Source organism: Lysinibacillus xylanilyticus (genome assembly GCF_001708185.1).
GTDB classification, from domain to species: domain Bacteria; phylum Bacillota; class Bacilli; order Bacillales_A; family Planococcaceae; genus Lysinibacillus; species Lysinibacillus xylanilyticus_A.
Window position 1 is genome coordinate 1 of the sequence record NZ_MDDN01000010.1, and the last position, 57,671, is coordinate 57,671.

Sequence of the window (57,671 nt, forward strand, 5' to 3'; positions counted from 1 at the left end):
GAATAAGTTCTTGAAAGTTGCATTTCACCTTATTACACACGGCATATTGTACGATTATGAGTCCGCACTACCAGCTCTGAAATCGTAACCAAGTTTATATTTACTATAACACACCGACCTTTCGAAACAAAGAAAATCGTAAGGTCTTTTAGTCGTGCGAAAATTTAGTTGTAGTTGGGAGGGGTACCCCTCCCAACTACAACTAAATCAAAAAACAAAAGAAATTAAAGAATTACACTTGACTGGAGGTAAGAAAAGGGGCTGGGACAGAACTCGATTATTTTGAAAAATAGCGAAAACAGATAATAACTTTTTCGCTTCAATGAGTAGAGCGTTCCTTCCTAAATCAAAAAAATGTTAGACCGATATCGGTCTAACATTTTTTCTTTTTGTTCCAGCCTCTTTTTAGTTGGCTATTATAACGTTTCCAAAGCACGTTTACGCAATATCGCTTCTCCGAAAACTAAATCTTCTTGCGTCGTCATTTTTACATTCTCGTAGCTACTTTCGACAATATGCACCTCATGACCAAGACGTTCAACTAGCATTGCTTCATCGGTACCAAGAAAGCCTACTTTCTCAGCGACATCCTCCGCCTCCACAATTAAATCAAATTGGAATGCTTGTGGGGTTTGTATCATCCATAAGCTTTCACGATCAACTGTCTCTTCAATCACACCATCCCGTACTTTTTTCATCGTATCCTTCGCACGAACACCTGCAATCGCAGCGCCAAAGTTATGAGCACTTTGTACAAGATTCGCAATAATGTCATGCGTAATAAATGGACGCGCAGCATCGTGCACAAGCACAATATCGACCTGCTTCATCTCTTTCATACACGAATGAACAGAATGCTGTCGCTCAACACCTCCATCAGGCAGGCCTTTAACTTTAGAAATTTCATATCTCTGGAGCATTTCTTGAATAAATACACGTTCTTCTGGCTTCACAGCAAGCCAAATACCCGTACATTGACGATCCTTTTCAAAAATTTCCAGTGTGTGTATAAGAATCGGTTTCTCTAAAAGATTTAAAAATAGCTTATTTTGCCCCGCTCCCATTCGCTTTCCGCTTCCTGCTGCAGGCAACACTACTTCATATTGCACATTTCCCACTTCCTAGTCATCCTTTGGTTTAGCAAAAATCATACGACCTGCCGATGTTTGTAGAACACTTGTTACGGTTACCGTAATTGCCTGTCCTATATAGCTACGTCCACCTTCAACAACGATCATTGTGCCATCATCTAAATAAGCAACTCCTTGATTATGCTCTTTCCCATCTTTAATGACCATCACTTGCATATTCTCACCTGGAATAACAACAGGCTTCACTGCATTTGCTAAATCATTGATGTTTAGCACCTTCACGTGATGTAGCTCACAAACTTTGTTCAGGTTAAAGTCGTTCGTTACAATCTGTGTATCGTTGCCCATTTTCTTAGCAAGACGTACTAACTTTAAGTCTACTTCTTGTACATCCTCAAAATCCTCTTCAGTAATCTCAACCTTCGTCATACGCTCATCCTGTAATTTCTTTAAAATATCTAAACCACGACGACCTCTTGTACGCTTTAACGTATCCGAAGAATCCGCAATATGCTGAAGCTCAGTAAGGACAAATTGAGGTACAACCAGGATACCTTCAATAAAGCCTGTTTCAGAAATATCTGCAATACGACCATCGATAATAACACTTGTATCTAACAGTTTATAGCTTCCTCGTACTTCTTGAGGTTCTACACCTTCAGGTGATTTTTTCTTCGCGTTGTTACCGCGTAATGTAAAAAGCTGGATTAATTCATCTCGCTTTTTAAAGCCTACACGGAACCCTAAATATCCAAGTACAAATGACAGTATTATTGGTAAAACCTTCGTAAAATTAGGTAAATCAATACTATCAATTGCAAAACCTAAGAAATACGCAACGATTAGCCCGATAATAAGTCCAAGCGTACCAAATAATAAATCCCCAACAGGTACTTTAAATAGCACCTCTTCCATCCAGCTAATGAGCCTTACAAAATAATCGGAAAAGGCAAACGATAATGTAAACAGTAAAAGTGCTCCTAAAGCTACTGATACATAGGGATTATCTAGCCAAGGATTAGATGATAAATGAAGCAATTCGTATAATGGCGGTAAGAAAACAAGGCCTAATGCTCCTCCAATCAGTAAAAAAGCAATTTGAACAAATTTTTTCATAAACTGTCACCTCCAATTCTTAATTTATAATTATACATAGTTTACTGTAGAAAATCCTTTATGAACCCACCAAATTATCATTATTTCATCTACTTTTGAATGAACATTTCAGGTCTACTAAAAAAGGAACAATCAAGCATTCAATTTGTCCTTCTCCCATCATAAAAAGTGCTCTTTGGGCGTCCGAAGAATCATTACAAAAAGCCTTATTCTCGGATGTTATCTAGGACGCCGATTCCCCCCTTTGAGTTTCCTACCTTTATTCTATGAATTCAAAGCTTTCTTTAAGTAAATATCTTCCTTTGTAAGGAAAAGTGCATGTCAGAACATTGTCCAACATGCACAAACTTTTTTATAGCTCTCTAAAGCAAGTATTCAATGCATCTTTTATCGTTTCTACACCAACTATCTGAATACCTTGCGGAAAATCCCAGCCACCGATATTCGAGGCCGGGATGAAGGCTCGTTTAAATCCGAGCTTCGCTGCCTCAATGACACGCTGTTCAATACGAGATACTCGACGCACCTCTCCCGTCAATCCTACCTCCCCAATAAAGCAATCGGTCGCTCCGACAGCTTGATCCTTAAAGCTTGAAACAATGCTTGTCAACACCGCCAAATCAATTGCAGGCTCATCAAGCTTTACACCGCCAGCAACTTTAATATATGCATCCTGCGCCTGTAGCATGAGACCCATTCTCTTTTCAAGGACTGCCATAAGCAGTTGCACACGGTTTTGATCTACACCCGTTGCCATTCGTTTCGGATAATTAAAACTCGTTGGTGTTACAAGCGACTGAATTTCAACTAGAATTGGTCGTGTACCTTCCATCGAGGCAACAATTGTTGAACCTGCCGCCCCTTGTGAACGTTCCTGCAAGAACAACTCAGACGGATTTAAAACTTCCTTTAAGCCTCCTTGAAGCATTTCAAAAATAGCAATTTCATTAGTAGAGCCAAAGCGGTTTTTTTGGCTACGTAAAATACGGTGGTTATGATGTCGTTCCCCTTCAAAATACAATACCGTATCAACCATATGCTCCAAAATACGCGGTCCTGCAATTTGTCCCTCTTTCGTAACATGTCCAACTAAAAAAATAGCGATTCCCTTTGTTTTTGCAATTCGCATTAGCTCCGCTGTACATTCACGCACCTGTGATACACTACCAGGTGCACTCGTTACCTCAGGATGAAAAACTGTTTGAATGGAATCGACAATGACAAACTTAGGCTGCACATCATCGATGGTCTGATTTAAAAACTCTAAATTTGTTTCTGAATATATATAGAGCTCCTGTGATATCACTCCTAAACGCTCTGCCCGTAGCTTTGTTTGACGAATTGATTCCTCACCGGAAATATAGAGCACACGATGTCCTTTATTCGAAAGTAATGCCGATACTTGTAATAATAACGTCGACTTCCCAATCCCAGGGTCTCCCCCGATTAATACAAGCGAACCAGGTACGATGCCTCCACCTAGCACTCGGTTGAGCTCACTCATTTCTGTTGCAACTCGTGATTCCTCAGCTGCTTCAACCTGCATAATAGGGAGAGCCTTTTGGGTAACTGTAGCGGAGTGTTGAAAAGCCCCTCGAGGCCCTTTAGCTACAACCTCTATCTCTTCAACCATCTTATTCCATTCCCCACACCCTGGGCATCTTCCCATCCATTTTGCCGATTCATAGCCACAGCCTGAGCATACAAATTTTGTTTTTTTCTTTGCCAAATTACATTCACCTCGAATATTTGTTCTTATCTATTTATTGTACATAAAAAAGGACAGCTTGGCACTATAGCCTTGCTGTCCTTTTCAAATGAAACATTTATCCGCATTAACGGGCAGAAATTTATCTGTACCGCCAGTAAGTGACAGGTACAAGATCCTCACCTCAAAATTCAGCAAAAGCAAAGAACTTAGGCGGGAAATTAACTACCTGTAAAAGCCCTTTTGGTAAAGACTAATACTCAGTGGATGGGATGAAGAAGCCCCCACTGATGGAGATTATTTAGAAGTAGAAACTTCTTCTTTTTTCTTTACAACAAACTCATCATTCACATAATCAATGACCACTTGATTACCCTTCTCTACATTGCCTTTTAGTAGTTCTTCCGATAGACGGTCTTCTACTTGTTTTTGTAATGCTCGGCGTAGTGGACGGGCACCATATTGAGGATCATAGCCTTCCTCAGCAATTTTCTCTAATGCTGCATCCGTTAACTCTAACGAAATGTCTTGTTCTTTTAAACGTTTTGTTAAAGAATTCGCCATCATTGATACGATTTCTTTTAAGTGTACTTTTTCTAGTGAGTGGAAGACGATCATTTCATCGATACGGTTTAAGAACTCTGGACGGAATGCTTTTTTCAATTCCTCTAACATTGTACCCTTCATATCTTTATACTTCGTGTCAGTACCACCTACATTGAAGCCAAGGTTTTTCTGATATTTTAAAGCATCTGCACCAACGTTTGATGTCATAATAACAACTGTGTTGCGGAAATCTACCACACGGCCTTTAGAATCTGTTAAACGGCCATCTTCAAGTACTTGAAGTAAGATATTGAAAACATCTGGATGAGCTTTCTCAATTTCATCTAGTAATACTACAGAATATGGTTTGCGACGGACCTTTTCTGTTAGCTGACCACCATCATCAAAGCCTACATAACCCGGAGGTGAACCAACTAAACGTGAAGTCGAATGTTTCTCCATGTACTCAGACATGTCAACACGAATCATTGCGTCCTCATCGCCAAACATCACTTCAGCTAATGCTCTTGCAAGCTCTGTTTTACCAACCCCAGTAGGACCTAAGAAAATGAATGAACCAATTGGTCGTTTCGGATCTTTTAAGCCAGCTCTTGCACGGCGAATAGCACGAGAGATTGCTTCTACCGCTTCTCCTTGACCTACAACACGTTTGTGCAACTCTTCTTCAAGCTGTAATAACTTAGAAGATTCTTCAGAAGCAATTTTAGATACTGGGATTCCAGTCCACATTGATACAACCGATGCTACATCATCCACTGTAACTTTGGATTCAGCTTTCCCTTGCTCTTCTTTCCAATTTTTTCTCGTAGATTCGATTTCATCTTTTAGCTTTTGCTCTGTATCTCTTAATGACGCTGCCTTTTCAAACTCTTGACCTGAAACAGCTGCATTCTTTTCAGAGCGTACATTTTCAAGTTTATCTTCAAGTGCCTTTAAGTTTGGTGGCACTGCGAATGAACGTAAACGTACTTTAGAGCCCGCTTCATCGATTAAGTCAATAGCCTTATCCGGTAAGAAACGATCAGAAATATATCGGTCACTCATTTTTGCTGCCGCTTCAATTGCTTCATCTGTAATTTTCACACGGTGATGTGCTTCATAACGATCACGTAAGCCTTGAATAATTAGAATAGCTTCTTCTACAGTTGGCTCATCAACTTGAATCGGTTGGAAACGACGCTCTAATGCCGCATCCTTTTCAATATATTTACGATACTCATCTAGTGTTGTCGCACCGATACATTGGAGCTCACCACGAGCTAAAGATGGTTTTAAAATATTTGAGGCATCAATGGCACCTTCTGCACCACCTGCACCGATTAATGTATGCAATTCATCGATAAATAAAATCACATTGCCTGCTTGGCGAATTTCATCCATTACTTTTTTCAAGCGATCTTCAAATTCACCACGATATTTTGTTCCAGCAACAACTGTCCCCATATCAAGAGTCATAACACGTTTATCACGGAGAATTTCTGGCACTTCATTATTAATAATTTGCTGAGCTAAACCTTCAGCAATAGCCGTTTTACCGACACCAGGCTCACCGATTAATACAGGGTTATTTTTTGTACGGCGAGACAATACCTCGATAACACGAGTGATTTCCTTGCTTCGACCAATGACCGGATCTAAAGTGCCTTCGCGAGCAATTTGCGTTAAATCACGCGCAAGGCTATCTAATGTTGGTGTATTGGCAGCCTGTGCAGCTTGCTGACCAGATTGAGCATTATCGTTATTACCTAATAACAATAGCACTTGTTGACGAGCTTTATTTAATCCGACACCAGCATTGTTTAATACACGGGCCGCTATCCCTTCACCTTCACGAATAAGCGCTAATAGTAAATGCTCTGTTCCGATATAGGAATGACCTAATTTACGTGATTCATCGACCGATAGTTCTATTACTTTTTTAGCTCGAGGCGTGTAGTGGACAATTGGACCAACATCTTCCTTACCTTTCCCTACAAGCTCTTCAATACCCGCTTCAATCATTTGAGGACTAATATCAATGGCTTCTAATGCTTTTGCAGCAATACCACCGCCTTCACGGATAAGCCCTAATAGAATATGCTCTGTTCCAATTGATTCGTGTTTCCAACGAATAGCCTCTTCTTGTGCAAGCTGTAATACTTTTTGCGCGCGTTGTGTAAAACGATTAAACATCAAATGAATCCTCTCCTTTTCCCCCAATAATAGGCTTACTCACATTTTCTCGAAATAATGCCTCACGAAGCATTTCGGCCCGTACGCGATCTCGCTCAGCAGGCGGCAAAACATCCCCTGCATAATTCTGCAAAAAACCAGGTTGCATACTGACAACACATTCGTTTAAAGTCATCGCTTTAATACCTTCAATTAGCTTTAAATCAACCCCTAAACGAACATTTGATAGGCAGGTAGCTGCTTCCTCACTCGTTAAAATTCGAGCGTGTGTTAAGGTACCTAAAGCACGATATACACGGTCTTCTAAAGCAAGCTCTGCTTTTTCCATTAACTTACCTCTTGCATGTCGTTCTTTTTGAATTATTTTTTCAGCGACACTCTGAATGTCCGCTAAAATATCATCTTCTGTTTTTCCTAGTGTAATCTGATTTGATACTTGGTAAACATTACCTAAATTTTCGCTACCTTCTCCATATATTCCTCTCACTGTCATGCCTAAACGCGTCATCGCATTAATGATTTGATTCATCTGACCTGTCAGTGTAAGTGCTGGCAGATGCATCATGACAGATGCTCGCAAACCAGTACCAATATTTGTGGGACAACTTGTTAAATAACCAAATGTATCTCGAAATGCAAAAGGTAAAGCTTTCTCTAAGATACGATCAATTTTATTGGCCTGTTCATATGCTTTTTGAAGTTGAAAACTGGCCGTCATACATTGAATGCGTAAATGGTCTTCTTCGTTCACCATAATGCTAGTTGATTCATCATCAGATAAAAGTATGGAGCCCACTAGCTCTTTTTTTGCAAGCTGAGGACTAATTAAATGTTTTTCTACAAGTATTTGACGTTGTAAAGGTGTTAAATCCTTAATCGCAAAATAAGAGTAATTTTCTTGAAGTTTCGTACTATCCTTTATTGCATGTGTAACTGCCTGCTCTACCTGTAATGCCTCATTCTCTGTAAAGGCTAATGGAAAGCGATAACCATCTAAATTTCGCGCAAGGCGGATGCGTGTACTAATAACAATATCTGAATAATCGTCTTCTACACCCATCCATGTTGGTGTTGCACGTTCTAAAAACGATTCAATCATCACGACACATCACCACCTTCAAATTGTAGCTGCTTCTCAAGTTCCTTAGCTTCATCACGAAGCTTGGCTGCCACTTCAAATTGTTCTTCATCTACAGCAACTTTCATACGTTTACGAATATCTTCAATTTGCTTTTTGATAACATAAACATTGCTTCTGGCACCAGGCATTTTCCCTATATGTTGAGGACCTGCCTGTATACGGTTAAAGAGCTTCGGTAAGTGCTCGCTAAAGGTGTCATAACAAATAGGGCATCCAAATTTACCTTCTTTTAAAAACTGTTTATACGTAAATCCACAGTGTGGACAGGTTTGAGGTTGTGGCTGCGCCTGCTGTTTTTCATCTGCTTTTTGTTGCTGCCATGAAGGAGAGCCAAACCAATTGGATAATAGCTGTTGAATAGATACTGGCTCTTGTTTAAATTCAGCATGAAATGGATGGAACTGAGAGGCGCAGACGTCACAATAATGATGCTCCACCTTTTGACCACTTTGAACTTGTGTTACGGTAACTGTTGCATTACGTTGTTTACAATGTTCACAAATCATTTCCATCACCTCTCTATTTTTGCTGTTCATATTTAATCGTCGTTAGCATCGCCCTTAATATTTTTCCTCGAATATGATCTCGTAAAGGGAGCTGTAAATCTATGGTTGAGCGATCAATCGCTGCTAACATTAATTTCGCTTCTCGCTTTGAAATTACCTGCTCATCAATTAGTCGAAAAACTAAATCTTCCGCCATTGTTTGCGATGCCCCACATTCTATTTGCCCGAGGACATCATCGATTAGATCAATTTGTGAATTCGCGCGGACACGTAAAATTCGAATGTATCCACCACCACCACGTTTGCTTTCAACAAGGTAACCTCGTTCGGCTGTAAATCTTGTATTAATTACATAATTTATTTGTGAGGGTACGCACTGAAATTTATCTGCGATTTCACTACGTTTTATTTCAATATGCCCTTCTCCACCTAATTCAAGTACTTGCTTTAAGTAGCCTTCTATGATGTCTGATATATTACGCATTTTAGGAATACACCTCGCTTACTTCACTGACTTTGACTATCTTTGACTTTCTTTGAGTATATTATACAAAACGCTTAAAAATAATTGCAATTATTTCGCACACTGAAATGTTGAAAGCGGCTGCTCATCTCTATACTCTACCCTTATCATCAATGAAAAAAACGCAAGCATATGCCACTAGCATATACTTGCGTCTATAAAAATTATACCCAGCGACCGACAATTGGATAACGCCAAGGCTCATCAGATAAAGCCTTCACAATACCGATAATTGGGACGACGAATAACATAATACCGAAAATAATTAAGAACGGTATACCAATTAATAAAAAGCTTAGAATACCTGAAATTGCAATTAAAGCCCACATAATAATTTGGAACAGCAATGCCTGAACGGAAATTGTTTTTATTTCTTCATCAGAACTAATTAAGAAAAATATTATGGGTACTACCCATGGCGCGAAAAACGAACTTGCGTGTATGATTACCTTAGACCATTTTGTTTCCATTTATATCAACCCTTCCTTATTATTTTATTTTTTATGTACTATACTTACGGATTTATACCCTAGATAGTTTCAATTTAAATTGAATATATAAATATTTTTGAAAGGAATGTGATACACGATGGAATTTAATAACACACTTGCAAATGAATATGAAAAAGGCATTCGTCGTACGCTACCTAGCTATGATGCGATGCTACGGTTAACACATACCTTTTATCATTCTACATTACCCGAGCAAGCTGAGTTTTTAATAGTTGGCTCAGGAAGCGGCAATGAAATTTTACAGTTCGCTGAGAAAAGACCTCATTGGTCATTTGTTGGTATAGATCCTTCTTCAGCAATGCTACAAATTGCTGAAGAACGTTTAAAGCCTCTACCTAATAATATGTCTTTACATCAAGGCACGATACTTGATTCTTTACTGCCTTCAATAAAATTTGATGCAGCTAGCTGTATTTTAGTGCTTCATTTCATCGATGATGATCAAGAAAAACTTGCAACATTGAAGGAGATAGCAAATAATTTAAAGCCTGGTGCACCATTTGTGCTCGTCTCAAAATACGGGCAACTAGGTTCTTTAGAAACGGAGTTACAATTTGATTTGTGGCGTGCTTATTGGCTACAGCATACAAAGCTATCACCATCAGAGGTAGCAGAAATGGAGAAATCCATACGTTCTCTTTCATTTATGCGTGAAGAGGACATTTTATCACTATTACGGCAGGCAGGCTTTACAGAACCATCTAGATTCTTTGCCACTACTTTATTTGGCGGTTGGATATGCTATAAAGAGGGCGAATAAAATTTAGGGCGCGCCTGTTAGGATAGAGTCAACAGAAGTGAGGTGAATGCTGTGATACGTACAATTGGAATTACAAAAAACCAACAGCTTATAAAGGACTTTCCACTTGAGGATATACACAATAACGAATTTGAATGGTACTGGGTAGATTTTAATTGTCCGACCGACGAGGAAGAACTACTATTAGATACATTCTTCCATTTCCATCCACTTGCTATAGAAGATTGCTTAATGCGTTTACAGCGGCCAAAGCTCGATTTTTATGATGATTTCCATTTCTTTGTTATTCAAAGGGTTAACGAAGAATTAATAGCTGAGGAAGTAAATATTTTTGTTTCTAATAAATTTATTGTTACATTCCACAAAAACGAAGCACCTGAAATAGATCGAGTACAAAAGATGCTAGAAAAAAAGCCAAAGTATTGGGAACGAGGCACAGTATATTTAACGTATCAGGTAATCGATAAAATCGTTGATAGCTATTTTCCTCTTGTCTATAAAATCGAGGATCATTTAAATGTACTTGAAGACGAGCTTACCTATCAAAGTAACCCCAATGCCATGAAAATTGTGTTCGAATTCCGCAGTGATTTGCTTCATTTGCGTCGCACGATTTTACCGATGCGTGATTTATTATATCGGATACTTAATTCTTATCGCTTTTCACTAAAGAAGTTTGAACGAGCTTACTTTGGCGATATTTACGATCATCTGCTAAAGCTTACAGAAATGGTCGAATCCAATCGAGAACTTACAGCTGATATGCGTGATAGCTATATGGCGATGAGCTCTAGCCGTATGAATGGCATTATGATGACATTAACTATTGTATCGACAATTTTTATTCCGTTAACATTTATTGCTGGTGTTTACGGTATGAACTTTGATAATATGCCTGAACTTCATGGTCGTTATAGCTACTTTATTGTACTTATTTTGATGATTTTAATTGCAATATCTATGCTCGTCATTTTTAAATTGAAAGGCTGGTTCAAATTATTTAAACCTTAGGCTTTTCACAGCCTACGTAAACGCAAAGAAATCTGCTTCTTTTTCAGTTTTCACACTGAAGAAGAAGCAGATTCTTGCTAATAACCTTATTTTTGCTTGTACGGCCCACGATTATCAATTTTATCTTCACCCTGCTGTGGAAATAAAAAGTATGCGAGTACCCCTGAAAATAATGTTGCACAAATTGTAATTAGTAATTGATCTAAGCTTGGTACTTCAGCATAGTATTTTCTTAACATATAAACTGAGCCAATTGCTACAATTACCATGACTGGAATAACAAATTTAAAACGTTTTTTCTCCATGTAATCCCCCTCCTGAAACCTATTTTTTCACGTACAATTTTTTATCCAGCTAAACAGTTCGTATTTTACAGGTTTCCTATTTAGAATTCAATTTGCTCATTCTCTATAAAAAAGTCCATTTCATGACGTTTAATCGACAATCGTCTGTCATTATTATAAAAAATTTTAGAAATAAACGAAAATTTTAACCAAATAACCAACAAAAAATAGTAAAATATTAAAATACAATATATTTAGTACATTAACAAAATTTACAAAGAGTCTTTATTTGATCTATTTATTTTGCATTTATAAAGAATGGAGCAAACAACAATGAGTTGGTTTACAAAAAACAGCAATTCTAGCTACTCAATAACGTTAACACCTGAGGCATTTCAAAACAATGTACAATTAAATGTTTCTAATCACCCTAGATTACAAAAACAATTGCAATTATTAGATTTAACGGCTGAGGATTTAGCCGTTATTAAACAACTACAACCTTTAGCTAAAGATCTAATTCCTAAAATGGTAGAACAATTTTATGCAGCTATTAGTTTAAGTCCGGAATTAGTAAATATTATTAATAGAACTTCACATATTGACCGTTTAAAAGTTACTTTACATAAGCATTTAAGTGATATCTTCGAATGCAATATTAATGACTCTTATATTAACGAACGGAAGGCAATTGCGGAGACTCACGTTCGCATCGGTCTACAGTCGAAATGGTACATTGCTTCATTCCAGTCATTAACTTCGACTTTTACAAACTTTGTAAATGAGTTAGACATTTCTAAGAACGATGCAATTCGTGCCATTAATGCCTTCTGCAAAATTATTAACTTCGAGCAACAGCTTGTTATAGAGGCATATGAAAAAGAAGAAGACCGTATTCGTACCGAAGCTACTGAAACAAAGATCTCTCTTGTTACTACCATTCAAAAAACCGCTGAGGAGCTAAACTCAATTAGTGAGGAGACAGCAGCTTCGTTACTAGTCATCTCCTCTCAAACAGATGACATTGCAGTAGCTACTAAGCAAGGGTTAAGCTTCGTTGCTGATACGCAAGAAAAATCTAAAAGAGGACAGCAACAGCTGCAAGAGCAGAATAACTTAATACAAGTCATTTTACAAAGTGTGAACGGTCTTGAGGTAACAATGAACCAGTTACGTACTTCATCTCAGAAGATTTCAGAAATTGTTGGACTTGTAACTGGCATTGCAGATCAAACAAATTTATTAGCACTAAATGCTTCTATTGAGGCAGCTCGTGCTGGTGAGCATGGGAAGGGCTTTGCTGTTGTTGCTGAAGAAGTCCGTAAGCTTGCTGAGGAAACAAAAAATGCCGTACAAAACGTTTCCCATCTCATTAAAGAAACAGAAAGTAATATTACAACAATGTCGAATTCAGTTATTAACGTTGACCAAAAAATTCAACATAGTGTAGATACACAAAACAGTTTATCTAAATCATTTAATGATATCGCCGATGCTGTGTCTGGAATTCAACAGCAATATGTAAATACATCCAGAGATATTTCAGCCATCTCCAATTTAATAACTGAGCTGTCACAAGGAGCTACGCTTGTTTCTTCCTCTTCTGACTCGCTTATCAATGTTGTAAATGAGCTAAATTTGTAAAACCGCAAAAAAGGGAAACTGACAGTATACGTCAATTTCCCTTTTCATTTAATGCGGCAATGCACGTTTTTGTTTCCGATGCTCTCGACGTGCTGGTCCCGTTTCAAACAGACGCTTTTCTGCATCTGTTTCAGGATAAATTGCTGGAACTGGCTTAGGTTTCCCTTCATCATCTATTGCAACCATCGTTACAAAGGATTCCGTTGTTAATTTTTCCTCACCCGTTCCAATGTTTCGTGAAATTACTCGAACATAGACTTCCATTGAAGAACGTCCAGTTGACGAAACAATACTTTCAATTTCTAAAATATCCCCTACATGTGCTGCTGACAAAAAATCAACAGAATCAATAGAGGCTGTGACTACAAGCCCTTTTGCATGCTTCATTGCTGTGATCGCAGCAATTTCATCAATATAAGCTAACACTCTTCCACCGAAAATGGAATTGTGATTATTTGTATCTGGCGGTAATACGAGACGCGTTTGAACCGTACGTGACATGCTCATGGGTACAGCGTTGTTTGTCATAAATCTTATAACTTCCCTTCATGTATGTTCTTTCGTCATCGTATCGCAGAAAAAGAGTTGATGCAAATTTAGAATGATTTTTTCATCGTAATAAACTTCATATCCGTCATTTCCTCAATAGCCCACTTAATGCCTTCACGACCATAACCACTCATTTTTACGCCACCATATGGCATATTATCAACTCTGAATGTCGGAATATCGTTTATAATAACAGCGCCTACTTGTAATTCATCCGCTGCACGTAACGCATCTGGCAATACATTCGTATAAATCCCTGCATTTAAGCCAAGTTCCGACTCATTCACTAGTCGAATAGCGTCGTCTAATGTTTCATATGAAACAATTGAGACGATTGGCGCGAATGTTTCTTGACAAACTACTTTCATATTCGCTGTCACATTCGTCATAACAGTTGGTGTTAATGTACGCTCAGTGAACGTTCCTCCTGTTGCAACTATCGCACCTTGCGCCTTTGCTTCCTCAATCCATTGACGAATACGTTCAACTTCACCAGCATTAATCATCGCACTAACATCTGTATTTTTATCGAGCGGGTCACCTACTACAAGCTTTTCAGTTTCTGCCACAAATGCTTTTGTGAACTCATCAATAATCGATGCATGGACATAAATACGTTGTAATGAAATACAAACCTGGCCAGCAAAATTAAAGGCACCTCCGACACAACGCTGAATAATTTTATCAATTGGTGTCGATGGTTCAACAATTACTGCCGCATTGGAACCAAGCTCTAATGTTATTTTACGTAAACCGATTTTTTCCTTAATGCCCAAACCGACCTTGCCACTGCCCGTGAATGTCACCTTTTTCACGTATGGATGTGTCACGAGTGTATCGCTAAGCTCACCACCGCTACCGGTAACAATCTGTAGCGCACCTTCAGGTAGACCCGCTTGCTGAAAAATTTCCGCCATGACGATAGAACTTAATGGTGTTTGTGTCGCTGGCTTTAACACGACTGTATTACCAACTGCAAAGGCAGGACCTAATTTATGTGCTACTAAATTAAATGGAAAATTGAATGGCGTAATGGCGGAAATCACACCTAAAGGTTCTCGTTTTGTCCAGCCAATACGGTCCCCTGCCCCAGGTGCAGCATCCATAGGCACCGTCTCACCCATTGCTTGCTTAGCACCTTCTGCAGCAAATTGATAAGTTGCTATTGTGCGTTCTATTTCAGTTAAGCCTGCAGATATCGGCTTACCTGCCTCTAAGGCCAAAATCTCAGCTAATTCCGCTTTACGTTGTCGCATTATGTCGACCACTTTATATAAAATTTCGGCGCGTTCGTAGGCTGTTGTCTTTTTAAACGTTTGGAATGCCTCCTGTGCACCTTCTATTGCTTGCTCAACATCAGAAATTGACGCCTTAGCTACCTTTGCAATAACCTCACCACTGTAGGGTGACTTCAGCTCATATGTTTCCTTTGCGTTCTTCCACTGACCGTTTATCCAAAGCTTCGTTTCTTTCATCCTTCAAATGCACCTCCAAAATCAAGTTCTTCTTTATTTTATCACGAAGAACTTGAACTAGAAGCTGCAGCTGCTGCAGAAACTGCTGCTAACATCGCTGTTTGTTGTGCTTGGATTATTAATTGAATAGATGACATAATTGTCATTGATAAAGATTGTTGTACCTTAGCCATATCATACATAGCAATTTGTATAGCCATAAATAACACGAATTCACGGTGCCATTTCAATAGTTTCATACCCTTCAATTCATGGTATAAATTCACAATCTGTTGAAGGTGTGCACTATTCACTTCAAGAATTGCTAAAAATCCGAGTAATGGATAGTGCATCGTTTTAACCTTTACATCCTGTTTTTTTAATGTGTCACGGATTGTCACCACATTTGGCACTAACTTACTATCATGTTGAGGAGATAAGAACGTCAATATTTGTGATAGCCATTGTAGTTCGTTCCCCGCATTAAAATTATATGTACGCAACTCTTTATAATAACGATTCATTGTTTCAGCACGAAGAACAACATCATCAGATGCGGCACTCAACAATACTGTATAGGGTATATCATCGTTAGCTGTTAAAAATCGATGATGCTTACGGACCTCTTCAAATAATAACCGTGCTGCCTGTGCATGTGCACGTTTCTCACTTTCCACCTCAGTTAAAAACTGTGCACCAATAAAAATAAAGTTGCCGCCTCTAAATTTAGCTTCCTTCAATATGCTTACGTTTGACAGTAGATTTTTTACCGCTTGTTCTGTATCCTCTTGCTCCACCAAATTTGCAGCAATACTATACCTTACTGCTGTTCTTAACGGAGAAGCCCATGAAGATTGCTCTTTCATTTCTTGTAATACTTCTTTATATTTAACGGAATCAAAGGTTTTTCCTGACGCCACATATTTGCTTGCAATTGCTAGTACAATTTTACGATCAACGGTCCATCCGACAGCCTTCGCTACATCCTCCACAGTTTGTGTAAATTGGTTTTCAATCATAGTAAATTCCATTTTCAACACACTCCTTTTTCCATATTTACGTAATAAAACATTAAAAGGATTCATCACTTTTGGCACATCACTATCCCCAAGGGGTCGCCCAGCCTACACTCCCATTAACTTCTATACATGGCAGGATGATGAGCTTCAGTTTTGTAACAATTAACACAAATAGTAAGCTTAATTTAATGTATGTGGCTCGATTTTATATGGTTTAATGAACATAATTAAAAATGAGTGGAGGAACTGATGTTAATTGAAATAACCATAACCAGTAGAAAGGCCTTATTCAAGGAAACCTTACAAGATCGATTACGATTATTTTTGATATTACGTAACTCTCCAAATAATATAGCCTTACATAAACGGTTTCAGAAAAAATAACATAAAAAAGCAGCGACTAAACGTTGTCGTTTTGCCGCTGTTTTCAATTTTCAATATAATGACGCTGTTAAATTAACCCCAATTCCCTTAACTCCTCTGTTGAAAAGGCTCTTGATCTTGTTAAAAATCGTTTACCTTCAACGCCTTCAAGCGAGAACATACCGCCCCTGCCATCGACTACATCCAAGATTATTTGTGTATGCTTCCAATAATCGTATTGATTTTTATGCATATAGAAAGGAGTACCACCCATTTCCCCAAGGCAAACATCTTGGTCGCCTAATAGTAAATCGCCTTCAGGGTAACACATTGGTGAGGAACCGTCACAGCATCCACCAGATTGATGAAACATAACGGGTCCATGCTTTTCTTTCAATAATTCGATTAGTGCTAGCGCTTCTGCTGTTGCTAAAACTCGCTCGACCACGCTTATGCACCTCCCTATTAATTAGAAGAAACCAAGTTTGTTTTCGCTATAGCTAACTAGTAAGTTTTTCGTTTGCTGATAATGCGCTAGCATCATTTTATGGTTTTCACGGCCGACACCCGACATTTTATAGCCACCGAACGCTGCATGTGCAGGATAAGCATGGTAGCAGTTTGTCCAAACACGACCTGCTTGAATACCTCGACCGAAGCGGTATGCTGTATTCATATCGCGTGTCCATACACCTGCACCTAAACCATATAATGTGTCATTCGCAATTTCTAATGCTTCCTCTTTTGTTTTAAATGTTGTTACAGCAACAACTGGTCCGAAAATCTCTTCTTGGAAAATACGCATTTTATTATGCCCTTTGAAGACAGTTGGCTTAATGTAGTAACCATTTTCAAAACCAGATCCTACATTATTTTTCTCTCCCCCAATTAGACATTCTGCACCTTCTTGCTTACCAATATCTAAATAAGAAAGGATTTTTTCCATTTGCTCACTTGAAGCCTGTGCTCCCATCATCGTATTCGGATCAAGCGGATTTCCAACTTTAATCGCTTCAACACGTTGTAGGACACGCTCCATAAATTTATCGTAAATGGATTCTTGAATTAATGCACGAGAAGGACATGTACATACTTCACCTTGGTTTAGAGCGAATAATACAAAGCCCTCAACTGCTTTATCTAAAAAGGCATCATCTTCGTCCATAATATCTTCAAAGAAAATATTTGGTGATTTACCGCCCAATTCTAATGTAACTGGAATAAGGTTTTGCGAAGCATATTGCATAATTAAGCGACCTGTCGTAGTTTCACCAGTAAAGGCAATTTTACCGATGCGTGGATTCGATGCTAGTGGCTTCCCTGCCTCTAAGCCAAAGCCGTTGACAACATTCAGTACACCCGCTGGCAATAAATCTTCTATTAATTCAACGAGTAACATTATCGAAATTGGTGTTTGCTCTGCAGGCTTTAACACTACACAGTTTCCAGCTGCAAGTGCAGGTGCTAGCTTCCAAACAGCCATTAATAACGGGAAGTTCCAAGGGATAATTTGACCTACTACCCCAATTGGCTCATGGAAGTGATACGCAACTGTATCATTATCGATTTGGCTTACTGCGCCTTCTTGTGCACGTAAAGCCCCTGCGAAATAACGGAAATGGTCAATGGCAAGAGGGATATCTGCATTTAATGTCTCACGTACCGCTTTACCGTTATCCCATGTTTCCGCAACAGCTAGCTTTTCTAAGTTTTGCTCAATGCGGTCCGCGATTTTAAGTAAAATGTTTGCACGCTCTGTTGCGGATGTTGTTCCCCATGCATCTTTTGCGGCATGTGCTGCATCAATTGCAAGTTCAATGTCCTCAGCAGTAGAACGAGCTACTTGTGTAAAAACTTGTCCAGTAACAGGCGTAACATTATCAAAGTATTGACCTTTCACTGGGGATGTCCATTCTCCGCCGATAAAATTATCATATTTCTCTTTGAATTGAACTACCGATCCTTCAGTGTTTGGAAATGCATAAACCATTTTACTTCTCCCCTTTACACAAAATAATGAGAATATATCTACAAAAATCGATATTTTTATCGAAATAACAATATTTTCATAGAAGCTCTCTTACCTAATATATTGTCAGAAACAAAAAATAATTTCAACTTTTTTAAAAATTCTTTCGACAATTTATTTTTACTAGAAAAGCCTCTAGGATTCACGGTGTGATCAACGATAATGTATACTTAAAATAATATAAATGTATAGGAGAACAGTATGCGAATTAATAAATATTTGAGTGAAACAGGCATCGTATCTCGTCGCGGCGCAGATAAATGGATAGCAGAAGGTAAAGTAACGATTAATGGTGAACTTGCTACAGTTGGCAGTCAAGTTGAGGCTGGTGATATGGTTTGCGTTGATGGAAAAGAGGTAAAAAAAGAAGAACAGCTCGTATATATTGCCTTGAACAAACCAGTAGGAATTACAAGTACAACTGAACGTCATATAAAAGGAAATGTTGTTGATTTTGTCAATCACCCTCTACGTATTTTTCATATTGGACGACTCGACAAAGAATCCGAGGGGCTATTATTACTGACAAATGACGGTGATATAGTCAATAAAATTTTACGTGCGGAAAACCATCACGAAAAAGAGTATATCGTACAAGTTGATAAACCTATTACGGAGCAATTTATTAGAAAAATGGGAGCTGGTGTAGATATTTTAGATACTACAACTTTACCTTGTTATGTTGAAAAAATATCTGATAAAGTCTTTAAAATTATTTTAGAACAGGGCTTAAATCGTCAAATACGTCGTATGTGTTCGGCACTTGGCTACTCTGTAAAACGTCTACAACGTATTCGTATTATGAATATTAAGCTTGGAAATTTAAAGGTTGGTCAGTGGCGCGATTTAACAGAAAAAGAACGAACAGAACTATTCAGACTACTTAAATACACACCAAAATAAAGCAATTTAAGGGGATGAGACTATGCTGTCAATTCAAAGTACTGCGCAGTTAACAGGGGCACGAGTTAGTGGGGATTTTTGGGATTTAGATGAGCTGATTAATGCCATTTACAAAATAACTGGGGATGAAAATAAGTATTATGATTATCAAGGCGCACGCTTTCGCATCCTTAGTGTCTGCTATAATCTACGCCAAGCTACCAGGGGAGAGCATCAGCTTGAATTTGTCAGTAATGGACTTAATAAAAGTGTACTGACACAGCATGGACTAATTTTTCCAAACAAAAATGTTTATTTCGCAACAGAGGTTCTATGGCCAGAGCTGATTTTTACTGCTATCGCATTAAATGATTTCATTCGACTACATCAGGAGCTAATTGATTCCTCTGATTGGAATATGGACATTGCTGCAGTTCGTAAATTCCAATCAGCAGTTGCTGAATGTCTAGAGCAGGAGCTTAAAGAGGAAGAATATTTAGTATTTATAAGAATGCTGCATACTAAAAGTCCGTTAACATTCCGTTATGCGACACAATATGTTGATATATTGAATCTAGAGTATATTCAACTAGATTTGGAGGCACGTAAAGCTCGTTTAGCGTCATTTGCTCTCCGATTAATGTTAGAAGATGATGAGTATGTAGCGCTAAAATCACAGCTCATGAAAGCTGCGATTACTACTAAAAAAGCGTTGCATGAAATTGAAATTACAGCTAAATATCCTGAAACTATTTTGTGGTAAATAGGAAGCGCCGTCTCAACTAATTTTGAGACGGCGCTGTTCTTCTATTGAATCTTCTTGTAAGCCATTTTTAGAATAACTTCCTCGTGTTGCGGATAGTCAGCTAAAAGCTCCTCTTGTGTAAACAATTCAAAGTCCTCAAAATCAAAACCTGGTGCAACCATACAGCCTACCAAACTAAAAGTATCTGCATCCTCTACGGACGAGCCAAATATAGTGTTTTTTGGTACTGCTATTTGCGGTACTTCTCCTGCTTCAACATTTAATCCAAGCTTCTTGGCCTCATATGTACCATCCGGAAAAATCATATGGACTGTTAACGGACTGCCAGCATGATAATACCAAAGCTCGTCTGATTTCAAACGATGTAAATGCGATATATCCTGGGAACGTAGTAAGAAATAAATGCTCGTATAAATTGGCCTCTGCACATCACTTACAGCCATATCCTCAGATGCCCGAAACGAGGATATATAATAACCTCCTTCTGGATGTTCTGCTAAATTTAATTTTTCAATAAAATATTGTGCTGAGTAATTCATAAACTTCACTCCTTTCTTTCACATTACCAAATGCTATTGCTTCATTTGATCATTCTACGTCGTTTTGACTGTTCTATCCATCACTCTGGACTTTCTTTTCGTCGTTTTGATAGCTCTATCCGTTGCTCTAGCCTTTCTTTCCGTCGCTTTGATTGTTCTATCCGTCGCTCTAGCCTTTCTTTCCGTCGTTTTGATTGCTCTATCCGTCGCTCTAGCCTTTCTTTCCGTCGCTTTGATTGTTCTATCCGTCGCTCTAGCCTTTCTTTCCGTCGCTTTGATCTTTCTACGTCGCCCCGGCCTTTCTATCCGTCACCTTGACTCTATCCGTCTGCTCACTCTCTTCGCTCATACAAAAAAGACGTCCCAGAAACCAAGACGCCTTCTCCCTCTATAAACCACCTAAATAAGCTGCCTTTACTTGTTCACTCTCTTGAAGCTCTTTTGCTGTACCTGATAATACAATACGTCCTGTTTCAAGTACATACGCACGATTTGCTACTGATAAAGCCATATTCGCATTTTGCTCAACCAGCAACACGGTTGTACCCTCTTTATTTACTTGCTCAATAATATTAAAAATATTTTTTACCATAAGTGGTGCAAGCCCCATTGAAGGTTCATCCATCAATAACAATTTCGGTTTTGCCATTAATGCCCGCCCCATCGCCAGCATTTGTTGCTCACCACCAGATAATGTACCTGATTGCTGTTTACGACGCTCTAAAAGACGGGGAAATAGTTCAAACACATGGTCCATATCTTTTTTAATGCCAGCTTTATCGTTACGCAAATATGCCCCAAGCTCTAAGTTCTCTTCAACTGACATATTGGCAAAAACACGACGCCCTTCTGGAACATGTGAAATACCTGATTTTACAATTGTCTGTGCAGCCTTTCCTGCGATGGAGAACCCCTCATATTCTATGATGCCGCCCTTTGGTTTTAATAAACCTGATAATGTTTTTAATAATGTACTTTTACCAGCACCGTTTGCACCGATTAACGTTACAATTTCACCCTCATTTACTTCTAAAGAGAGGCCCTTTAATGCTTGAATGTTTCCGTAAAATACATCTATATTTTGTACTTTTAGCATTAGCTGATAACCTCCTCGCCAAGGTAAGCTTCAATTACCTTTGGATTGTTGCGTATTTCTTCTGGTGTTCCATCAGCGATTAATTGACCGTGATCGAGCACATAAATGCGTTCACAAATCCCCATTACTAAGCTCATATCATGCTCAATTAGAAGAATGGTTAAGCCAAACTCTTTTCGAATAAACGCTATTAATTCCATTAAATCTTGCGTCTCCTGCGGGTTCATCCCCGCTGCTGGCTCATCTAATAATAGCAGCTTAGGTTTCGCTGCTAGGGCACGAGCAATTTCTAGACGGCGCTGCATCCCATAAGGTAAATTTTTCGCAAGCTCATCCTTATAACCATCTAAGCCAAAGATTTTTAGGAACTCAATAGATTGATTCTCCATTTCTGCCTCACCTTTAAAATGATTCGGCAAACGGAAAATAGAAGACCACATGGAATGCTTGGCAAGCGAATGGTTCGCTACTTTAACATTATCTAGAACAGAGAGCTCTTTAAATAAACGAATATTTTGGAACGTACGGCTAATACCTTTTTGTGTTACTTGATATGGTGCAAGCCCGTTCAACTTTATACTGTCAAATCTAATCGTGCCTTCAGTTGGCTTATACACTCCGGTAAGCATGTTAAAGCTAGTTGTTTTACCAGCACCATTTGGCCCTATCAGACCTACTAGTTCTCCTTGGTTTAGGTACATATTAACGCCCTGTACCGCCTTTAAACCACCGAATTGAATGCCCATGTTTTCAACATTGATAAGAAGGTTTCCAGTCATTATTTTGTACCTCCTTTTTTACCAAACTTAAATAAATCCGTCACTTCTTTTGTTCCCATCAAACCTGTTGGACGGTACAGCATTACGACTATTAATACTAAACTGTAAATAATCATACGTGTTTCTGGGAAGTTTGCTAGATATGCCGAGACTACTGTTAAGAAAATCGCAGCGATGACCGATCCTGAAAGACTTCCTAAGCCACCAAGAACGACATAAATTAAAATATCAAATGATTTTAAGAAACCGAAAGTTGTCGGTTGAATAATGTAAAAGTTATGTGCAAAGATGGCCCCTGCAAGACCAGCAAAGAAAGAACCAATCGCGAACGCTACAACTTTATAATAGGTTGTATTAATGCCCATTGCATCAGCCGCAATTTCATCCTCACGAATCGATATACATGCACGACCGTGGCGAGAATTTGTAAAGTTAGAGATTACTAGAATTGTTAAAACCACACCTACGAATGCATAAGTCCAGTTTGATAAATATTTAACTTGCATTCCCGCTGCGCCACCAACATAATCCGTATTTAAAAAGACAATACGAATAATCTCCGCAAATCCAAGTGTTGCAATCGCTAAATAGTCACCCTTCAAACGTAATGTTGGAATACCTACGATTAAACCGGCAACCGCTGCTGCAAGCGCCCCTAAGAAAATGGCTAAAGGGAAAGGAAGCATTAATTTAGTTGTAATAATCGCAGAAATATACGCTCCTACCGCTAGGAAACCAGCATGCCCAATGGAGAACTGACCAGTAATCCCAATAACGATGTGCAAGCTGACCGCAAGCATAATGTTAATACACATTGTAATTAGCATATTTTGATAGTAAATATCAAGAACACCTGAAGAAATAAGTACTTGTACTATCGCATAGATGACCAACGCTAATACGGCATAGCCCCAAAAAACTTTAGACTTTTTCATAATACCGCTCACCTACACTTTCTCACGGGCGTTTTTACCAAAGATACCCGATGGTCTGAAGATTAAGATTAAGATTAAAATAACGAATGCCGCTGCATCGCGCCATAAAGAAAAACCAAGTGCACTTACTAATGATTCCACAACACCTAATAACATACCGCCAACCATGGCACCAGGAATAATACCAATACCACCTAGTACTGCAGCGATGAACGCTTTAACCCCTGGAATAACCCCCATTAATGGATCGATTTTCGTATAGTAAATGCCAAAGATAACACCTGCTGCGCCAGCTAGAGCAGAACCAATTGCAAATGTTGCTGAAATTGTATTATCTACGTTAATCCCCATTAAACGCGCTGCATCGGCATCATGAGAAACCGCGCGCATAGCTTTTCCGATCTTTGTTTTATGAACGATGAATTGTAAAAGAATCATCAGTACAATTGCTACAGTTAAAATTAAAATAGATGTACTACTAATTTGAACCCCGAAAACATCAAAAGATTTATTTTTAATGACTTCAGGATATGCGGCTGGTTGCGCACCTCTGAAGAAAATAGTCGTGTATTCGATTAATAGCGATACACCGATTGCTGTAATTAAAGCTGCAATACGTGTTGCATTCCGTAAACGCTTATAAGCAATACGTTCAATTAAAACACCAAAGATTGCACAAACTGCCATCGCCAATAATAGTGCCGGGAAGAAGCCAAGCTCCCATTTAGCAATTGCATAAAAGCCAATAAATGACCCAATCATGAAGACATCACCGTGGGCAAAGTTAATCAGCTTAATAATGCCGTATACCATCGTATACCCTAACGCTATTAACGCGTAGATACTACCGAGTGAAATACCATTCACAAGCTGTTGTATCCATTCCATGAGCGTTCACTCCTTTTATTTTTTTGAAAAATACAAAAATTTAACTTACTTCTACATGTTATTATCGAATGTAGAATTACTTGTGTCCTCTAAAAAAAATTTTTATAAAATACAAAAAGGAAGACGTGTTTACCCGCCTCCCCTTGCCTAGAAAACATTAAGGATTAACTTTAGAGTTGAACACTTGTTTACCGTCTTTAAATTCAAGAACTGTTGCTGTTTTAATTGGGTTATGATCTTTGTCAACTGAGAAAGTACCTGTTACTAAAGAAAGATCTTTAGTGTTAGCTAATGCTTTTTGAATTGCTTCCCCATCCGTAGAGCCTGCACGCTTAATAGCATCAGCAATGTAGTAAATTGTGTCATAGCCAAGTGCATTGAATGCATCAGGTGCTTTGTCTTTGTTCGCTGCTTTAAATGCCTTTACAAAGTCTTGAATTTTTTGATCTGGGTCTTCTGCAGAGTAATGGTTTGTAATATATGTGTTATTTAACGCATCTGCACCAGCTAGCTCTACTAATGTTGGTGAATCCCAACCATCAGCTCCCATCAGTGGTACATCGATACCCATTTCACGTGCTTGTTTAACAATTAAACCAACCTCTTCATAGTATCCTGGGATAAAGATAAAGTCTGGTTTAGCTGCTTTAATAGTTGTTAATTGTGTACGGAAGTCCGCATCCTTAGCTACATACGCTTCTTCTTCTACAACTTTCCCACCATTTTTAGTAATCGTTTCTTTAAATGATTTTGCTAAACCTTTTGCATAGTCGGATGCATTGTCCGCAAAAATAGCTACGTTTTTAGCTTTCAATTCACCAGAAGCGAAGTTCGCTGCCACAATCCCTTGGAATGGATCAATGAAACAAGTACGGAATGCGTATTCATTAACGCTGCCATCATCATTTACTGTAATGTTAGGAGCTGTACCAGAACCAGTAACGATTGGAATTTTATGGTCGTTCGCAATTTGCACAGTTGCAACTGTATTACCAGAAGTTGCTGGGGCTAGCATTGCTACTACTTTATCTTGTGTTGCTAGTTTAATAGCTGCTGTAGTTGCCTCTGAGTTTTCTGATTTATTATCTACTTTAATAAGCTCGATTTTCTTACCGTCGATACCGCCCTTATCATTAATTTCTTTAACTGCTAGCTCTGCGCCTAGAGCAATTGAAGAACCATAGGAGGCTACGTTACCAGAAAGCTCTAAATTTGCACCAATTTTAATCGTATCGCCGTCAGAGGAACCGCCTCCTGATGAAGATCCACCTCCTGAACTTGAGCTGTCTCCGTTTCCACAACCAGCAAGAACACCCGCAAGTAATGAAGAAGCAACTAGAAGTGAACCGAACTTTTTAAGCTTTTTGTTCTCTCTCATAATTTTATCCCCCTTTAAATTTCTCAAAAATTAGATATTTCTGATAATTATAAACAATCAGATCCATTTCCTCAATAACAAAAATGACCAAAACTATTATTTATAACTATACTAAAACTAATTTAGAATATTATTCATTTAAGCCTTTTACATTGTAAAGCATTCTTTATATTTAGTCTAGAGTGATTTTTCAGTATAATTAGTAATTTGTGAATTATCTATTAATTATTGGTGTTTATTTCTACTAAACTATCATTTACAATTATTTGAAATCTCAATTGAAGATGTCTTTTTTGCGAAAATTGCAAGATCTTTAATGATTTTTATTTCCGGGAAAATAAACAATGATTGCAACAAGAATTTCATAAATAGAAAAAAGCTTAGAGTCGGGTTTCCCACAGCTCTAAACTTTTTTCAATGCAAACACGCAGAGGCGTTCGTTAATATTTGTTTCATTCTCTAGATGAACCTCATGAATTAATTCAAAAGGTGTCCCGTGATGTAAAAACTGCAAATAATCATAAGGCGGATAGTATAAAATAATATGAATTTCACGCATATGCTGCTCATAAGACTTCCAAATATTATGAATGACCGTACGGAAAATATGAATAGAAAACGGATTGAAAAAAAAGAAAACCGTGTCGCGTGATTGAATAGCATAGTTCTCCGCTATTGAATGAATAAAGGAAATTGAAGCTTGAGCATTCTTCTTTTGAAGATAACCCTTTTTATTGTTCTCTGCCTCTGCATAAAAACCTGCATCCATTTCTATTCCAATTGTCGGGATATGAAATTTATGATGCACATAAATAGGTACTCTCCCTTTTCCACATCCCATATCGATAAACACTGGATTATCTGGCATTTCATACTGTGAAAATAATTGTTCTAATCCGACATATGGTGTTGGCTCATAGCGATGGTAATGAGCTAATTTGGGGAAACCATACTGTTCACCAACTGTATTAATATGCAATAACTTATCAAATTGATGTTCATTCATACTATTGTACTCCTAAAAAGAATGCTTTATTTTAGCACGATAAAAGGCAAAAACCATACCAAAAAGGTTTGAAAATGACTATTTTTTTAGCGACCTCTTCAATTATATTTACAATTTACACGACTCTTCTATTGACAATGTCTTCCTACGCCAATTATCATTGATTGCGAATGATAATCACTGATAACTCATTCGAATAGTAGATTTTTTCTAACTAGAAAATGATTAGGGGGGAAAAGCATGATTATTGTTACAAATCGTATTCAAGTTAAACCAGGCTTTGCTGCAAAAATGGCGCCGAACTTTACAAAACCAGGACCACTACAGCAATTCGAAGGCTTCCATAAAGTAGAGGTGTTAGTTTCAACTGATGATCCGACTTATGACGAAATGAGCGTCAATATGTACTGGGAGTCTAAGGAACATTTCCAAGCTTGGCGTAATAGCGATGCATTCGCCGCTGCACATCAACGCCCAGAAGCAGGCTCTGAGGGAGCAAAACCTGAAAATAGCCCAATGATAGGTAGCAAAATAGTTATAGCTGAATTAGCTTCTTCCATTGAAGCATCACGCTAATTTTTAAGTTGTATATGAAAAACTAAAAAAATCTAAAATATCTTCTGATTCTATCTAAAAAAATCCTGCATATTCGAATATGCAGGATTTTTTCGAAATATTTTATCGCATAAAAATGACTAATACATACCCTATTATCGATAAACAAACCGAACCGATAAGTCCTGCAATAAATGCTTTTACACCTAATTGTTTAAAGGTTTTTATCTCTACATTTAAACCTAGGCCAGCCATCGACATCCCAATTAAAAGATACGAGATATTTACAAATGTTTGCGCTACATTGGCTGGTATAATCCCTAACGAATTAATCGCACTCATTGCTAAAAATCCGAGAATAAACCATGGAATGATTGACCATGAAAATCCTTCTTTTTCCTGCCCCTTCTCCATTCTCTGATAGAAAATACCGATGATAATGGCTACTGGTACAAGCAATGCGACACGTGTTAGCTTAACAATAACCGCCATATCAACTGCTTCATTTCCACCAGCAGAGGCTGCTGCAATAACATGGGCAATCTCATGTAGAGTGCCTCCTGCGAAAATACCATATTCAGTAGGCGTTAAGTTAAATACTGAGTATAACACTGTGTAGACTAATGTGAATATAGTCCCTAGTAATGCGACAATTGCCGCGCCCACTGCTGTTTCTTTTTCATTTGCTTTAATTTGAGGAGCAATAGCGACAACAGCGGCCGCTCCGCAAATGGCTGTTCCACAAGCTGTTAATATGCCCAACTTCTTCTCCACATGAAATACCTTCGTTAAGCCATATACAACCACTAAAGCAAAGACCAAATCAATAAATGCAATAAGAAAGACACCCGCACCAGCATGATAAATATCCGCTAAATTTAAACGCATACCCAGTAAAATAATGCCTAATCGTAATAGCTTTTTACTTGAAAATGATATGCCTACTTGCCATGAATCCTGTACCTTAAAGGTTGCTCTCCAAGCCATACCTAAAATAATTGCAATGACAAGCTGCCCCAGTATTGAGAAAAACGGAAAAGTCGAAATATACTTTGCGACTAAGGCAATAATGAGTGTCAACAATATTCCCTTCAAAAACGCAGGGGTTAGGAAACTTTTTAACCTTTGCCCAATATCCATGTTGTTCACTTCTTTCATCCTTGATGATTATTACTTTATTAAAAAGTTAATCATTAGTAAAATACATATATATAATTGTAATTATTAATATTTCTAATAGTAGGGGTGATGGCATGCAATATGATGCTTTAAAAACATTCATTACACTAGTGGAGGTCAAAAATTTTACGAAAGCCTCCGAAATACTTCATATTTCACAGCCCAGTGTCAGTTTACACATAAAAAACTTAGAGCAGGACTTTCAAACGACGTTGTTTATCCGCTCTCCAAAGTCAGTACAAATTACACCAACTGGGGAAATTTTATATAAACGAGCGAAGCAAATGATGGCAATTGCAGAGGCAGCACGGGAAGATATTTTAGCCTTTCATCATGAAATCCAAGGTACGCTTGTTATTGGCTCTAGTTTTACAATTGGCGAATATATATTGCCACCTATTATAGCGAGTCTGCAACAGCAATTCCCTCAGCTTGAGCTTCAAGTTATTATTGGCAATACGGAAGAAATCATTCAATATACAAAGTTGTTACAGGTCGATATTGGCCTTATTGAAGGACAGTCAAACGACAATGAGGTTATTATTAAACCGTTTATGCAGGATGAGCTATTTATTGTTAGTGCTAGCAATCACCCTCTTGTAAAGAAGTCGACTATTACGGTTGCGGACTTACAGCAGCAAAATTGGGTTGCACGTGAAGAAGGCTCTGGCACTCGTTATTATTTAGATCATTTATTTAGAACAAATGGGCTCCAAGTACGTTCACTTCTTACTATTAGTAGCAATCAAGGTGTGAAAGAGAGTGTTATACAGGGGCTTGGACTGTCCCTACTGTCTGCTAGTGTTATTGAGCGTGAACTAAAAAATGGCGATATAAAAATTTTGCCGCTTGAAGGACAGCATTTTATGCGAACATTCTCTTATTTGTACTCACCTACGATGAAAAATAAACGCAATGTTGACACCCTCATAGAAGCACTACTAAAAAGAGCTTAGCGGATTTTTTAGTCGCTAAGCTCCATGTTGTTGAAAAAATTATTATGTCAATGAAATTAAGGTGGCATATTCAATAAAGTATGGCTCTACGGCATAACGAGGGGTTGATTTCCGTTCCGACTGGGCGCTTTGTAGCTGCCGCTTTGCTTTCGCTACAGATAAAACATTTGCCGCTGATGCTTCGCTTTCGCGCAGAGCAGAGCTTCCTGGGGGCGTCCGATGAGCCGCTTGGGGCAACAGGATGTTTTTTGCGCGAAAGCGTAGTGCTAACGTAGCGGCAGCAGCAGGATGTTGGTCACAAAGGCGTTATCACAGGACGTGATGCTCTTAGCCTTCGTTCCTCTTTCGCTAATCCCCAAGGAGTCGCCCAGCCTCCACTCCAATCAACCATTTCGTATAATATGTATCTTCTGACAATATATTAAAACCAAATTTCAGCAAAATGGTGTTTTTTAGGAAAGTGTAGTGTTAACGTAACGGCAACAACAAATGTTTTTCTGCGCGAAAATGAAGTGTCAGCGGCAACAGATTTACAATCTCCTCACTGTTATACGTCTATTCCGTTCGATCATGGTGAGTAGCAACGGGCGCTCACTTGAAAAATGCATAAAATTTCTACACTATCGCTGATTGGAGTGGCAGGCTACTCAAGTGCTCCTGTCGCCTCACTTTCCTCGCAGAGCAAGCTCACTTTATAGTTCTTGGATTTAGACGTTTACGCTCCTGCTTGTGCTCAATAATTTCTACAAATTTCAACGCCGCTCGAGATAACGGTACACTTTTCAAATAACACATACCAATGCTTCGTGTTGGTATACTATCTGTTAATGTTAGCTCATATAGAAGCCCTCGTTGCAAATAATCTTTAGAAAACTCTTTCGTTACACACGCAATGCCTAAATTACTGCGTGCAAAGTCTAGCACAAGATCATGTGAACCGAGCTCAAACTCAGGTTCAATGTGGATTCCCCTCGTAAACAAATAATTTTCTACATACTTTCTTGAATTTGATTTTTTCTCTAGAAAAATAAGTGGAAACTTTAAAAGTTCTTCAAACCTTAAGCTGTTCGACGCTAATGTTTTATATTTTTCACCACATACAAAAATATCTTGAACCTCTGTGCATGCTGTTAACTGTAATGTCTGATCTTCTATCGGAAAATTACAAAGCCCTATATCAACCTCACCAGATTTAATAAAGTTACAAATTTCAGAAGTCGTTCCATTTAACATTTGTAATTTTATATTGGGATACATTGTATGAAACGCCTCTAGATAAGGCATTAAAAAGAAACGGGAAATGGTGTCCCCTACCCCAATTTTCAACTGACCTGTTGTTAAATTTTTAAATTCTAGTAACTTCTCCTCACCAGCATCTATAAGGCCTAATGCTGAATTCGTATATTCATATAGAAGGTTCCCCTCAGTCGTTAATGTTACCCCCTTCGGAGTACGGTTAAAGAGACGTGTACCGAGTTCCTTTTCTAATTGCATCATGGCTTGGCTAACGGCTGGTTGAGTCATATATAAATCTTTAGCAGCCCTTGAAAAGCTATTATTTTTAGCAACAACAGTAAAAACACGATATAAATCTAATTTCCCTACCATATAAGCACTCCTTATAGCTATTATACGAACTATTAATTTTACTTATATCACTAAAGGGGCGTATAGTAAAATCATATTGGTTATATTTATTTATTTAACATACATTTACCATTAATGAGGAGAGATTATTTTGGAACGTGTAGTTGGTACAGTAGTAAGAGGTCTTCGTGGTCCAATTATTAACGAAGGCGATAATATTGAACAAATCGTTGTTGATACAGTATTAAACGCAGCAAAGACAGAAGGCTATTCAATTGAGGACCGCGACATTGTAACAGTAACAGAATCTGTCGTAGCACGTGCACAAGGTAACTATGCATCGATCGATGACATCGCAGCGGACGTGGCTGCTAAATTCGGTGACGATACTGTAGGTGTTATTTTCCCAATTCTAAGCCGTAACCGTTTCGCTAACTGCTTACGTGGTATCGCTAAGGGCGTGAAGAAAGTTGTTCTTATGCTAAGCTATCCATCTGATGAGGTTGGTAACCACCTAGTTGATATTGATGAACTAGACGTAAAAGGTATTAACCCTTGGACAGATACTTTAACAGAAGTTGAATTCCGTGAACATTTCGGCTTTAAAAAACACACTTTTACAGGTGTAGATTATATTGAATACTACAAAGAATTAATCGAAGCTGAAGGCGCTACTTGTGAAGTTATCTTTTCAAACAACCCAAAAACTATTTTAGACTATACAAAGAGTGTATTAGCTTGTGATATTCATTCACGCTTGCGTACAAAACGTATTTTAATGGCAAATGGCGCTGAAAAAGTATACAGTCTTGATAATATTTTATCTGTAACTAATAACGGTTCTGGCTTCAATGCGGAATATGGTCTACTTGGTTCAAATAAAGCAACTGAAGATAGCATAAAATTATTCCCACACACTTGCCAACCAATTGTTGACGGCATTCAAGCAAAAATCAAAGAAGCTACTGGTAAAACAGTTGAAGTAATGATCTACGGCGATGGCGCGTTTAAAGATCCTGTAGGTAAAATTTGGGAGTTGGCTGACCCTGTTGTATCTCCTGCTTATACTGCCGGATTAGATGGCACACCAAACGAAGTAAAGCTGAAATATTTAGCAGATAACGATTTCGCAAATCTTCGTGGTGAAGAGTTAAAAGCGGCAATCTCTGAATATATTCAAAACAAAGATGAAGATTTAACTGGGCAAATGGCTGCTCAAGGTACAACACCTCGTCGCTTAACAGACTTAATTGGTTCACTATCTGACCTAACTTCTGGTTCAGGTGATAAAGGAACACCTATGATTTATATTCAAGGTTATTTCGATAACTATACTAAATAAAGCTATAAGAAAACGAACTCCCACTTCTGTTAGGGAGTTCGTTTTCTTATAGTGACATATTTTTATACTAGCAGGGTTTTTTACACGCACTGCCCCTATAATGTAGTGTCGAATTATTGTTAACTTTTATTTTTGTCATTCAATTTATTACGGTATTTTTTAGTGAGGATGACAGGAATCGAACCTGTAAATCCCTTAAGGGACATGCCACCCACTGCATACTTCCTCATAAACATTATGTATTTTGAACCCCATTAAGAATTACATTTTTCTCAGTCCTTTTGCTTTATAGTAGATTAAATCTTTTCAAGTAAAACTTATTTCAGGTGATTAGGAATCATTTCTTCATTTAACCAATGTTCACTTGTTCGAACATGATTCTGTCTAACATATTTCCCTAGGTTATATTGAAAATCATCATAATGAAAGGCAGCCGTATTTCTAATAACATACCCTTCCTGCTCACCCCCAAGAAGTGATTTCCCTGTAAAAGTCTTCTTTATTTTTTCTTCATCGAAAATGCCTCGATATAAAACAGGTACCGTTTCAATACCCAGTTCAGCTGCATAGTCGACTGTTTCATCCCAACTTAAACAAATATTTTTTTCATTCCACATACTAAATAAATAAAAGTAGCTCGTTAACTCATTATAGTAAATGGAATGTTTGGCAAAAACATTTTCACCACATAATCTCCAATCATCTGGAATCTGAAATGCAAATGTTGCATGAAACGTTTTTACCCAATGCCTAGATGGGTGATCTCCTGAATTTAAGCTTCTAGCATGCATATAGTTTCGATAAAGTGTTGTTCCTTCACCATCTAATTTTTCTGTTACAACAACCTCCTTCCCAATAAAATGATCCACATTTTTAGCAACCTTATCGTCATGTGTATACCCTCTACTCCACGGCAAATGAAAGCTTCTAGGGTATTTCTTTAAATTGGTCATAAACTCACTTCCTTTATTTACACCTATTTAGCAAATTGATCTGCTTCACGAAAGAAATAAAGTTTTGTTAATAAGTCACCATCTAATAAATGATAAATCTTACTTCCTCCCTTATCGCCCCCGTATTGAATTAACATATGAAATTGCACTAAATTAACAACCTTTAAAACAAATTCTTCTTCAAATCCTAGCTCTAATAAAAAATGACATACCATTTGGGCAGATACATTTTCATGTCCGTAATATCCATATCTTTGTTGTAATTCTTTATATTTTTTACAAAATGGTTTGCCTACATCATGAAATATAGCGGCTATTTGTAATGCTAGCTTGTCACTTTCCATATAGTATTCGTTCATATATTCATACACAAAATACGTATGCTGGCATAGTAAAAATTGATGGTATGGATTTTCTTGATTAAACCGATAAATCTCTTCAAATAGTTGGACTGATTTTAACGCCCGAAATAGCTCCTCATATGTGGGCTGGCTTTGGATTAGTGAAATAAATTGGTTTTTTGAGATTTCATATGGACTCGCTTCATGTACAATATGCACCTCATCAAATCCTTCTCCCATTATCGGAAACTCTAGGTTCTTCCTCATTTTATCCATTATCACTAACGGAACTTTCCTCTTTCTTTGTTGATTTCTTGTTACACACAATGCGTAAGGTGTATCAAAATAATAGCATACAACTTTCACATTACTAGACAATTTACCTAGTGCAAATATTCTACGTTCCCTCTCAATATTTGTCGCATCGACAATAACCGATTGACCTTTGGCTACACATTCATTCAAACGTTCATACAAAACACGGAACACTATTCGCGATTGCTGCCTTGTAGCGTCGCCGAATAACTCTTGACGTATAGCATCACTCGAAAGAATAAGTGCATTTTCGCTTTTTGCTAGACTCTTAACAAACGTGCTTTTGCCACTCCCTGGTAGCCCTACTGTAAATATCACCTTCATTTTTTCACCCCCTTTCAAGTGTCATGTATCGAGTTCTATCGTTGATCGCCAAAGAACAACCCAATCAACTTATACACATAATGTCATACCAAAATATTGGTGTCTATCCATAAAAAGCAACATTCTTCAAAAAGGGAAAATCTGGATAAAAATGACTGCACTGACTTTTCGGAACAGTTTTTTTATTAAAAATTTGATTTTTTATCACAACTTCATAATATCAATATTTTACAAAAAAATGACTAGACTATATTTCTTTCTTAAATGTAGTACGTATAATCCTCTGGAATAACACGTTTTAAGAATTTCTTCGTGCGCTCCTCTTTCGGATTAACGAATATATCGTGAGGGCTTCCTTCCTCTACAACGACGCCACCGTCCATAAAAATCACTCGGTTTGCGACGTCTTTGGCAAAGCCCATTTCATGTGTGACAACAAGCATCGTTGTTCCTTCAGCCGCAATGTTTTTCATAACCTGAAGGACTTCCCCCACTAGCTCTGGGTCAAGTGCGGAAGTTGGTTCGTCAAATAAAATAATATCCGGATTTAACGCCACTGCTCGCGCAATACCAACTCGCTGTTGTTGACCACCAGACAATTGACTTGGATAGGAATCGTATTTTTCTGATAAACCTACTTTATCTAGCGCCTTTTTGCCAATTTCAATGGCCTCTGCCTTTGGAACTTTACGTCCTATAATTAGCCCTTCTGTCACATTTTCTAGCGCTGTTTTATTCGTAAAAAGATTATAGTTTTGGAATACAAAGGCTACACGTTGACGAATCGAATGTACGTCCTTCTTCTTCACATTTTGAAAATCCACTTGAATATCACCAAATGTCGCATGTCCTTGATCGGCTTTTTCTAAAAAGTTAATGCAACGTAATAATGTCGTTTTTCCTGAGCCGCTGGGACCTAAAATAACAACAACATCACCTTTATCAATAGCTAAATCGACACCCTTTAAAATTTCATTGTCACCAAATGATTTATGAATATTTTTAATCTCTAACATGCGCGTTCACCCCTTAGGCTTTTGCCACTTTGAATTTGCTTAAATATTTTTCATATCGTTTAAAAATGTATTCAACTGTACTACATAAAATTAAGTACACAATGAAAATATCAATATATGCTTCTACGTAATTGTAGCCAACATTTGCAGCTACCTTAGCCTTTAATGTAATTTCAGGTAAGGACATTGCATAGCCTAAAGATGTCGCTTTAATGAGGTTGACTGTAGCCGTACAAATATTTGGCATAGCCACTACTAAAGCTTGTGGAATAATAATACGGCGATAGGCTTGAAATGTTGATAAGCCAACAGCATGAGCAGCCTCTAGTTGGCCTTTTTCAATTGTACTTAAAGCAGAACGAAATACTTCTATTAAAATCGCAGTCGTACTAAAGGCGAAGACAATAAATGCATACCAAATTGGATTAATTTTATAAATATCATACGTAATATTATATTTTTCAAAAATAGCTTTAAGTAGCAGTGGGATACTACTATAAACAATAAAGATTTGAATGATGATAGGTGTACCTCGGACAAAGGAAACATAAATTTTTGCTATATGATGGATCACTGGGATTTTATTAATCCGTGTTAGTGCCAGTAAAAAACCAAGTGGCAGGGCAACGAGCAAAGCAACAACTGTCACAAGGAGTGCGATAGGTACACCTGATAATGCAACAAAAAATGTTTCAATTAAAAATTGATAATTCATGGTTACGCCTCCTTACGTCGTTTCTAATGTCTTTTTCCCCTTGCCAAAAAACTTTTCTAGCATAGCAAAGAACTTTTCTATAATAATCGACAGCACCCAGTAAACAATCGCTAAGGCAATATATATTTCTAATGCATGTGCATTAATATTACTTGCGATAATTAAATTTGCTTTTCCGACAATGTCAATTAAGCCGATTGTATAAGCAAGCGCGCCCTCTTGTAATAACGCGATCATTCCATTCCCAAAGTTCGGTAATGCGATAACGAGTGCCTGCGGGAAAATAATACGTCGATATGCCTGAAATGGTGTTAATCCTACACTAACCGCCGCTTCAAATTGCCCTTTATTAATAGCTAAATAGGCAGAACGAATAACCTCTGACATAATCGCTGCAAACTGCAAAGTAAATGTTACGACTACGAAAATGGCTGTTTCAATTGAATGGAGATTTATGCTGAAGTTTTCCGCTAATGCTGGAACACCATAATAGACGAGGAATAATAAGACAATCGATGGTGTACAACGCATAATCGTTGTATATAAGTTCGCTAATTTTTGTAATAATTTTATTGAACTTAACTTGGCAGCCGCTAAAAGTAAGCCAAAAATTGTGCCTAGTACAATGGAAGACCCTGCGACTAAGAAGGTAACTTTTAAAAACGGCAATAATACAGGAATTGAGTTCCAAATGTATGATGCATCAAAATACTTCTCCATTTCCTCACCAACTTTTATTAAATGTTTGGACTATAGCATAAGTTTTAATGCTCTGTATGAATAAAGACTGCTGAGTTTACTGACTCAACAGCCTTTTATTCAGTACCAACTGTAAAGAGAAATTATTATTAGCGATTCACAGTTTCTAACACTTCAAATAAATCTCGGCCGTAAAACTTAGTGCTTAATTCATTTGTTTTCTTCTGTTCTTTAATTTGAGTGATCGCTTTATCGTAAGCGTCTGCAAATTCCTGTTCCTTTTTATTGAACAATGGCCATGTTTTAATAACGGCAAATTCGTTGTACACTACTTCATCCTTTAAATTATGATATGGGCCATCTTCTGCTAAAACTTGTTGTTTAAATGGACCTTCAATCATGACACCACCATCGACACGTTTTTCATTTACCCATTGCACGACATCGACAGTGAATGCATCTCCAGCCTGTAATTTAACTTGATTGTCAGGGTTGGCCTTATTATATTCATCAATAATTGTGTATTGAGCATTATTCGCAGCAATTGGTGCTAATGAATAACCCTTTTTAGCAAAGTCGGCTAAAGTTTTCACACCTTCATCTTCTTTGCGTAAAACTAAACCTGCACTACTTAAGCCTAAAAATTCTTTAGGGAAAATAAATTTCTCTGTACGTTCCTGCGTAAAGAATGCGTTTTTTACACCTACTTGATATTTCCCTTGCTCTACACCAATCAGTAAATCGTCGCTCGTTGTCCCTACATATTCAAACTTATATTCAGGTAATAGTTCATCCACTAGCTTCATGACTTCCACATCGTAGCCTGTTGGATTTCCTTTATCATCCAGATAACTAATTGGCTTAGACGCCTGGTCAAATGCAACTTTCACTGTACGTACTTCCACGCCATCCTCCGAGTCTTTGTCTGAAGCCTCGCCTGAATTACAGCCTGCTAAAATAGCAAGTGAAGCCAATCCAATTGCGGCCAATTGAAAAATCTTTTTCTTTTGTTTAAACATCTATCATTTCCCCTTATTCTCTATGGTTTCGTCATTGATTTCATCCGATTTCTGCTGTTCAATTGCGGCATTTGCCAATTTAATAATGGTCATATCATCCATAGGTGGATTATGAAGCCCCGCACGAACATTTCGATAATAGCGCTGCAATGGATTTGTTAATTGTAAACTTTTCGCACCTACTATACGCATTGCCTTATCTACAATTTCAATCGCCAAATTGGTTACCGTATGCTTAGCAACTGCCATTTCATTTGTTATAAGCTCACGCCTAGCTGGGTCATCATAAGCCTCAGCTACTCCATATAGAACAAAGCGTGCCTGATGTAGCATCAATTCAATATCGCCTAGAAGTTGCTGTACATTTGGTAATGTACTAATTGGAGCATTCAAGCTATTTGGTTGATGATGATTGGCAAAATGCAGTGCATAATCACGAGCTGCCTGTGCAATACCTAAGTACGTTGCTGGGATATGTAGAATCCAACCATTTATCTTACCACCGCTTGGATGACCTGGTAATTCTACCAAATGGCTTACAGGGACAATTACATCCTTTAAAACTAGATCATGGCTACTAGTACCTCGCATAGCTGACATTTCCCAGTTTTCTTCGATTGAAAGCCCTTGAACATCTTTATGAATAAGGAAGAAGCCGATTTTATTTTTTTCCTCAATCCAAGCTGATGTTAAGAAATAATCTAGGACCGGAGAAGCCGTCGTAAAGATTTTACGTCCATTTAAGAGCCATCCTCCTTCTATAGAGACCGCGTTTGTTCCTGGTCGCCCTCCACGTGTTGGACTCCCAGTTGCCACTTCACTCACGGCTCTATTTATAATTGCGCCGTTGTTTATTTCTTGCGCAAAGAGATTGAGTAAATCATCTGTCCATAGCTTTTTCTCATATAGTTCACCTACAACACCTAATGTCCACCCTAGTGAGAGTGAGGCATTCTCATCATAGCTCGCTAACGTTTCTTGAACGAGCACCATATCATAGACAGATAAACCTTCACCACCATGTTCTTTTGGCAAAGTTAGTTTTGGGTAACCGATTTGCAAAAGTAACTTATGTGCTTCGAATGGAAACCGAGATTGTTCGTCTACCTCTTTGGCCTCAGCCTTGATTGGCTCAGAAATAGATGCTAGCTGTTCAAGCCAGTACTGTTGTCGCTTTGTTTTAATAAATAAATCCTTCAAGAAAATCTCCTTCTTCCTAAATTGTATAAAACATATACACTTACTAAGAATTAATGTTGTAAAAAAATCTCTAACTACATTTTAGTAGCGAGATTATAATTCGTACTGAATTTTCTGATTCGTTGACACTTATGATACTTCCCACATTTGGAAATGTCAATGGGTTATTATAAGTTTTTTTATTGGTTTTATATGATATTTGTTGTTTATATTTCTACATTTTACTCACCAAGCCATATTTACAACATATGCTAAAACTAAAGAAAGAGGTGTATGTATGACCAATAATATGAATCCATCTTTAAATAATATTGCTATTTCACCTATGGCTCCTCAGATTATTCAGACGAAATTTGGAGATATTAATGGTGATGGCTATCTCGAAACAGTTCTTTTAATGGGAACTAAAACGCCGGATAGCCCATTGTGGCAAAACCTAACACTTGTTATTTTTTATGGAAATACACAACAATTTGAAAAAATAATGCTCAAACAAAACGTTGGCTATAATCCAACTATATTTTTAGGTGACTTTACCGGCAATCATCTAGATGATATTTTAGCTATTTCCGATACTGGTGGCAGTGGAGGTATTATCAACGGTGAAATATTCTCCTCAATAAACGGGAAAATACGTTCAATTTTTGATGCAGAATCATTTAATAATAAACTAAAGTACACGGTTAATTATCAAGATCAATACAAAGTAGCTGTCCGTAGTATGAATCCTAAAAAGCAATATATCATCGATTTACAATACAAGGGACCGGATTATTTAGCGGAAATTTATAATCAAAATGGTACCCTAAAGCAGCCCATTGAAGGATGGGTTGATCCAATCAGTGGATTGTATCCAGTGGACTTTGAGCGTGACGGAATATATGAGATTTTATCTTATCAAGCGATCGCAGGCAGATTTCATGCTGATCGATTAGGTTATGTCGAAAACATTCTAAAATGGAACGGTTATGAATTTACAATTGACAGCCAAACTGTGGGGATTTTCGGAGAAGACTTAAAATAGACTTACTACCCTTTATTGCGGGATAAATAACTACCACTTCTATAAGAATAAAAAGCAAGAATCTGCTCGACTTCTACATGAAACGATCGAAATCGGACAGATTCCCTTTAAAATTTTTACTTATAGAACAACCATGATTTATTTTTCTACCAATGCAAAATAATTATTTTCGTGATCGGCGAAATTAAAAACTCTACCCATTGGCATCATGACTAAATCGCCTACTTTAACACCTTTTGCTTGGAAATCTTGATATAGATTTTCTATATGATCTGCATAAAACATAATAGAAGGTGTCCCTAAATTTAATTCAGGCTGCATTTTGGCAATGATTTCTTTATTGTGTAAAACCAAAGAAGTTTGAGCTCCTTTAGTTGGCGCAATTTCAATCCAGCGCATTCCCGCCTCTTCTTGGTCAGCAACTACAACGAAACCAATTTTTTCTGTCCAAAACTTAACGGCAGTATCCTGATCATTTACATACAGCATTACTTGTCCAATTTGTCGAATCATGAAGCAATTCCCTCCTCTTTTGAGCATTAGTATACATCAAAATGCAGCTATATATGTCATATTAATGAGCGTTTTTAGAAGAATTTCGATGTATTAATTGATATAGTTACTACTCTATTATTTCAAAATACTTATTCGTAATGAGGCTTCGGCTGATGTCCAGGTTAGTCTACAGCTATCAAAAAATACGAGTAAAAAATTCGCAAGTATTATTAAGAGTTTACGCAAAGCTATTTAAATCTTTTTACATACTAAAAAGAAAGCACGATAAAAAAGGGGTTCCCTATTCATCGTGCTTTTTAGCATTGTTATTATTTATTTTCCTCATGACTAAATTGCCATTCAATACCGAATTTATCAGTTAGTGAGCCGTAACATTTGCTCCAAAATGTTTCTTGCAACTCCATAGTAACCTTTCCACCATCTTTAAGAGCCTCAAAAGCTTTTCGCATCTTATCCTCATCACTTGAGACAACAGCTAACGTTACATTGTTACCGATTGTGAACGGTGAGCTTGGAAATGTATCTGAAAACATTACAGTACTACCGAAAATCGAAAGTCGTGTATGCATTACAAGATCTTTGGCTTCTTCTGGTAATTGATAATTTGGATTTTGCGGTGAATCACCAAATGTCATAATTTCAGCCTTGTCCGTATCAAAAACTTTCTCATAAAACGATACTGCCTCTCGACAATTTCCATTAAAAATTAAATATACTTCTACTGCCATTTCCAACACTCCCTTGTCATTTTTTGAAACAATTCTATTGTACATGGATAGCAAATGATAATACAAATTTTAGATAAGCTAATTTTGTGCAGAGTTTTGCAAAAAAAGATTTTTTAATCAAACTTTTACTTTTCATCTATAACAGGCGTGTTGATTAGAAAAAAACAGGTGTATTATTGAGCGATAAAAAGATTTTTCGATGCTATTTTGCTAATATATCCCCATCATTTTTAACTGATTGTAGCGTAGGGCTCGAGGCTCGCCCGTAGGAAGCCTTGCTCTGTGCGAAAGCGAAGCGTCAGCACCAAATGGTTTATCTGTGCGAAAGCGAAGCGTCAGCACCAAAGCAATAACCCGTAGCAGAAATTTGAGCCTTCCAATTAATAAAGGTGGATAAAAAAAGAGGTCCTTCCCATTCCAGCCTACTAATTTTTTATTTATTTGGACAAAAACTTTGACATTTACTCGAAAATCATGTAAATTACAAAAGGCGAACAATATTAAACAAATCTTAAAAAATATTCGTATTTTAGGAGTGTATATAATGGATAACGTATTTGACTATGAAGATATTCAACTAATTCCCGCAAAATGTATTGTAGAAAGTCGTTCTGAATGTGATACTTCTGTTACTTTAGGCGGTCATACATTCAAACTTCCTGTAGTACCGGCAAACATGCAAACAATTATCGACGAACGTCTTGCTTTGAAGCTCGCTGAAAACGGTTACTTTTATATTATGCACCGTTTTAATCCAGAGACACGAGCTGATTTCATCAAAGATATGCATGGTCGTGGATTAATCGCCTCAATTAGTGTTGGTGTAAAAGAAGAAGAATATGCTTTTATTGAAGAATTAGCAGCTGCTCATTTAGTGCCTGAATTTATTACAATCGACATTGCACATGGGCATTCAAATGCTGTCATTCGTATGATTCAACATATCAAAAAACATCTACCAAATAGCTTTGTTATTGCTGGAAATGTTGGTACACCTGAAGCAGTACGTGAACTTGAAAACGCTGGTGCAGATGCAACAAAAGTTGGTATTGGACCAGGTAAAGTATGTATTACTAAAATCAAAACTGGTTTTGGTACAGGTGGTTGGCAGCTAGCTGCACTACGTTGGTGTGCAAAAGCTGCTACAAAACCAATTATCGCTGATGGTGGTATTCGTACACATGGTGATATTGCAAAATCTGTTCGTTTTGGTGCTTCAATGGTGATGATTGGATCATTATTTGCAGGTCATGAAGAGTCACCTGGTGAAACAATCGAAATCGACGGTAAAACTGTGAAGGAATACTTTGGCTCTGCATCTGAATTCCAAAAAGGTGAACGCAAAAATGTTGAAGGTAAAAAGATGTATGTTGAACATAAAGGCAGCATCAAAGACACTTTAATTGAAATGCAGCAAGACCTTCAATCATCTATTTCCTACGCAGGTGGCAATAAACTTGATGCCATTCGAAATGTAGATTATGTAATTGTGAAGAACTCTATTTTTAATGGAGATAAAGTATACTAACAACTAGAGAAACCCCAACAAGAATGAAGTACTTTCTTGTTGGGGTTTTTTGGATTTCGTTATCTATTCTGTAGGAGTTTTATATTGGGTAGAGTGATTGTGGTTCTTGGTTTATCAGTTCTTCGGACTACCCGAGCAGTTCTGGCTTTTGGCTTACCGTTCCTTTATTTTAAAATGCACCTTTTTAACAAAAGAAAAAATGCTACCAATTAAGTGTAGCATTTCTCTAAAAATTACAGCTTGTTAATAACAGCGTGAATCGTTTCTTTTAATTCTTCATCATGATCAGAAAGGTCAACAAGATTTGCTACACGCTCACGTAATACTGGACGTTCAATTACAAGTTTTTCATCAAGTACTTGTACTAGTAACTCGATAATAAGACGATCACGAACGTTTAACGCCTCTTCTAAACGCTCTGGTGTAATTTTTCCTGTTTTTGCTGCTTTAGCCATTTTAAAAACCCCTTTTAAATTTTATATTCATGCACATCTATTTTAGCATACAGCTAAATTATTTTGAAAACTTTCTTTCGAGAACATATACCAAAACTTTACAAAATCGCACTAAAATATTTACGAAATAATGTTATATTCAAATCATAATGAACTAAATGATTTCTAGAAATATAGCCTGGGATTTACGATCAATACGTAGATAAGATGGGAGGAATTACATGGATCCAAAAAACTCAACATATTTACAACTAATAAAGGCCGTGCCGAAATCTTTACAGCTGTTTCTGAATGTTTGCTTAGTGCTTCTAGCGCTCATTCTATCCTTTTTGCTTTTTAAAGAACTCATCGAATTTCTTAAAATATTAATTTTCAATAAGGGCGACGGTGATTATAAGCTTTTCCTCGCCAATATTCTTATTTTCTTTTTGTATTTTGAATTTATCACGATGATTATTAAATATTTTAAAGAGGATTATCATTTTCCTCTAAGGTACTTTATATATATAGGTATTACAGCCATGATTCGATTAATTATCGTAGAGCATGACCACCCCATCAACACCTTAATTTATTCACTTATTATTTTAATATTAATTATAAGTTATTTTATTATTAATATTACGCCATTGGAACGCCCTGTACGTTCATCACTTTTTGTGAAAAAAGAATAATAATCTTATGGGATGCCTATTTTGGGGCTTCCCTAAAATGCTGTGCTTTATCAAGGACCAAGAAGAATTGATTTTGATGCAGTGCATGTAAATATTGTTCATCACTAATTTTCACTTTACTGAGCATAAACAACGCTTGTACCGTACAACACCCATAACAAGAGAAGATAGCTCTGCAATATCTATCGCTATTTGCACATCATCGTGATCACATTCAAAAATTTTCATTTCACCATTGATAGCCTCTTTAGAGAAGAGGCTCATTTCAAAATCATGAAGTCTCATTGTTTTGATTGTGCATAAAAAGTGTTTTTAACTGCTCTCTCGTCGGCTCTAAACCATCCATCCTTCCTGGATCAGCACCAACCACGATATCAACAAAGTTTATAAAATCTACTTCCTTCACTAATTTTCCCTATGATCTTCATATACATCTCCACCCTACACTAAATTTATTTTAAGAACGCTCTTTTCATAATTTTTATCACATTAATTTCAGGTCTTGATAATAACATATATTACCACGCGTAAATGGTGCTGTATGTTGACAGTATTGGAACCTGAGGTGGTTATTCAGCATCTCGAGCAAGTCGGAAGAAACCGTGAACAGAGTACACTATTCTGGTTGCCTCAGCGATTAGGAAAGTGATTACAAGTAGCTGGGATACAACCAAAGGTACAGCTCAAAAATATATTGTTGGGCACATATAGCTCAACTCAAAAAGTGGACTTAGGATTGCATGAATTATTGAAAGGAGAAGGAAAGAATGAATTTGATTGATGCATATATTCATGAAGTAACTAAAAGGATCAGGAAAGATAAACGTGAGGATACCAGTCTAAAACTAAAATCTACTATTGAAGATATGTTACCTGAAGATTATTCAGATTCAGATATGAAGGAAGTGCTCAAAAAGCTAGGAAATCCTGTAGAAGTTGCAGCAAGCTATCAAAACACACCACGATTTTTAATAAGTCCCAAAGTGTTTGACACTTATATTAGGACAATAAAATTAGTTATTCCTTGGGCAATTCTTATTACAGTTATTGTACAGATGATCGAAAGTATTGTGCTTTATAACGGAGAAGGTGCACTTCTCACCGCCATTATTAAAACAATTTCTCTAACGATCGCGCATATTATTTCAGTAATCATATACGTACTGTTCTGGATTACAGTCACTTTCATTATCATTGAAAGATCTGGTGGAAATAATATTCGAATACCCATTTTAAAAGTACATCCAGAATGGACACCTGATGATTTAACAAAAGTTAAAATCATTCCTAAAGAAAAAATTATTTCACGTAATGAAAATATTTTCAGTCTGTTAGGTATCGTTATTTTCTCCTTTGTCTATTTTAATGCCAATCACCTTTTAGGAATCTATACTTCCCAAAATAAAGGCGACCTGAAATTCGTTATGCCTATATTTAATCAAGATGTCTTACTCTCCTTTGCACCAATCGTTTTATTTTGGATAGCTTTAAGTGTAGCTTTAACATTATGGAAAATGAAGACCGGTCAATGGACTATGTTAATTGCCGTAGCAAATACGCTTCTTCAATGTATAGGAATCATTATTTTTATCCTCATAGTTATTCATCCTGATTTCATACACCGTCCCGCTATACCTTATATCGCTGCGATTACCGAAACAACCTCTGCTAAAATTTTTGTTGCTATAGATCGACTATTATTTCTAAGCATTGCTATTACCATCATCGCCAATGCATTTGATATTTATAGTGGTTTTAAAAAGGCTAAAATCGGAAAATAGCTATAAATTTTATCGAAGGTGTTATCACAGGATGTGAAGGTTTTGCCTTCGTTCCCCCTGTCGCTGATTCCCAAGAAGTCGCCCAGCCTCCATTCCAATCAACTAATATATAGGGTATATATTTTAAAAAATGTCATCCACAACTTTTGGTGAGGAGTCTCAAGATACTGTAAAACTCTAATATTTTGTATAATGGTTCTTTAAATACATTTTAATAATCTGCACGAATTCAAACAGAATATGGGGAAATAATTATGACTATTCTTCTTGTAGATGACAATCAGGTCAATCTATTTGTAATTGAAAAAGTATTAAAAAATGCAGGTTATGATAACTGTGTTTCTCTAACATCGGCTTATGATCTTTTTGATTATGTACAGCTAGATGCACCAAATCCAAAAGGAAATTCAGTGGATTTAATTTTATTAGATATTATGATGCCTGAAGTAGATGGTATAGAAGCCTGCAAACGGATTAAGCAAAATGAACGATTAAAAGATATTCAAATTATCTTTGTCACAGCTCTAGAAGATAAAAACAAGCTCGCAGAAGCATTGGATATTGGTGGTGTAGATTATATTACAAAGCCGATTAATAAAACCGAGCTTCTTGCTAGAATTCGAGTTGCTTTACGATTGAAGGCTGAATTAGATTGGCATACTCAACAAGAAAATAAAATACAATACGAACTAGATTTAGCAACACATGTACAAAGAAGCCTTTTGAGTGCCCCTATAAACGAGGATAATATTCAAATAGGCGTATCCTATCTTCCTTCCTCTAATTTAGCTGGGGATATGTATTATTGGCATAAAATAAACGATCATCGATACGCCATCATTTTGCTTGATATGATGGGGCATGGTATATCTGCAGCGCTTGTTTGTATGTTTATCTCCTCTGTCCTAAGAGAGGCTGTTAAACAATTGGTAGAGCCTGAATTAGTTATCAAAGAGTTAAACCGTTATATGACACTTTTACAAAACGGAAAAGACGGAAATCTTTTTTATTTTACTGCGATTTATTTAGTGATAGATACACAACTAAAAACAGTTGAATATGTGAACGCTGGTCATCCTTCTGGTTATGCTCTTGTTGACGAAAAGACACTCGTACCATTAAATCAAGGTAGCTGTGCAGTCGGCTTTTTCGATGAGATCGACGTTCAAAAGCAATTCATTCAATACAATGAGGATATACAAATTATTTTATTTACAGATGGCGTGTTAGAGGCAATGGGCCCATGTGAAATAGAATCTGAGAAGCAATTGCAAACGCTACTATCTACAAAATGGGATTACTCTCAACACCTGATTGACAACTTACTGCCTAAGGAGCAACAAGAAAATCAACCAGATGATATGTGTGTAGTAATGATTCAAGCACATGCTAAAAACTAAATAAAATAGGGCTGTCGCCTAAGTTGCTACTTGTGAAGAAACTTAGACGACAGCCCCCATCTTATTGTACCTTTTGATAAATTCTTTCATTACCTACGATTTCTTTATATTTTGAAATAATATTTTTGAATCGTCGTTTCTCCTTATCCAAAGGCTGAAATTGATTCATACTTATAAACTTCATTTAGCAATTAGCCATACTTTTAGAACGGATACTAATTGATCTAAATTAAATGGCTTACTTATATAATCTGAAGCACCAGCTTCCAATGATTTATCTCGATCACTTTCCATAGCCTTTGCCGTTAAAGCAATAATCGGTAAATCCGTAAGCTTCATTTGTTTTCGTATAATCGACATTGTTTCATAGCCATCCATATTCGGCATCATTATATCCATAAGAATAAGATCTATTTTATGATTGGCTCGCATAATAGCTAAACACTCTAAGCCATCTTTTGCAACGAAGATATGCATGCCTCGTTTTTCAAGTGCCGTTTTTAACGCATATATATTACGATCATCGTCGTCTACAAGTAAAATATTTTTCCCTTGAAAAACTTCCACCTCACGCTGAGAGACTTCCTGAATTTCTGGTAGCTGTTGTTCTTTTACCTCTCCTGAATCAAATATTTCATTAGTAGCCGCTACCTTATACATCCCCGGTTCAAGGTACCTCTTCTCTTCGAGTCCATTCGGTAAGCTTGGAATTGTCAGCGTAAAGTTACTACCTTGTCCCTCTTCACTTTGTAAGGAAACCCAACCGCCAAGTAATTTAGCAAACTCTTTACATATGGATAATCCAAGACCTGTACCACCATATTTACGTACAGTTGCTCCATCAGCCTGTTGGAACGATTCAAAAATGAGCTGATGCTTGTCCCTTGGAATCCCTATACCTGTATCCGAAACTTTGATTTCTAACCAGTCCGTACTAATATCCTGCATATTATTTGTTAACTGTTCTAAATCAAGCTGCTTGATATTTAAATTAACTGAGCCCTGTTCTGTAAATTTAAAGGCATTTGATAATAAATTTTTCACAATTTGCTGGAATCTTTTTTCGTCCGTATAGAAAACATCCATTACATTTTCGGCTTTCGAAATATGGAATTGTAGATTTTTTTTCATTGCTACAGGCACAAAGGTTTGCTCGATTTGTACAGGAACCTCACTCATATTCACTTCACCAAAAATAATATCCAGCTTGCCTGCCTCCACTTTCGATAAATCTAAAATTTCATTGATTAACCCGAGCAGATCTTCACCAGAAGAATAGATAACCTTTGCAAATTCAGCTTCCTCTTCTGTTATATGATTTTGACTATTTTCAGCTAACATTTCAGATAAAATTAATATGCTATTCAGTGGTGTTCGCAATTCATGTGACATATTAGCTAAAAACTCGGATTTATACTTTGAATTTAGTAACAGTTGTTCCGCACTTTCCTCTAATTCCTTTTTAGCCTTTTCTAGTTCTCTCGACTTTGACTCGGCCTCTTTTGTTCTTTCTTCCAGTTGTTCATTCATCATTGTCAGTTCATCTGTTCGCATTTGCAATTCTTCAGATTGTACCTGTAATTCTTCTGCCATCGTTGTTGATTCATTTAATAAACGTACAATTTCCACGCGTCCTAAAACACTATTAATGGTTAACCCAAATGTTCCGATAACTTGCTTCACTAATTCTTGCTGCAGCTCACTATAGCCAGTCATTGTGGCTAATTCAACGACAGCTATTACGTCATTCTCAAATATAATAGGGACGATAAAGATACCTTTTGGCGGTACTTTCCCTAAGCCAGTGCCTATTAAACGAAAGTCTTCAGGAATATCGTTATATATTAAAACTCTTTTTTCTAAAGCACATTGTCCAATTACGCCTTGTCCCAATTTAAAGCTTTCGCTTCCAATGCTATCACTATCATCCGCAAAAGTAGCTTTTTTCACAAACCGTATATTATTATCAATAGATTCACGAATATAAAATGCGCCAAGGGAAGACTGCGTTTTTTGTGCTATTTCTGAAAGGAAGGTTTCAGCTAATTTAGTAATGGCAGAAATGCCTTGATATTTTGTGACAATTTCTGCAATATTCAACTGTAGCCATTCTCTTCTCTCAAGCGCATCCAACAACTCATTTGTAGCACCTGCAAGAGCATTGATTTCATCATTTGTTTTAACATGAATTCTTCCTTTTTGACTGCTCTTGGAAGCAGCAATTTCTCTTATTGTTCGTGTAACCTCTGTTAACGTTTTTACGATTGAACGAGAAATACTACTTGCAATGGTAATCGCAACAACCGAAATAAATACTAGTATGCCAAGCAGTGTAAGTGTTACAATACTATCCCTCTTGTCCAAATCATTTACTTTGGCTTGCATAGTTGCAACCACCGCTGAACGGAGTGATTCAAACTGATTTCGTACTGTTTCCAGTTCTTTACGCACTACATCTACTTCATAGATTTCCCATAACGCTTCTGCATTGTTTTCTTTTTTAAATTTAATGGCTGGTTCCCCTGATGTTGTAATCCAATTCTCAATCGTCGCCTTTATCTCATTTAACTTCTGTTGTTCTGTTGGTTTATTTTCTAAAAGCTGATAAAGTTCATTAAAATCGGATCTCCACTTTTCATCAGCTTCGTAATAGGGCTCTAAATAGCTTACTTCACCTGTAATAACAAAGCCCCTCTGGCTCGATTCCATATCTAAAATGTATTTTTCAATGCGATTGGTTAGAGCATGTATATTTGAATTATTCTTTATAATATAATTTCTTTCTTTTTGTAGAGAGGTAATTTGATTATTTAAGATGATCACTGATGCAAGTAAACAAAGTATGATAACAATATAGCCTAACGTAATTTTGGTTCGTATACCTAGCTTTAATTTTTTTAACATTTGTTTTCCTACCTTCACCTATCATACAAATCTAATTCCAGTATAATTGTACATCAAAAAATAACAAAGTTTCTTTCTCTTAGGTTGAGATAATAATCTCTTTTCGAGAAATATTTAACGCTCATCACCATAACGTGTGGTTGGTTTCCGTTCCGACTGGGCGCTTTCCTATGGGCACCCAGTCGGAACGGGGATCAACTTATATAAATGACATTCGTTTATGTCATGCACAACTTTGGGTGATGATCCATTAAAAGTTAATAATTCTCTTATTTTCTTCATATACATTTTATATTGAACTATTTTGCCGAGGTATAATTTGATAGTAAGGAGAGAAAAATTGTGGACATTTTTGTAAGACCCGGGGATTCTCTTTGGCATTTCAGTGAAGTGTTTAAAATGCCTCTTCAACTAATTATTGATTCCAACCGAAATATTAATCCTCAATTTCTAAGGGTCGGTCAACGCATTCGAATCCCAGGTTTTGTTACGGACAATTATCAAATAAAGCAAGGAGATACGTTTTGGCAGATAGCCCAAAGCAGAAATCTCCCACTAGTAGCCATATTGCTGGTCAATCCTACCCTTAATCCAAATCACTTGCAAATTGGCCAAACCATTCGCATTCCCCAACGAATTACATGGAGGCTCGTCAATGGTAAGCAAAATTATACATCCACCATTATGATGAACGAAATCAAAAAACTACTCGTTGCTTATCCATTTCTACAAAGCTCTGCAGTCGGGCATTCTGTTTTAAAACATGAGATTCCAGAGCTTCTAATCGGGAACGGAACGAAGCGTGTTCATTATAACGGCTCCTTTCATGCGAATGAATGGATTACAACTCCGATCATTTTAACTTTTTTAAATGACTACCTACTCGCTCTCACCAATCAAAGCACAATTCGAGGTCTTTCTACATTCCCACTTTACCAGCAAACAACCCTTTCCATAGTTCCGATGGTCAATCCCGATGGTGTCGACTTAGTGATACAAGGCCCACCTAATGACGAAGCATTAAGAGATCAACTTATTAGTTGGAACAATGGTAGCACCAATTTCTCTAATTGGAAGGCAAATATACATGGCGTCGATTTGAACGACCAGTTCCCTGCAAAATGGGAGCTAGAGAACGCACGCAATCCAAAAACACCTGGGCCAAGAGATTATGGTGGAGAACGACCTTTGTCCGAGCCAGAGACCATTGCTATGGCTGATTTGACAAAAAAGCGCGATTTTGCAAGAGTTCTTGCATTTCATACACAAGGAAGAGTGATTTATTGGGGCTTTGAAAATCTCGAACCACCCGAGTCAGAAATTCTTGTTAACGAGTTTAGTCGAGTCAGTGGCTATGAGCCGATCAATTCGGCAGGCAGTTATGCGGGCTATAAAGACTGGTTTATTCAAGATTGGCGTCGACCTGGCTTTACCGTTGAATTAGGTAGTGGTACAAATCCGCTTCCAATCAGCCAATTCGACAACATCTATGAAGAAGTATTAGGGATCTTTCTTGCAGCATTGTATATGTAATAAACATACTGACATTTCTATAGCTAACAATAAATCATCAATCTCCTTTCACCGTTGAAGTGAAAGGGGATTTTTTTATTGCTCAAAAATTACTTTGACAGGTAGAGTAATGTTTGCTAATATTACTCTGACAGATAGAGCAATAAAAATAAGTAGGTGACTTATGGTTCGAAGTGACATCATCCGCGGACACTTGGATTCCATTATTTTAAGGCTAATTTTAGAGAAAGATCGTTATGGTTATGAAATTTCTCAGGAAATAAGTCTCCGCACAAATAATCGTTTTCAAATTAAAGAAGCAACATTGTACGCAGTTTTTCAGCGTCTAGAAAAAAAGGAAGTTATTGAAGCCTACTATGGCGATGTTTCACATGGAGGCAAAAGAAAGTATTACCGTATTACCCCTTTAGGTAAAGCTTATTTAAACGAGCTAGTAAAAGAGTGGTCGGAAGTAAAAGAAATTATCGACTTATTTATGGAGGGCTTAGAATGAAAAGAATAAAAAACCATATTGATGAGCTTTTTAAAGATATTCCTCGTAACAAAGAAACAGAGATGGTGAAACAAGAAATCATTCAAAATCTTGAAGAAAAAGTATTTTATTTATTGGATCAAGGGAAAGAGCAAGAGGATGCCATTAACAAAGCTATCGTAGAATTTGGAGATATGGAGGATTTGAAAAAGGAATTAGGCGTTAAAGAGCCCAAAAAGAAAAATATGGCCAAACTTAATTTAGAATTTTCTATTTGGGGCAGTGGGTTAATTATTGCATTTTTTATTTTTATTAATCTTTACTATACACCACAGACAATTTGGGCGATTTACCCAATCTTCGCAATATTATGGTGGCCACTCTCTATGTACTTCGTTTGGTCACGTAAGAAATGGAGTGAATAAAACATGAGGAACCTTATTAGCTTTTCGATTGCTGGTAGTTTGATGACTATAATATTTTTAGGCATCGTTAATTATACAACCTCACCTCAAAAAATTTGGTTTATATACCCTTGTTTACTGCTTTTGCTATGGCCAATTACTTTATATTTCATGTCTAAAAAAATGTATAAACAATATTCTCTTATTTGTAGTGCTATGATTATCGCATTTCTTATCATTGAAAATTATTTATATTCACCCGATTATTTATGGTTTATTTATGCGGTTTATCCAATCATCTGGTGGCCACTCCTTATGTACTTAGAAGAAAAAGCAAAAACCTTAAAAATTGCGCTAATAGGCTGCGCAACTACCATCATTTATTATTCCTTATTAAATATTATTTTGTCTCATCCATATCCTTGGGCGATCTATCCAGCATTTTTAGTAATATGGTGGCCCTTAGCTTTGTACCATGCACAAAGAAAAACATTTGTAGCATTTTCCGTTACCTCTACAATTCTTATCAGTATCTTTTTTATTACCGTAAATGTTGTCTCTTCACCAGGAGTAATATGGGCTATCTACCCAATTTTCGTCGTCCTATGGTGGCCTCTAAGCATGTACTTTTATGTTTATAAAAGAAAAATGTACAATTCAACAACTCTACCTAAACGGATCTAAATTTTTGTTTTAATTCACATTTAGCAGAAAGGGGATATATGAAAAATATAAGGAAGTTTTTAATCTATTTTGGAATAATAACTATTATATTACTAATTATAGCAATCATCTTTCCTACATGGACTTCGCATATAAAAGGTGATAACAGTATAAGTTCATTAGAACAAGTGAATATAAACGGTAGCGGTCATGAAATAATGATACGTGGCAAAGATAAGAATAATCCGGTCATTATTTTTGTACATGGCGGACCAGGATGTTCAGAAATACCGTATGCCAGTAAGTATCAAGACTTATTGGAAAACAATTTTACGGTTGTAAATTACGATCAAAGAGCAAGTGGAAAATCATATCATTTTTTCGAGGACTATTCTAATCTTTCATCAGACTTACTGGTAGACGATCTATTAGCTTTGACGGATTATATATCAGAACACCTCGGCAAAGAAAAGGTCATACTAATTGGTCATTCTTATGGTACTTATCTTGCAACACAGGCTGCCTACAAAGCCCCTGAAAAATATGAAGCATACATTGGAATTGGCCAGATGAGTGATATTGTGGAAAGCGAGATTGATAGTTTGAACTTCGTTATTCATCAGGCTCAAAATGCTGGCAATACAGAGGACGTTTTATATTTGCAAGGGTTAACTGAACAAATTAAAAATGGTGATGCGTTTACTCCACGTAACTATATTGCGAAATACGGTGGGGCCTCAAGACTTATTGAAAATCCTGACGGTCATAACATTGGTATGTTATTTAGTAGTGAGTACAACTTATTAGATGTAATCCGTTATAACTATGGGGTATCTTACTCGCAAGAGGCTTTACTTCAGGAAGTAATAAAAACACCATTACCCACTATAGTAAAAAAACTTGAATTACCAAGCTATTTTGTTATGGGGAAATATGATTATCAAACTTCATCTAATGCAGCGAAAAATTACTTTGATATGATTGAAGCCAATAAGAAAGAATTTATTGCCTTTGAGGAATCAGCTCATTATCCGCAATTTGAAGAGAAAGAAAAATTTTATAAATGGATGTGCGATACTTTTATAAAATAACAGGTGTGTTGATTAACCATTTCTATCCACCCTAATTAAATTAGAAGGCTCTGATTTCCGCTGCGGGCGAGCGTCGGGCCGCTTTCCGACATCTCAGTAGTAGCCCCAATTATATATTTGCTATATAATTTAATTATTAAATATTTTAACAGGTGAGATTATATGTCAGAAAACAATCAATTACGTAACGTGGAAATCATTATGAGAGAGATGCTTGAAATACAGCAAACATCGAAAATGTTCGTCAATCTTCTCTCTGAAGGAGAGTCACTATCTCAAAACCAGCTTATCCTCCTTCTCCAACTAAAAATTAATGATGGAATGAAAGCAACTGAAATTGCTGACTTCTTTAGTGTAACACCTGGAGCAGTTACATCCATGTGCGATAAGCTAGAAAAATTAGATTTAGTACAACGGATTAGAGAAAGCGAAGATCGCCGAGTAGTCAAAATGGCTTTAACGAATAATGGCGCACTTAAGGTTCAAGAAATATTTTTGAAATTCCCACAGGAAAAGCTTGAAGATATGGCAAGAGTACTAAGTGAAGTTAATCAGTTAATGAAAAAAATTTTTTAGGATTTCATACAATTGAAATCCCTTTTTTATTGCCCAGAAAATACATAAAAAGCATATTTTCAGGATAGATATTCGGTAAATTTTTAGTTCTTGACAAAACAAAGTAACATATACTTTAATTAATATATGTTTTAATGATTGAAATATATATTAATTAAATTAACATGAGGTGATTATTCTTGATTCAAAAACTACGTACCGTAACCCTTACTAACGGCAATATTAAAGACTTAGCAGCAGACTTTGAACAATTAAATATCCGTGGGTCTGTTGCTATACATCAAGAAGTACGACTACAAAAAATCTCCACTCATGGACATAGTTCTTTTCACTCCCCCGTGGCAGTACAAGTTTTAAATAGTACCGGATCATGTACGATAAAGGATTTTTGTGAGATTAATGAAATGAAGAGTGCCGGCAGTTTAAAAATGCGCAATGGGCAAGTATTGAATTTAAATAGTTCTGGAAAATTAACCATTGAACAAAGACTAGAAGCAGAAACTGTATATTCAATTGGCATTGTAAAAGCAGCAGAAATACTGACCAAACGTTTTCATTTAAAACTGTCTGGTGAAAGTGAAATTGGAGAGCTTATTGCAGATGAAGTGTGGATAGAAAAGGATAAGATTTCTATCCTCCCATTATTAAAGAAAAAATTGATTTGCAATTGTATAAAAGGGAAAAATTTACGTCTTTCCTATACGAATGCGGAAATCGTTGACGGAGATGTTGTGACAGTAGGGAGCAATTGTAAGATCAAAACACTTTACTATACAGAAAGCTATTCAATTGCTCCAAATGCTAAAGTACAACAAATAATACGGAGGGAAAATGAATGACAATCATAAAAATCATTCAAGCCTTTTTTTGCTCATTAGCACTCCTTGTATTATCTGTCCTCTACGCAGGCTTGGTCTTAAGTGCATTATTAGCAATACTAGCTGGCATTTTACGAACGTTTGGCCTTGATCAAATAAAGATGAGCATATGGTATGGCGTCGATCTTCCAGTTATGTTCAGCATTCCTCTAGCCCTCCTTGTCGCTTTATTGCTTTTCTTTTGTTCAATGTATGTCAAACGATCTATCCAATTCTGCTTTTCGAAGCTTAGGTACTAAAATGTAAAAGCACACCTTTTTTTAATAAAAGATGTGCTTCTCCCCCTATTTTATCTTGTATGGTCTATAGGTCGCTCGACAAGGAAGCTGTGTTGCGTATAATCTAGTCGCTACCCTAATTTCAGTACCTTTTATGCTAGGTGGTAATATATTTGTGAACGCATTCTATTTAGAAATTGGATCAATTCGCGGCTTCAATTCCTGGGATCTTTATGTAAGTTATATACGTTCAGATCCTTTTGTTACGAGCCATTCCTCTATATCGTTGTATAACTGTTGTTTATCTTGCTCATATATAATGGCGATTTCTTGCCCGTAGGCATAATTAAATGTTACATAGCCACCTAACATCTGATAGAAAAATTTACAAATATACGAGTTCTCCATTATCAAATCTGGAAGAAAAGCAGCTTTAAACATTTTAGCTAGGTCTTGTAGTGTAGGCCCCTCCTCTTTTGGTGGTAAACGTAAAAAATGATAATTTTGTGAGTCAGAACAAGGCTCGTAATACATGGGGCCTTCTTGAGCTTCGCCGTAAACTTGATGATATAGATTATCTAGCACTACCGTAAATATTTCATCGTCTTCAACCCCGCTCTTTTGCACAGTTAGTACGCGATCAGCGTGGCGAGGCAACCAGAGCAGCTGATCGACCTCAGGATGTACAGCTAGAAAATCACCATCAATTGTTGTGCCAATAACTATGCACTCACCGATTTGTTGCTGAGTAATCGGACTCCCTTCGTTATGCTCCCAGAAATCGTATTCAACAAAAGGCTTTAGTACCTCACTATCGGGTAAGTGAACATATATCCATCCTCTATAAGTTCCTGCTCCAAACTGTTGCAGAAATGTTAGATAGCCTGGCGGAAAAAATATTGCCTCAATCTCCACAAGAAAGTCATGTTGAAATGGTTTAGGCTGACTGACAAAATACATAGACATTCCTCCTACAGTTCCCCCTCAAGAAACTTGATAAGGTATATTTCCGGCTTAACAAGAAAATCTTTAAAACTGCACAAATCTGCATATTCTTGATGCTCTACATCATAGCAACCAATCTGCCCTTTCTTCTTTGAATTCCATACTATCTGTAAATCTGAATAATTGTAAATATTTGCCGATAAACGCAGTAGCCTTTGACGACCACCCTTCATTTCAATCGTATCCGTTAGTGTAAAAAAGTCTATATAGCTAATTCCATAATCATTTGCATCTAGATCAAGGCGTAGCTTGTCTCCCGTAAGAAAGCTAATCAGTTCATCACTCAACTTATATTTTTTCAGCGCATACTTTTTGTTCTCTACATCATGTAGCTCAGATGGCTCTAGTGATTTCAAATAATCGGCCAAAGCTGTATTTTTATTGCCAACTGCAATCGTATATGGACGCTCACCATCTTTTTCTGCTAAAGTAACATCCGCTCCACGCTCTACTAAGTATTGCACCATAGCTAGATTTCCCATTCGTGTTGCCTCTGTTAATGGAGTTGCTTCATAAGGATAAACCATATCTGGACTATTATAGTTGATGTCCACCCCTTGATCGAGTAGATATGTAATGGTCTTCATATCATGGTTTGACACAGCTTGACGCAATACGGGACCACCGTGTTGCTTTACATCCAAACCTAGTTCATGAATGAGTGGAATATTTTTTTTATTACCATAGTAAGCCTGTGAATAGGCGCCAGACCCGACTTGATTGAGCATGTCTAGCTTCGCTCCATGCGCTACAATATAGCGAATTATATCTCCCTTGCAATAACGAACAGCTTGCAAAAACGCTGGATTATTTTCAACGTTTAGGTTAACACCATGATCTACTAATAGCTTTATAACATCTAATCTTTGACAATTAAGCGCCATATCTAAAGGACTTAGCGA

At 37.0% G+C, this 57,671-nt stretch carries 57 protein-coding genes and 1 tRNA gene (1 of these 58 running past the window's edge); 21 read left to right on the top strand and 37 right to left on the bottom strand.

The annotated features are described in order from the left end of the window. Positions 1 to 416 precede the first annotated feature (416 nt). The 8 genes from ispD to BFJ97_RS16300 form a co-directional block, all read right to left on the bottom strand. Positions 417 to 1,109 (bottom strand): 2-C-methyl-D-erythritol 4-phosphate cytidylyltransferase, encoded by a 693-nt coding sequence (gene ispD / locus BFJ97_RS16265; protein ID WP_068985830.1) that lies wholly within the window; start codon positions 1,107 to 1,109, stop codon positions 417 to 419. A gap of 12 nt (positions 1,110 to 1,121) precedes the next feature. Next, entirely contained in the window at positions 1,122 to 2,207 is a 1,086-nt protein-coding gene (locus BFJ97_RS16270; protein ID WP_068985710.1) for a PIN/TRAM domain-containing protein, read from the bottom strand. A 352-nt stretch (positions 2,208 to 2,559) separates the two neighbouring features. After that, entirely contained in the window at positions 2,560 to 3,936 is a 1,377-nt protein-coding gene (radA, locus tag BFJ97_RS16275) for a DNA repair protein RadA (RefSeq protein ID WP_068985711.1), read from the bottom strand. Between the two features lie 276 nt (positions 3,937 to 4,212). Then, positions 4,213 to 6,657: an ATP-dependent Clp protease ATP-binding subunit gene (locus BFJ97_RS16280; protein ID WP_068985712.1), complete on the bottom strand. Its 2,445-nt coding sequence runs from the start codon at positions 6,655 to 6,657 to the stop codon at positions 4,213 to 4,215. Beyond that, positions 6,647 to 7,756: a protein arginine kinase gene (locus tag BFJ97_RS16285; protein ID WP_068985713.1), complete on the bottom strand. Its 1,110-nt coding sequence runs from the start codon at positions 7,754 to 7,756 to the stop codon at positions 6,647 to 6,649. The genes BFJ97_RS16280 and BFJ97_RS16285 overlap by 11 nt, the downstream gene beginning before the upstream one ends. Next, on the bottom strand, positions 7,753 to 8,301 hold the full coding sequence (locus tag BFJ97_RS16290; protein WP_068985714.1) for a UvrB/UvrC motif-containing protein: 549 nt from the start codon (positions 8,299 to 8,301) through the stop codon (positions 7,753 to 7,755). Before BFJ97_RS16290 ends, BFJ97_RS16285 begins: the two co-directional genes overlap by 4 nt. 13 nt (positions 8,302 to 8,314) lie before the next feature. Then, complete coding sequence (locus BFJ97_RS16295; protein ID WP_068985715.1) at positions 8,315 to 8,785, bottom strand: CtsR family transcriptional regulator; 471 nt, start codon at positions 8,783 to 8,785, stop codon at positions 8,315 to 8,317. A gap of 203 nt (positions 8,786 to 8,988) precedes the next feature. Next, positions 8,989 to 9,294, bottom strand: coding sequence for a DUF4870 domain-containing protein (locus tag BFJ97_RS16300; RefSeq protein WP_068985716.1), 306 nt, complete (start codon positions 9,292 to 9,294; stop codon positions 8,989 to 8,991). 118 nt (positions 9,295 to 9,412) lie between these two features. Here BFJ97_RS16300 and BFJ97_RS16305 point away from each other — a divergent pair, with 118 nt between their 5' ends. Then, complete coding sequence (locus BFJ97_RS16305) at positions 9,413 to 10,096, top strand: class I SAM-dependent methyltransferase (RefSeq protein ID WP_068985717.1); 684 nt, start codon at positions 9,413 to 9,415, stop codon at positions 10,094 to 10,096. Between the two features lie 51 nt (positions 10,097 to 10,147). Beyond that, positions 10,148 to 11,107 (top strand): magnesium/cobalt transporter CorA, encoded by a 960-nt coding sequence (corA, locus tag BFJ97_RS16310; RefSeq protein ID WP_068985718.1) that lies wholly within the window; start codon positions 10,148 to 10,150, stop codon positions 11,105 to 11,107. 86 nt (positions 11,108 to 11,193) lie between these two features. On the opposite strand, the gene BFJ97_RS16315 is transcribed toward corA, so the two are convergent. Continuing rightward, positions 11,194 to 11,412, bottom strand: a complete 219-nt coding sequence (locus BFJ97_RS16315) for a hypothetical protein (RefSeq protein WP_068985719.1) — start codon at positions 11,410 to 11,412, stop codon at positions 11,194 to 11,196. A 312-nt stretch (positions 11,413 to 11,724) separates the two neighbouring features. Here BFJ97_RS16315 and BFJ97_RS16320 point away from each other — a divergent pair, with 312 nt between their 5' ends. Next, entirely contained in the window at positions 11,725 to 13,035 is a 1,311-nt protein-coding gene (locus BFJ97_RS16320; RefSeq protein ID WP_068985720.1) for a globin-coupled sensor protein, read from the top strand. Between the two features lie 48 nt (positions 13,036 to 13,083). Here BFJ97_RS16320 and BFJ97_RS16325 read toward each other — a convergent pair whose 3' ends face one another. The 5 genes from BFJ97_RS16325 to adh all read right to left on the bottom strand — a co-directional run bounded on the left by BFJ97_RS16325 (position 13,084) and on the right by adh (position 18,410). Further along, positions 13,084 to 13,563: an acyl-CoA thioesterase gene (locus BFJ97_RS16325; protein WP_068985721.1), complete on the bottom strand. Its 480-nt coding sequence runs from the start codon at positions 13,561 to 13,563 to the stop codon at positions 13,084 to 13,086. Between the two features lie 68 nt (positions 13,564 to 13,631). Beyond that, a complete protein-coding gene (locus tag BFJ97_RS16330; protein ID WP_068985722.1) occupies positions 13,632 to 15,059 on the bottom strand; it encodes an aldehyde dehydrogenase family protein in 1,428 nt (475 codons plus the stop codon). A gap of 41 nt (positions 15,060 to 15,100) precedes the next feature. Then, positions 15,101 to 16,069 (bottom strand): DUF4003 family protein, encoded by a 969-nt coding sequence (locus BFJ97_RS16335; protein ID WP_068985831.1) that lies wholly within the window; start codon positions 16,067 to 16,069, stop codon positions 15,101 to 15,103. Positions 16,070 to 16,508: 439 nt separating this feature from the next. Then, positions 16,509 to 16,868 carry a DUF779 domain-containing protein gene (locus BFJ97_RS16340; RefSeq protein ID WP_068985723.1) on the bottom strand — a complete coding sequence of 120 codons (360 nt, stop codon included), beginning with the start codon at positions 16,866 to 16,868 and terminating at the stop codon, positions 16,509 to 16,511. Between the two features lie 21 nt (positions 16,869 to 16,889). Next, positions 16,890 to 18,410: an aldehyde dehydrogenase gene (adh, locus tag BFJ97_RS16345; RefSeq protein WP_068985724.1), complete on the bottom strand. Its 1,521-nt coding sequence runs from the start codon at positions 18,408 to 18,410 to the stop codon at positions 16,890 to 16,892. A 240-nt stretch (positions 18,411 to 18,650) separates the two neighbouring features. Between adh and rluF the strand changes: the two genes are divergently transcribed. Both rluF and BFJ97_RS16355 read left to right on the top strand, forming a co-directional pair. After that, positions 18,651 to 19,352, top strand: a complete 702-nt coding sequence (gene rluF / locus BFJ97_RS16350; RefSeq protein ID WP_068985725.1) for a 23S rRNA pseudouridine(2604) synthase RluF — start codon at positions 18,651 to 18,653, stop codon at positions 19,350 to 19,352. A gap of 22 nt (positions 19,353 to 19,374) precedes the next feature. Further along, the gene (locus tag BFJ97_RS16355) at positions 19,375 to 20,094 is read left to right on the top strand and encodes a DUF6904 family protein (protein ID WP_068985726.1); all 720 of its coding nucleotides are present in this window, start codon (positions 19,375 to 19,377) and stop codon (positions 20,092 to 20,094) included. 44 nt (positions 20,095 to 20,138) lie between these two features. Here BFJ97_RS16355 and BFJ97_RS16360 read toward each other — a convergent pair whose 3' ends face one another. Further along, positions 20,139 to 20,636 (bottom strand): cupin domain-containing protein, encoded by a 498-nt coding sequence (locus BFJ97_RS16360; protein ID WP_068985727.1) that lies wholly within the window; start codon positions 20,634 to 20,636, stop codon positions 20,139 to 20,141. Between the two features lie 45 nt (positions 20,637 to 20,681). On the opposite strand from BFJ97_RS16360, the gene BFJ97_RS24290 reads away from it, so the two are divergent. Continuing rightward, entirely contained in the window at positions 20,682 to 20,954 is a 273-nt protein-coding gene (locus BFJ97_RS24290; RefSeq protein ID WP_139114467.1) for a hypothetical protein, read from the top strand. 70 nt (positions 20,955 to 21,024) lie between these two features. On the opposite strand, the gene BFJ97_RS16365 is transcribed toward BFJ97_RS24290, so the two are convergent. The 6 genes from BFJ97_RS16365 to BFJ97_RS16390 form a co-directional block, all read right to left on the bottom strand. Further along, positions 21,025 to 21,732: an ABC transporter ATP-binding protein gene (locus BFJ97_RS16365; RefSeq protein ID WP_068985728.1), complete on the bottom strand. Its 708-nt coding sequence runs from the start codon at positions 21,730 to 21,732 to the stop codon at positions 21,025 to 21,027. Then, a complete protein-coding gene (locus BFJ97_RS16370) occupies positions 21,732 to 22,511 on the bottom strand; it encodes an ABC transporter ATP-binding protein (RefSeq protein ID WP_068985729.1) in 780 nt (259 codons plus the stop codon). The genes BFJ97_RS16365 and BFJ97_RS16370 overlap by 1 nt, the downstream gene beginning before the upstream one ends. After that, positions 22,511 to 23,446, bottom strand: coding sequence for a branched-chain amino acid ABC transporter permease (locus BFJ97_RS16375; RefSeq protein ID WP_068985730.1), 936 nt, complete (start codon positions 23,444 to 23,446; stop codon positions 22,511 to 22,513). The genes BFJ97_RS16370 and BFJ97_RS16375 overlap by 1 nt, the downstream gene beginning before the upstream one ends. 12 nt (positions 23,447 to 23,458) lie before the next feature. Then, a complete protein-coding gene (locus tag BFJ97_RS16380; protein ID WP_068985731.1) occupies positions 23,459 to 24,334 on the bottom strand; it encodes a branched-chain amino acid ABC transporter permease in 876 nt (291 codons plus the stop codon). A gap of 157 nt (positions 24,335 to 24,491) precedes the next feature. After that, positions 24,492 to 25,712 (bottom strand): ABC transporter substrate-binding protein, encoded by a 1,221-nt coding sequence (locus tag BFJ97_RS16385; protein ID WP_068985732.1) that lies wholly within the window; start codon positions 25,710 to 25,712, stop codon positions 24,492 to 24,494. A 403-nt stretch (positions 25,713 to 26,115) separates the two neighbouring features. Further along, positions 26,116 to 26,718: an SAM-dependent methyltransferase gene (locus BFJ97_RS16390; protein WP_068985733.1), complete on the bottom strand. Its 603-nt coding sequence runs from the start codon at positions 26,716 to 26,718 to the stop codon at positions 26,116 to 26,118. Between the two features lie 240 nt (positions 26,719 to 26,958). Here BFJ97_RS16390 and BFJ97_RS16395 point away from each other — a divergent pair, with 240 nt between their 5' ends. Next, positions 26,959 to 27,294 carry a heme oxygenase gene (locus tag BFJ97_RS16395; protein WP_068985734.1) on the top strand — a complete coding sequence of 112 codons (336 nt, stop codon included), beginning with the start codon at positions 26,959 to 26,961 and terminating at the stop codon, positions 27,292 to 27,294. A 102-nt stretch (positions 27,295 to 27,396) separates the two neighbouring features. On the opposite strand, the gene BFJ97_RS16400 is transcribed toward BFJ97_RS16395, so the two are convergent. Further along, complete coding sequence (locus tag BFJ97_RS16400; protein ID WP_068985735.1) at positions 27,397 to 28,413, bottom strand: YeiH family protein; 1,017 nt, start codon at positions 28,411 to 28,413, stop codon at positions 27,397 to 27,399. 113 nt (positions 28,414 to 28,526) lie between these two features. On the opposite strand from BFJ97_RS16400, the gene BFJ97_RS16405 reads away from it, so the two are divergent. Beyond that, the gene (locus BFJ97_RS16405) at positions 28,527 to 29,408 is read left to right on the top strand and encodes a LysR family transcriptional regulator (RefSeq protein WP_068985736.1); all 882 of its coding nucleotides are present in this window, start codon (positions 28,527 to 28,529) and stop codon (positions 29,406 to 29,408) included. A 687-nt stretch (positions 29,409 to 30,095) separates the two neighbouring features. Here BFJ97_RS16405 and BFJ97_RS16415 read toward each other — a convergent pair. Further along, positions 30,096 to 31,016 carry a LysR family transcriptional regulator gene (locus tag BFJ97_RS16415; protein ID WP_068985738.1) on the bottom strand — a complete coding sequence of 307 codons (921 nt, stop codon included), beginning with the start codon at positions 31,014 to 31,016 and terminating at the stop codon, positions 30,096 to 30,098. 130 nt (positions 31,017 to 31,146) lie between these two features. Here BFJ97_RS16415 and BFJ97_RS16420 point away from each other — a divergent pair, with 130 nt between their 5' ends. Next, positions 31,147 to 32,337 (top strand): coenzyme F420-0:L-glutamate ligase, encoded by a 1,191-nt coding sequence (locus tag BFJ97_RS16420; protein ID WP_068985739.1) that lies wholly within the window; start codon positions 31,147 to 31,149, stop codon positions 32,335 to 32,337. A gap of 163 nt (positions 32,338 to 32,500) precedes the next feature. On the opposite strand, the gene BFJ97_RS24815 is transcribed toward BFJ97_RS16420, so the two are convergent. The 8 genes from BFJ97_RS24815 to BFJ97_RS16455 all read right to left on the bottom strand — a co-directional run bounded on the left by BFJ97_RS24815 (position 32,501) and on the right by BFJ97_RS16455 (position 38,919). Beyond that, positions 32,501 to 32,565 (bottom strand) — tRNA-OTHER (locus tag BFJ97_RS24815). A gap of 89 nt (positions 32,566 to 32,654) precedes the next feature. Then, positions 32,655 to 33,290 (bottom strand): RNA ligase family protein, encoded by a 636-nt coding sequence (locus BFJ97_RS16425; RefSeq protein ID WP_068985740.1) that lies wholly within the window; start codon positions 33,288 to 33,290, stop codon positions 32,655 to 32,657. 23 nt (positions 33,291 to 33,313) lie between these two features. Further along, a complete protein-coding gene (locus tag BFJ97_RS16430; RefSeq protein ID WP_068985741.1) occupies positions 33,314 to 34,270 on the bottom strand; it encodes an AAA family ATPase in 957 nt (318 codons plus the stop codon). A 260-nt stretch (positions 34,271 to 34,530) separates the two neighbouring features. Beyond that, entirely contained in the window at positions 34,531 to 35,286 is a 756-nt protein-coding gene (locus BFJ97_RS16435) for an amino acid ABC transporter ATP-binding protein (protein ID WP_068985742.1), read from the bottom strand. A 13-nt stretch (positions 35,287 to 35,299) separates the two neighbouring features. Then, positions 35,300 to 36,001, bottom strand: coding sequence for an amino acid ABC transporter permease (locus BFJ97_RS16440; RefSeq protein ID WP_068985743.1), 702 nt, complete (start codon positions 35,999 to 36,001; stop codon positions 35,300 to 35,302). A 12-nt stretch (positions 36,002 to 36,013) separates the two neighbouring features. Beyond that, a complete protein-coding gene (locus tag BFJ97_RS16445) occupies positions 36,014 to 36,721 on the bottom strand; it encodes an amino acid ABC transporter permease (RefSeq protein WP_068985744.1) in 708 nt (235 codons plus the stop codon). Positions 36,722 to 36,849: 128 nt separating this feature from the next. Further along, positions 36,850 to 37,719 carry a transporter substrate-binding domain-containing protein gene (locus BFJ97_RS16450; protein ID WP_068985745.1) on the bottom strand — a complete coding sequence of 290 codons (870 nt, stop codon included), beginning with the start codon at positions 37,717 to 37,719 and terminating at the stop codon, positions 36,850 to 36,852. A 3-nt stretch (positions 37,720 to 37,722) separates the two neighbouring features. Then, positions 37,723 to 38,919: an acyl-CoA dehydrogenase family protein gene (locus BFJ97_RS16455; protein ID WP_068985746.1), complete on the bottom strand. Its 1,197-nt coding sequence runs from the start codon at positions 38,917 to 38,919 to the stop codon at positions 37,723 to 37,725. 277 nt (positions 38,920 to 39,196) lie between these two features. On the opposite strand from BFJ97_RS16455, the gene BFJ97_RS16460 reads away from it, so the two are divergent. Then, positions 39,197 to 39,943 carry a hypothetical protein gene (locus BFJ97_RS16460; protein WP_068985747.1) on the top strand — a complete coding sequence of 249 codons (747 nt, stop codon included), beginning with the start codon at positions 39,197 to 39,199 and terminating at the stop codon, positions 39,941 to 39,943. Between the two features lie 138 nt (positions 39,944 to 40,081). On the opposite strand, the gene BFJ97_RS16465 is transcribed toward BFJ97_RS16460, so the two are convergent. Together BFJ97_RS16465 and BFJ97_RS16470 are read right to left on the bottom strand one after the other, a co-directional pair. Then, complete coding sequence (locus tag BFJ97_RS16465) at positions 40,082 to 40,456, bottom strand: VOC family protein (protein ID WP_068985748.1); 375 nt, start codon at positions 40,454 to 40,456, stop codon at positions 40,082 to 40,084. Positions 40,457 to 40,767: 311 nt separating this feature from the next. Continuing rightward, on the bottom strand, positions 40,768 to 41,187 hold the full coding sequence (locus tag BFJ97_RS16470; protein WP_068985749.1) for a VOC family protein: 420 nt from the start codon (positions 41,185 to 41,187) through the stop codon (positions 40,768 to 40,770). Between the two features lie 544 nt (positions 41,188 to 41,731). Between BFJ97_RS16470 and guaC the strand changes: the two genes are divergently transcribed. Continuing rightward, a complete protein-coding gene (guaC, locus tag BFJ97_RS16475; protein ID WP_068985750.1) occupies positions 41,732 to 42,715 on the top strand; it encodes a GMP reductase in 984 nt (327 codons plus the stop codon). A gap of 233 nt (positions 42,716 to 42,948) precedes the next feature. On the opposite strand, the gene BFJ97_RS16480 is transcribed toward guaC, so the two are convergent. Beyond that, the gene (locus BFJ97_RS16480) at positions 42,949 to 43,170 is read right to left on the bottom strand and encodes a phosphate-starvation-inducible protein PsiE (RefSeq protein WP_068985751.1); all 222 of its coding nucleotides are present in this window, start codon (positions 43,168 to 43,170) and stop codon (positions 42,949 to 42,951) included. A gap of 221 nt (positions 43,171 to 43,391) precedes the next feature. On the opposite strand from BFJ97_RS16480, the gene psiE reads away from it, so the two are divergent. The 3 genes from psiE (at position 43,392) to BFJ97_RS16495 (ending at position 47,025) form a co-directional block, all read left to right on the top strand. Further along, complete coding sequence (gene psiE / locus BFJ97_RS16485; RefSeq protein WP_068985752.1) at positions 43,392 to 43,844, top strand: phosphate-starvation-inducible protein PsiE; 453 nt, start codon at positions 43,392 to 43,394, stop codon at positions 43,842 to 43,844. Between the two features lie 767 nt (positions 43,845 to 44,611). Next, entirely contained in the window at positions 44,612 to 45,625 is a 1,014-nt protein-coding gene (locus BFJ97_RS16490; protein WP_068985753.1) for a hypothetical protein, read from the top strand. Between the two features lie 254 nt (positions 45,626 to 45,879). Beyond that, positions 45,880 to 47,025 (top strand): SpoIIE family protein phosphatase, encoded by a 1,146-nt coding sequence (locus tag BFJ97_RS16495; RefSeq protein ID WP_068985754.1) that lies wholly within the window; start codon positions 45,880 to 45,882, stop codon positions 47,023 to 47,025. Between the two features lie 180 nt (positions 47,026 to 47,205). On the opposite strand, the gene BFJ97_RS16500 is transcribed toward BFJ97_RS16495, so the two are convergent. Continuing rightward, positions 47,206 to 49,929: an ATP-binding protein gene (locus BFJ97_RS16500; protein WP_068985755.1), complete on the bottom strand. Its 2,724-nt coding sequence runs from the start codon at positions 49,927 to 49,929 to the stop codon at positions 47,206 to 47,208. Between the two features lie 342 nt (positions 49,930 to 50,271). On the opposite strand from BFJ97_RS16500, the gene BFJ97_RS16505 reads away from it, so the two are divergent. From BFJ97_RS16505 to BFJ97_RS16535, 7 genes are all read left to right on the top strand, one after another. Continuing rightward, a complete protein-coding gene (locus BFJ97_RS16505) occupies positions 50,272 to 51,462 on the top strand; it encodes a M14 family metallopeptidase (RefSeq protein WP_068985756.1) in 1,191 nt (396 codons plus the stop codon). A 163-nt stretch (positions 51,463 to 51,625) separates the two neighbouring features. Further along, positions 51,626 to 51,955 (top strand): PadR family transcriptional regulator, encoded by a 330-nt coding sequence (locus BFJ97_RS16510; protein ID WP_068985757.1) that lies wholly within the window; start codon positions 51,626 to 51,628, stop codon positions 51,953 to 51,955. Further along, positions 51,952 to 52,359: a permease prefix domain 1-containing protein gene (locus BFJ97_RS16515; protein WP_068985758.1), complete on the top strand. Its 408-nt coding sequence runs from the start codon at positions 51,952 to 51,954 to the stop codon at positions 52,357 to 52,359. Before BFJ97_RS16510 ends, BFJ97_RS16515 begins: the two co-directional genes overlap by 4 nt. Positions 52,360 to 52,362: 3 nt before the next feature. Then, positions 52,363 to 53,022 carry a hypothetical protein gene (locus BFJ97_RS16520; RefSeq protein WP_068985759.1) on the top strand — a complete coding sequence of 220 codons (660 nt, stop codon included), beginning with the start codon at positions 52,363 to 52,365 and terminating at the stop codon, positions 53,020 to 53,022. Between the two features lie 38 nt (positions 53,023 to 53,060). Next, complete coding sequence (locus tag BFJ97_RS16525) at positions 53,061 to 54,092, top strand: alpha/beta fold hydrolase (RefSeq protein WP_068985760.1); 1,032 nt, start codon at positions 53,061 to 53,063, stop codon at positions 54,090 to 54,092. Between the two features lie 162 nt (positions 54,093 to 54,254). Then, complete coding sequence (locus BFJ97_RS16530) at positions 54,255 to 54,668, top strand: MarR family transcriptional regulator (RefSeq protein ID WP_068985761.1); 414 nt, start codon at positions 54,255 to 54,257, stop codon at positions 54,666 to 54,668. Between the two features lie 179 nt (positions 54,669 to 54,847). Further along, a complete protein-coding gene (locus BFJ97_RS16535; protein ID WP_068985762.1) occupies positions 54,848 to 55,507 on the top strand; it encodes a hypothetical protein in 660 nt (219 codons plus the stop codon). Positions 55,508 to 56,004: 497 nt separating this feature from the next. On the opposite strand, the gene BFJ97_RS16545 is transcribed toward BFJ97_RS16535, so the two are convergent. Together BFJ97_RS16545 and BFJ97_RS16550 are read right to left on the bottom strand one after the other, a co-directional pair. Next, positions 56,005 to 56,724, bottom strand: a complete 720-nt coding sequence (locus BFJ97_RS16545) for a hypothetical protein (RefSeq protein WP_068985764.1) — start codon at positions 56,722 to 56,724, stop codon at positions 56,005 to 56,007. An 11-nt stretch (positions 56,725 to 56,735) separates the two neighbouring features. Beyond that, a protein-coding gene (locus BFJ97_RS16550) for an ankyrin repeat domain-containing protein (RefSeq protein WP_068985765.1) crosses the window boundary here: on the bottom strand, positions 56,736 to 57,671 show its 3' portion. 144 nt of this gene lie beyond the right edge of the window; the window shows 936 of its 1,080 coding nt (coding positions 145-1,080); its start codon lies off the right edge, out of view; it ends in the stop codon at positions 56,736 to 56,738.

Bases quoted from the DNA above. Each gene is read 5' to 3' on its own strand.
- BFJ97_RS16270 (WP_068985710.1), bottom strand. From the start codon at position 2,207: ATGAAAAAATTTGTTCAAATTGCTTTTTTACTGATTGGAGGAGCATTA.
- BFJ97_RS16290 (WP_068985714.1), bottom strand. From the start codon at position 8,301: ATGATTTGTGAACATTGTAAACAACGTAATGCAACAGTTACCGTAACA.
- BFJ97_RS16295 (WP_068985715.1), bottom strand. From the start codon at position 8,785: ATGCGTAATATATCAGACATCATAGAAGGCTACTTAAAGCAAGTACTT.
- BFJ97_RS16300 (WP_068985716.1), bottom strand. From the start codon at position 9,294: ATGGAAACAAAATGGTCTAAGGTAATCATACACGCAAGTTCGTTTTTC.
- BFJ97_RS16305 (WP_068985717.1), top strand. From the start codon at position 9,413: ATGGAATTTAATAACACACTTGCAAATGAATATGAAAAAGGCATTCGT.
- BFJ97_RS16315 (WP_068985719.1), bottom strand. From the start codon at position 11,412: ATGGAGAAAAAACGTTTTAAATTTGTTATTCCAGTCATGGTAATTGTA.
- BFJ97_RS16320 (WP_068985720.1), top strand. From the start codon at position 11,725: ATGAGTTGGTTTACAAAAAACAGCAATTCTAGCTACTCAATAACGTTA.
- BFJ97_RS16325 (WP_068985721.1), bottom strand. From the start codon at position 13,563: ATGACAAACAACGCTGTACCCATGAGCATGTCACGTACGGTTCAAACG.
- BFJ97_RS16330 (WP_068985722.1), bottom strand. From the start codon at position 15,059: ATGAAAGAAACGAAGCTTTGGATAAACGGTCAGTGGAAGAACGCAAAG.
- BFJ97_RS16335 (WP_068985831.1), bottom strand. From the start codon at position 16,069: ATGGAATTTACTATGATTGAAAACCAATTTACACAAACTGTGGAGGAT.
- adh (WP_068985724.1), bottom strand. From the start codon at position 18,410: ATGGTTTATGCATTTCCAAACACTGAAGGATCGGTAGTTCAATTCAAA.
- rluF (WP_068985725.1), top strand. From the start codon at position 18,651: ATGCGAATTAATAAATATTTGAGTGAAACAGGCATCGTATCTCGTCGC.
- BFJ97_RS16355 (WP_068985726.1), top strand. From the start codon at position 19,375: ATGCTGTCAATTCAAAGTACTGCGCAGTTAACAGGGGCACGAGTTAGT.
- BFJ97_RS16360 (WP_068985727.1), bottom strand. From the start codon at position 20,636: ATGAATTACTCAGCACAATATTTTATTGAAAAATTAAATTTAGCAGAA.
- BFJ97_RS16365 (WP_068985728.1), bottom strand. From the start codon at position 21,732: ATGCTAAAAGTACAAAATATAGATGTATTTTACGGAAACATTCAAGCA.
- BFJ97_RS16370 (WP_068985729.1), bottom strand. From the start codon at position 22,511: ATGACTGGAAACCTTCTTATCAATGTTGAAAACATGGGCATTCAATTC.
- BFJ97_RS16375 (WP_068985730.1), bottom strand. From the start codon at position 23,446: ATGAAAAAGTCTAAAGTTTTTTGGGGCTATGCCGTATTAGCGTTGGTC.
- BFJ97_RS16380 (WP_068985731.1), bottom strand. From the start codon at position 24,334: ATGGAATGGATACAACAGCTTGTGAATGGTATTTCACTCGGTAGTATC.
- BFJ97_RS16385 (WP_068985732.1), bottom strand. From the start codon at position 25,712: ATGAGAGAGAACAAAAAGCTTAAAAAGTTCGGTTCACTTCTAGTTGCT.
- BFJ97_RS16390 (WP_068985733.1), bottom strand. From the start codon at position 26,718: ATGAATGAACATCAATTTGATAAGTTATTGCATATTAATACAGTTGGT.
- BFJ97_RS16395 (WP_068985734.1), top strand. From the start codon at position 26,959: ATGATTATTGTTACAAATCGTATTCAAGTTAAACCAGGCTTTGCTGCA.
- BFJ97_RS16400 (WP_068985735.1), bottom strand. From the start codon at position 28,413: ATGGATATTGGGCAAAGGTTAAAAAGTTTCCTAACCCCTGCGTTTTTG.
- BFJ97_RS16405 (WP_068985736.1), top strand. From the start codon at position 28,527: ATGCAATATGATGCTTTAAAAACATTCATTACACTAGTGGAGGTCAAA.
- BFJ97_RS16415 (WP_068985738.1), bottom strand. From the start codon at position 31,016: ATGGTAGGGAAATTAGATTTATATCGTGTTTTTACTGTTGTTGCTAAA.
- BFJ97_RS16425 (WP_068985740.1), bottom strand. From the start codon at position 33,290: ATGACCAATTTAAAGAAATACCCTAGAAGCTTTCATTTGCCGTGGAGT.
- BFJ97_RS16430 (WP_068985741.1), bottom strand. From the start codon at position 34,270: ATGAAGGTGATATTTACAGTAGGGCTACCAGGGAGTGGCAAAAGCACG.
- BFJ97_RS16435 (WP_068985742.1), bottom strand. From the start codon at position 35,286: ATGTTAGAGATTAAAAATATTCATAAATCATTTGGTGACAATGAAATT.
- BFJ97_RS16440 (WP_068985743.1), bottom strand. From the start codon at position 36,001: ATGAATTATCAATTTTTAATTGAAACATTTTTTGTTGCATTATCAGGT.
- BFJ97_RS16445 (WP_068985744.1), bottom strand. From the start codon at position 36,721: ATGGAGAAGTATTTTGATGCATCATACATTTGGAACTCAATTCCTGTA.
- BFJ97_RS16450 (WP_068985745.1), bottom strand. From the start codon at position 37,719: ATGTTTAAACAAAAGAAAAAGATTTTTCAATTGGCCGCAATTGGATTG.
- BFJ97_RS16460 (WP_068985747.1), top strand. From the start codon at position 39,197: ATGACCAATAATATGAATCCATCTTTAAATAATATTGCTATTTCACCT.
- BFJ97_RS16465 (WP_068985748.1), bottom strand. From the start codon at position 40,456: ATGATTCGACAAATTGGACAAGTAATGCTGTATGTAAATGATCAGGAT.
- BFJ97_RS16470 (WP_068985749.1), bottom strand. From the start codon at position 41,187: ATGGCAGTAGAAGTATATTTAATTTTTAATGGAAATTGTCGAGAGGCA.
- guaC (WP_068985750.1), top strand. From the start codon at position 41,732: ATGGATAACGTATTTGACTATGAAGATATTCAACTAATTCCCGCAAAA.
- BFJ97_RS16480 (WP_068985751.1), bottom strand. From the start codon at position 43,170: ATGGCTAAAGCAGCAAAAACAGGAAAAATTACACCAGAGCGTTTAGAA.
- psiE (WP_068985752.1), top strand. From the start codon at position 43,392: ATGGATCCAAAAAACTCAACATATTTACAACTAATAAAGGCCGTGCCG.
- BFJ97_RS16490 (WP_068985753.1), top strand. From the start codon at position 44,612: ATGAATTTGATTGATGCATATATTCATGAAGTAACTAAAAGGATCAGG.
- BFJ97_RS16495 (WP_068985754.1), top strand. From the start codon at position 45,880: ATGACTATTCTTCTTGTAGATGACAATCAGGTCAATCTATTTGTAATT.
- BFJ97_RS16500 (WP_068985755.1), bottom strand. From the start codon at position 49,929: ATGTTAAAAAAATTAAAGCTAGGTATACGAACCAAAATTACGTTAGGC.
- BFJ97_RS16510 (WP_068985757.1), top strand. From the start codon at position 51,626: ATGGTTCGAAGTGACATCATCCGCGGACACTTGGATTCCATTATTTTA.
- BFJ97_RS16515 (WP_068985758.1), top strand. From the start codon at position 51,952: ATGAAAAGAATAAAAAACCATATTGATGAGCTTTTTAAAGATATTCCT.
- BFJ97_RS16520 (WP_068985759.1), top strand. From the start codon at position 52,363: ATGAGGAACCTTATTAGCTTTTCGATTGCTGGTAGTTTGATGACTATA.
- BFJ97_RS16525 (WP_068985760.1), top strand. From the start codon at position 53,061: ATGAAAAATATAAGGAAGTTTTTAATCTATTTTGGAATAATAACTATT.
- BFJ97_RS16530 (WP_068985761.1), top strand. From the start codon at position 54,255: ATGTCAGAAAACAATCAATTACGTAACGTGGAAATCATTATGAGAGAG.
- BFJ97_RS16545 (WP_068985764.1), bottom strand. From the start codon at position 56,724: ATGTATTTTGTCAGTCAGCCTAAACCATTTCAACATGACTTTCTTGTG.